This window comes from Oxalobacter paraformigenes (assembly GCF_000158475.2).
GTDB lineage: Bacteria > Pseudomonadota > Gammaproteobacteria > Burkholderiales > Burkholderiaceae_D > Oxalobacter > Oxalobacter paraformigenes.
The window spans coordinates 1591157-1648827 of the sequence record NZ_KI392031.1; the positions used below are offsets into that span (position 1 = coordinate 1591157).

Annotated in this window: 54 protein-coding genes and 1 pseudogene (2 of these 55 running past the window's edge); 25 read left to right on the top strand and 30 right to left on the bottom strand. The window is 52.5% G+C overall.

Going from position 1 to position 57671, the window contains the following annotated elements:
* From prfB to OFAG_RS11740, 6 genes are all read left to right on the top strand, one after another.
* Nucleotides 1-1011 (top strand): peptide chain release factor 2 gene (prfB, locus tag OFAG_RS11715; RefSeq protein ID WP_147617625.1) (it extends 94 nt beyond the left edge of the window). Within the gene, nucleotides 1-1011 belong to an annotated coding region that runs on past the window's edge; the region does not span the whole gene.
* A 47-nt stretch (nucleotides 1012-1058) separates the two neighbouring features.
* On the top strand, nucleotides 1059-2594 hold the full coding sequence (gene lysS / locus OFAG_RS11720) for a lysine--tRNA ligase (RefSeq protein ID WP_005875780.1): 1536 nt from the start codon (nucleotides 1059-1061) through the stop codon (nucleotides 2592-2594).
* Nucleotides 2595-2938: 344 nt separating this feature from the next.
* Nucleotides 2939-3526 (top strand): Dps family protein, encoded by a 588-nt coding sequence (locus OFAG_RS11725; protein WP_020995325.1) that lies wholly within the window; start codon nucleotides 2939-2941, stop codon nucleotides 3524-3526.
* A 359-nt stretch (nucleotides 3527-3885) separates the two neighbouring features.
* A complete protein-coding gene (locus OFAG_RS11730) occupies nucleotides 3886-5286 on the top strand; it encodes a glutamate decarboxylase (RefSeq protein WP_005875776.1) in 1401 nt (466 codons plus the stop codon).
* Between the two features lie 51 nt (nucleotides 5287-5337).
* Complete coding sequence (glsA, locus tag OFAG_RS11735; protein WP_005875775.1) at nucleotides 5338-6288, top strand: glutaminase A; 951 nt, start codon at nucleotides 5338-5340, stop codon at nucleotides 6286-6288.
* A 56-nt stretch (nucleotides 6289-6344) separates the two neighbouring features.
* Nucleotides 6345-7889 carry an amino acid permease gene (locus OFAG_RS11740; RefSeq protein WP_005875773.1) on the top strand — a complete coding sequence of 515 codons (1545 nt, stop codon included), beginning with the start codon at nucleotides 6345-6347 and terminating at the stop codon, nucleotides 7887-7889.
* A gap of 50 nt (nucleotides 7890-7939) precedes the next feature.
* Here OFAG_RS11740 and OFAG_RS11745 read toward each other — a convergent pair whose 3' ends face one another.
* The gene (locus OFAG_RS11745; RefSeq protein ID WP_020995326.1) at nucleotides 7940-10450 is read right to left on the bottom strand and encodes an ABC transporter permease; all 2511 of its coding nucleotides are present in this window, start codon (nucleotides 10448-10450) and stop codon (nucleotides 7940-7942) included.
* A 174-nt stretch (nucleotides 10451-10624) separates the two neighbouring features.
* On the opposite strand from OFAG_RS11745, the gene OFAG_RS11750 reads away from it, so the two are divergent.
* Nucleotides 10625-12244 carry an NAD(P)/FAD-dependent oxidoreductase gene (locus OFAG_RS11750; RefSeq protein ID WP_005875766.1) on the top strand — a complete coding sequence of 540 codons (1620 nt, stop codon included), beginning with the start codon at nucleotides 10625-10627 and terminating at the stop codon, nucleotides 12242-12244.
* 6 nt (nucleotides 12245-12250) lie between these two features.
* On the opposite strand, the gene OFAG_RS11755 is transcribed toward OFAG_RS11750, so the two are convergent.
* From OFAG_RS11755 to OFAG_RS11775, 5 genes are all read right to left on the bottom strand, one after another.
* Nucleotides 12251-12859, bottom strand: coding sequence for a C40 family peptidase (locus OFAG_RS11755; protein WP_005875765.1), 609 nt, complete (start codon nucleotides 12857-12859; stop codon nucleotides 12251-12253).
* A 191-nt stretch (nucleotides 12860-13050) separates the two neighbouring features.
* Nucleotides 13051-14550, bottom strand: a complete 1500-nt coding sequence (gene ntrC, locus OFAG_RS11760) for a nitrogen regulation protein NR(I) (RefSeq protein WP_020995327.1) — start codon at nucleotides 14548-14550, stop codon at nucleotides 13051-13053.
* 31 nt (nucleotides 14551-14581) lie between these two features.
* On the bottom strand, nucleotides 14582-15649 hold the full coding sequence (glnL, locus tag OFAG_RS11765; RefSeq protein WP_005875761.1) for a nitrogen regulation protein NR(II): 1068 nt from the start codon (nucleotides 15647-15649) through the stop codon (nucleotides 14582-14584).
* An 82-nt stretch (nucleotides 15650-15731) separates the two neighbouring features.
* Nucleotides 15732-17147, bottom strand: coding sequence for a type I glutamate--ammonia ligase (gene glnA, locus OFAG_RS11770; RefSeq protein ID WP_005875760.1), 1416 nt, complete (start codon nucleotides 17145-17147; stop codon nucleotides 15732-15734).
* Between the two features lie 227 nt (nucleotides 17148-17374).
* Nucleotides 17375-18157 (bottom strand): competence/damage-inducible protein A, encoded by a 783-nt coding sequence (locus OFAG_RS11775; protein WP_020995328.1) that lies wholly within the window; start codon nucleotides 18155-18157, stop codon nucleotides 17375-17377.
* 126 nt (nucleotides 18158-18283) lie between these two features.
* Between OFAG_RS11775 and OFAG_RS11780 the strand changes: the two genes are divergently transcribed.
* Nucleotides 18284-18643 (top strand): FKBP-type peptidyl-prolyl cis-trans isomerase, encoded by a 360-nt coding sequence (locus OFAG_RS11780; RefSeq protein WP_005875758.1) that lies wholly within the window; start codon nucleotides 18284-18286, stop codon nucleotides 18641-18643.
* Nucleotides 18644-18687: 44 nt separating this feature from the next.
* Here the strand turns inward: OFAG_RS11780 and radC are convergent, their stop codons facing one another.
* The gene (gene radC, locus OFAG_RS11785; protein ID WP_005875757.1) at nucleotides 18688-19362 is read right to left on the bottom strand and encodes a RadC family protein; all 675 of its coding nucleotides are present in this window, start codon (nucleotides 19360-19362) and stop codon (nucleotides 18688-18690) included.
* A gap of 151 nt (nucleotides 19363-19513) precedes the next feature.
* On the opposite strand from radC, the gene ispH reads away from it, so the two are divergent.
* Nucleotides 19514-20464, top strand: a complete 951-nt coding sequence (gene ispH, locus OFAG_RS11790; protein WP_005875756.1) for a 4-hydroxy-3-methylbut-2-enyl diphosphate reductase — start codon at nucleotides 19514-19516, stop codon at nucleotides 20462-20464.
* Here the strand turns inward: ispH and OFAG_RS11795 are convergent.
* Nucleotides 20427-21437, bottom strand: a complete 1011-nt coding sequence (locus tag OFAG_RS11795) for a glucokinase (protein ID WP_005875754.1) — start codon at nucleotides 21435-21437, stop codon at nucleotides 20427-20429. The genes ispH and OFAG_RS11795 overlap by 38 nt on opposite strands.
* Nucleotides 21438-21637: 200 nt before the next feature.
* Here OFAG_RS11795 and OFAG_RS11805 point away from each other — a divergent pair, with 200 nt between their 5' ends.
* The 7 genes and pseudogenes from OFAG_RS11805 to rng all read left to right on the top strand — a co-directional run bounded on the left by OFAG_RS11805 (nucleotide 21638) and on the right by rng (nucleotide 27519).
* Nucleotides 21638-22366, top strand: coding sequence for a YebC/PmpR family DNA-binding transcriptional regulator (locus OFAG_RS11805; protein ID WP_005875752.1), 729 nt, complete (start codon nucleotides 21638-21640; stop codon nucleotides 22364-22366).
* A 58-nt stretch (nucleotides 22367-22424) separates the two neighbouring features.
* Nucleotides 22425-23714: a phosphoribosylamine--glycine ligase gene (gene purD / locus OFAG_RS11810; protein ID WP_020995329.1), complete on the top strand. Its 1290-nt coding sequence runs from the start codon at nucleotides 22425-22427 to the stop codon at nucleotides 23712-23714.
* An 82-nt stretch (nucleotides 23715-23796) separates the two neighbouring features.
* Complete coding sequence (nadD, locus tag OFAG_RS11815; protein ID WP_005875749.1) at nucleotides 23797-24450, top strand: nicotinate (nicotinamide) nucleotide adenylyltransferase; 654 nt, start codon at nucleotides 23797-23799, stop codon at nucleotides 24448-24450.
* Nucleotides 24451-24775: pseudogene (gene rsfS / locus OFAG_RS14405) on the top strand (ribosome silencing factor); the annotation flags it as partial.
* A gap of 184 nt (nucleotides 24776-24959) precedes the next feature.
* Nucleotides 24960-25430: a 23S rRNA (pseudouridine(1915)-N(3))-methyltransferase RlmH gene (rlmH, locus tag OFAG_RS11825; RefSeq protein WP_005875747.1), complete on the top strand. Its 471-nt coding sequence runs from the start codon at nucleotides 24960-24962 to the stop codon at nucleotides 25428-25430.
* Between the two features lie 5 nt (nucleotides 25431-25435).
* Complete coding sequence (locus OFAG_RS11830; RefSeq protein ID WP_005875746.1) at nucleotides 25436-26059, top strand: Maf family protein; 624 nt, start codon at nucleotides 25436-25438, stop codon at nucleotides 26057-26059.
* Nucleotides 26056-27519 carry a ribonuclease G gene (gene rng, locus OFAG_RS11835; protein ID WP_005875745.1) on the top strand — a complete coding sequence of 488 codons (1464 nt, stop codon included), beginning with the start codon at nucleotides 26056-26058 and terminating at the stop codon, nucleotides 27517-27519. Before OFAG_RS11830 ends, rng begins: the two co-directional genes overlap by 4 nt.
* Nucleotides 27520-27595: 76 nt before the next feature.
* Here rng and OFAG_RS11840 read toward each other — a convergent pair whose 3' ends face one another.
* The 5 genes from OFAG_RS11840 to OFAG_RS11860 form a co-directional block, all read right to left on the bottom strand.
* On the bottom strand, nucleotides 27596-28657 hold the full coding sequence (locus OFAG_RS11840) for a glycosyltransferase family 4 protein (RefSeq protein ID WP_005875744.1): 1062 nt from the start codon (nucleotides 28655-28657) through the stop codon (nucleotides 27596-27598).
* Nucleotides 28654-29418, bottom strand: coding sequence for a glycosyltransferase family 2 protein (locus OFAG_RS11845; RefSeq protein ID WP_005875743.1), 765 nt, complete (start codon nucleotides 29416-29418; stop codon nucleotides 28654-28656). Before OFAG_RS11845 ends, OFAG_RS11840 begins: the two co-directional genes overlap by 4 nt.
* A 4-nt stretch (nucleotides 29419-29422) precedes the next feature.
* On the bottom strand, nucleotides 29423-30523 hold the full coding sequence (waaF, locus tag OFAG_RS11850; RefSeq protein WP_020995330.1) for a lipopolysaccharide heptosyltransferase II: 1101 nt from the start codon (nucleotides 30521-30523) through the stop codon (nucleotides 29423-29425).
* A gap of 174 nt (nucleotides 30524-30697) precedes the next feature.
* Nucleotides 30698-34159 carry a DNA polymerase III subunit alpha gene (gene dnaE, locus OFAG_RS11855; RefSeq protein ID WP_005875740.1) on the bottom strand — a complete coding sequence of 1154 codons (3462 nt, stop codon included), beginning with the start codon at nucleotides 34157-34159 and terminating at the stop codon, nucleotides 30698-30700.
* A 58-nt stretch (nucleotides 34160-34217) separates the two neighbouring features.
* Nucleotides 34218-35630 (bottom strand): DEAD/DEAH box helicase, encoded by a 1413-nt coding sequence (locus OFAG_RS11860; RefSeq protein WP_005875738.1) that lies wholly within the window; start codon nucleotides 35628-35630, stop codon nucleotides 34218-34220.
* Between the two features lie 461 nt (nucleotides 35631-36091).
* Here OFAG_RS11860 and OFAG_RS11865 point away from each other — a divergent pair, with 461 nt between their 5' ends.
* The 4 genes from OFAG_RS11865 (at nucleotide 36092) to OFAG_RS11880 (ending at nucleotide 39661) form a co-directional block, all read left to right on the top strand.
* A complete protein-coding gene (locus tag OFAG_RS11865; RefSeq protein ID WP_020995331.1) occupies nucleotides 36092-37030 on the top strand; it encodes a hypothetical protein in 939 nt (312 codons plus the stop codon).
* A gap of 196 nt (nucleotides 37031-37226) precedes the next feature.
* Entirely contained in the window at nucleotides 37227-38612 is a 1386-nt protein-coding gene (locus tag OFAG_RS11870) for a DUF389 domain-containing protein (RefSeq protein ID WP_005875734.1), read from the top strand.
* A gap of 115 nt (nucleotides 38613-38727) precedes the next feature.
* Nucleotides 38728-39081 (top strand): hypothetical protein, encoded by a 354-nt coding sequence (locus tag OFAG_RS11875; RefSeq protein ID WP_005875732.1) that lies wholly within the window; start codon nucleotides 38728-38730, stop codon nucleotides 39079-39081.
* Nucleotides 39082-39184: 103 nt separating this feature from the next.
* Entirely contained in the window at nucleotides 39185-39661 is a 477-nt protein-coding gene (locus tag OFAG_RS11880) for a GNAT family N-acetyltransferase (protein WP_005875730.1), read from the top strand.
* Between the two features lie 564 nt (nucleotides 39662-40225).
* Here the strand turns inward: OFAG_RS11880 and OFAG_RS11885 are convergent.
* A complete protein-coding gene (locus tag OFAG_RS11885) occupies nucleotides 40226-42457 on the bottom strand; it encodes a bifunctional alpha,alpha-trehalose-phosphate synthase (UDP-forming)/trehalose-phosphatase (RefSeq protein ID WP_020995332.1) in 2232 nt (743 codons plus the stop codon).
* Between the two features lie 265 nt (nucleotides 42458-42722).
* Nucleotides 42723-42920: a hypothetical protein gene (locus tag OFAG_RS11890; protein WP_040720614.1), complete on the bottom strand. Its 198-nt coding sequence runs from the start codon at nucleotides 42918-42920 to the stop codon at nucleotides 42723-42725.
* An 886-nt stretch (nucleotides 42921-43806) separates the two neighbouring features.
* On the opposite strand from OFAG_RS11890, the gene OFAG_RS11905 reads away from it, so the two are divergent.
* Nucleotides 43807-44856, top strand: a complete 1050-nt coding sequence (locus tag OFAG_RS11905) for a mechanosensitive ion channel family protein (protein WP_020995333.1) — start codon at nucleotides 43807-43809, stop codon at nucleotides 44854-44856.
* Nucleotides 44857-46614: 1758 nt separating this feature from the next.
* On the opposite strand, the gene OFAG_RS11920 is transcribed toward OFAG_RS11905, so the two are convergent.
* Nucleotides 46615-46869, bottom strand: coding sequence for a hypothetical protein (locus OFAG_RS11920; protein ID WP_040720627.1), 255 nt, complete (start codon nucleotides 46867-46869; stop codon nucleotides 46615-46617).
* A complete protein-coding gene (locus OFAG_RS13585) occupies nucleotides 46866-47018 on the bottom strand; it encodes a DUF1376 domain-containing protein (RefSeq protein WP_020995335.1) in 153 nt (50 codons plus the stop codon). The genes OFAG_RS11920 and OFAG_RS13585 overlap by 4 nt, the downstream gene beginning before the upstream one ends.
* 463 nt (nucleotides 47019-47481) lie before the next feature.
* Between OFAG_RS13585 and OFAG_RS14025 the strand changes: the two genes are divergently transcribed.
* The 4 genes from OFAG_RS14025 to OFAG_RS11935 all read left to right on the top strand — a co-directional run bounded on the left by OFAG_RS14025 (nucleotide 47482) and on the right by OFAG_RS11935 (nucleotide 49060).
* Nucleotides 47482-47619 carry a hypothetical protein gene (locus tag OFAG_RS14025; protein WP_155979209.1) on the top strand — a complete coding sequence of 46 codons (138 nt, stop codon included), beginning with the start codon at nucleotides 47482-47484 and terminating at the stop codon, nucleotides 47617-47619.
* Between the two features lie 154 nt (nucleotides 47620-47773).
* Nucleotides 47774-48124, top strand: a complete 351-nt coding sequence (locus OFAG_RS14560; protein ID WP_051347039.1) for a tyrosine-type recombinase/integrase — start codon at nucleotides 47774-47776, stop codon at nucleotides 48122-48124.
* Nucleotides 48121-48279: a hypothetical protein gene (locus OFAG_RS14030; RefSeq protein WP_155979210.1), complete on the top strand. Its 159-nt coding sequence runs from the start codon at nucleotides 48121-48123 to the stop codon at nucleotides 48277-48279. The genes OFAG_RS14560 and OFAG_RS14030 overlap by 4 nt, the downstream gene beginning before the upstream one ends.
* Nucleotides 48280-48760: 481 nt before the next feature.
* Nucleotides 48761-49060, top strand: a complete 300-nt coding sequence (locus OFAG_RS11935) for a hypothetical protein (protein ID WP_020995336.1) — start codon at nucleotides 48761-48763, stop codon at nucleotides 49058-49060.
* A gap of 434 nt (nucleotides 49061-49494) precedes the next feature.
* On the opposite strand, the gene lysC is transcribed toward OFAG_RS11935, so the two are convergent.
* From lysC to OFAG_RS14485, 13 genes are all read right to left on the bottom strand, one after another.
* A complete protein-coding gene (gene lysC / locus OFAG_RS14570) occupies nucleotides 49495-49746 on the bottom strand; it encodes an Rz1-like lysis system protein LysC (protein ID WP_020995337.1) in 252 nt (83 codons plus the stop codon).
* Nucleotides 49640-49984, bottom strand: a complete 345-nt coding sequence (locus OFAG_RS11940; protein WP_040720632.1) for a DUF4094 domain-containing protein — start codon at nucleotides 49982-49984, stop codon at nucleotides 49640-49642. The genes lysC and OFAG_RS11940 overlap by 107 nt, the downstream gene beginning before the upstream one ends.
* Nucleotides 49977-50420: a lysozyme gene (locus OFAG_RS11945; RefSeq protein WP_005875716.1), complete on the bottom strand. Its 444-nt coding sequence runs from the start codon at nucleotides 50418-50420 to the stop codon at nucleotides 49977-49979. Before OFAG_RS11945 ends, OFAG_RS11940 begins: the two co-directional genes overlap by 8 nt.
* The gene (locus tag OFAG_RS11950) at nucleotides 50417-50815 is read right to left on the bottom strand and encodes a phage holin family protein (RefSeq protein WP_020995338.1); all 399 of its coding nucleotides are present in this window, start codon (nucleotides 50813-50815) and stop codon (nucleotides 50417-50419) included. The genes OFAG_RS11945 and OFAG_RS11950 overlap by 4 nt, the downstream gene beginning before the upstream one ends.
* Nucleotides 50812-51057 carry a hypothetical protein gene (locus tag OFAG_RS11955; RefSeq protein ID WP_020995339.1) on the bottom strand — a complete coding sequence of 82 codons (246 nt, stop codon included), beginning with the start codon at nucleotides 51055-51057 and terminating at the stop codon, nucleotides 50812-50814. Before OFAG_RS11955 ends, OFAG_RS11950 begins: the two co-directional genes overlap by 4 nt.
* Nucleotides 51041-51601, bottom strand: coding sequence for a DUF4376 domain-containing protein (locus tag OFAG_RS11960; protein WP_020995340.1), 561 nt, complete (start codon nucleotides 51599-51601; stop codon nucleotides 51041-51043). The genes OFAG_RS11955 and OFAG_RS11960 overlap by 17 nt, the downstream gene beginning before the upstream one ends.
* The gene (locus tag OFAG_RS11965) at nucleotides 51598-52683 is read right to left on the bottom strand and encodes a phage tail protein (protein WP_005875710.1); all 1086 of its coding nucleotides are present in this window, start codon (nucleotides 52681-52683) and stop codon (nucleotides 51598-51600) included. Before OFAG_RS11965 ends, OFAG_RS11960 begins: the two co-directional genes overlap by 4 nt.
* Before the next feature lie 3 nt (nucleotides 52684-52686).
* The gene (locus OFAG_RS11970) at nucleotides 52687-53277 is read right to left on the bottom strand and encodes a YmfQ family protein (protein ID WP_005875708.1); all 591 of its coding nucleotides are present in this window, start codon (nucleotides 53275-53277) and stop codon (nucleotides 52687-52689) included.
* Nucleotides 53268-54323, bottom strand: coding sequence for a baseplate J/gp47 family protein (locus OFAG_RS11975; RefSeq protein ID WP_005875705.1), 1056 nt, complete (start codon nucleotides 54321-54323; stop codon nucleotides 53268-53270). The genes OFAG_RS11970 and OFAG_RS11975 overlap by 10 nt, the downstream gene beginning before the upstream one ends.
* A gap of 7 nt (nucleotides 54324-54330) precedes the next feature.
* Nucleotides 54331-54759: a phage GP46 family protein gene (locus OFAG_RS11980; RefSeq protein ID WP_005875703.1), complete on the bottom strand. Its 429-nt coding sequence runs from the start codon at nucleotides 54757-54759 to the stop codon at nucleotides 54331-54333.
* Nucleotides 54689-55036 (bottom strand): hypothetical protein, encoded by a 348-nt coding sequence (locus OFAG_RS14410; protein WP_020995342.1) that lies wholly within the window; start codon nucleotides 55034-55036, stop codon nucleotides 54689-54691. The genes OFAG_RS11980 and OFAG_RS14410 overlap by 71 nt, the downstream gene beginning before the upstream one ends.
* Before the next feature lie 142 nt (nucleotides 55037-55178).
* A complete protein-coding gene (locus tag OFAG_RS14480) occupies nucleotides 55179-55880 on the bottom strand; it encodes an LPD38 domain-containing protein (RefSeq protein WP_155979211.1) in 702 nt (233 codons plus the stop codon).
* Nucleotides 55786-57671: the 3' portion of a putative barnase/colicin E5 family endoribonuclease gene (locus OFAG_RS14485; protein WP_020995344.1), read on the bottom strand. The gene runs 4231 nt beyond the window's last position; 1886 of the gene's 6117 nt are visible here — the last part of the coding sequence; its start codon lies beyond the right edge, outside the window — the gene reads right to left on this strand; its stop codon occupies nucleotides 55786-55788. Before OFAG_RS14485 ends, OFAG_RS14480 begins: the two co-directional genes overlap by 95 nt.

Sequence of the window (57671 nt, forward strand, 5' to 3'; positions counted from 1 at the left end):
AAGTCGGACAAACTTGAGCAGGTCAACGCCGAACTGGAAGACCCCGCTGTCTGGAACGATCCCAAAAAGGCCCAGGAACTCGGCAGGGAAAAAAAATCGCTTGAAAACGTCGTTCTCTCACTGAGCCACATCAAGTCCGCCCTGACTGACGCCGGCGAACTGTTCGAAATGGCGAAAGAAGAACAGGACGACGAAACCCTGAAAGCCGTCGAGGCCGACGTTTCAGAACTGCAAGACCGAATTGAAAAACTCGAATTCCGACGGATGTTTTCCAATCCAATGGACCCGTGCAACTGTTTTGTCGATATTCAGGCCGGAGCCGGCGGTACCGAAGCGCAGGACTGGGCGTCGATGATCCTTCGACAGTATCTGCGTTATTGCGAACGCAAGGGTTTCAACGCCACCATTCTGGAACAGTCCGACGGTGAAATCGCGGGCATCAAGACTGCCACCATCAAGGTCGAAGGCGATTACGCCTACGGGTACCTGCGCACCGAAACCGGTGTGCACCGTCTGGTCCGGAAATCGCCCTTCGATTCCGCCAACGGCCGCCACACGTCTTTCTGCAGCCTTTTCGTTTATCCGGAAGTAGACGACTCAATCGAGATCGACATCAATCCGGCCGACGTGCGCGTCGATACCTATCGCGCTTCCGGCGCTGGCGGCCAGCATATCAACAAAACGGATTCCGCCGTCCGCCTGACGCACATACCGACCGGCATCGTCGTCCAGTGCCAGAATGACCGGAGCCAGCATCGCAACCGTGCCGATGCGTGGGAAATGCTCAAGTCGCGCCTTTACGAACTGGAATTGCGCAAACGCATGGCCGAACAGCAAAAGCTGGAAGATTCCAAAACCGACGTCGGCTGGGGGCACCAGATCCGCTCGTATGTGCTCGATTCTTCCCGCATCAAGGACTTGCGCACCAGTCACGAAACCGGCAACACCAAGGCCGTTCTAGACGGTGATCTGGACGACTTTATTATCGAATCGCTCAAGCAGGGCGTATAAAAGTACCTTACAGACAGTTTATCCCAATACGGAATCCCTATTGCATCATGACTACGCAAACCCGAAAAAACGAACCGGCAGCGCCTGCCCAGGATGAAAACTCCATTATGACCGAGCGTCGCGCCAAACTGGCCGCCTTGCGGCAGGAAGGCGTCGCCTATCCCAACGATTTTCGTCCCGAACACAAGGCCGCCAGCCTGCATGAGCAATACGATGGCCAGGACAACGACACACTGGAGCCGGCCGCCATTCAGGTCTGCGTTGCCGGACGGATGATGCTGAAACGCGTCATGGGCAAGGCCTCTTTCGCTACCCTGATGGATGCATCCGGCCCTCGGGCAGACGGCCGCATCCAGCTTTTCATTTCCAACGACACGATCGGCAAGGAAGCGCACGACATCTTCAAGCGCTACGATATCGGCGACATTCTCGGCGCCAAAGGCACGCTTTTCAAGACCAAAACCGGTGAACTGACCATCCGTGTCACCGCATTGCGGCTGATCACGAAATCGGTACGTCCCCTTCCCGACAAATTCCACGGCCTGTCCGATCAGGAAATCCGATACCGCCAGCGTTACGTCGATCTCATCATGAATGAGGAAACGCGCCGCACTTTCAGGGCCCGTACCGCCGCCATCGCCTCGATACGCCGCTTCATGGGCGAAAACGGCTTCATGGAAGTGGAAACGCCGATGTTGCATGCGATTCCCGGAGGCGCGGCAGCCAAACCGTTCATTACTTATCACAATGCGCTGGACATGCAAATGTTCATGCGTATCGCCCCGGAACTGTACCTGAAACGTTTGCTGGTCGGCGGCTTCGACCGGGTTTTCGAGCTGAACCGCAATTTCCGCAACGAAGGGGTTTCGCCAAGACACAATCCGGAATTCACCATGATGGAATTCTATGCCGCCTACGTCGATTACCGCTGGCTGATGGACTTTACCGAAACGGTGATCCGCCAGGCTGTCATCGACACCTACGGCACACCGGTCATCACTTATCAGGGACGCGAACTGGATTTTTCCAAACCGTTCCACCGGCTGACGATTCTGGAAGCCATTGCCAAATACGCGCCCCACTACACGAAAGAACAGTTGAACGACACCGGTTTCATGAAAGCCGAGCTGAAAAAATTCGGCGTTGAGCTTCTTCCGACGGCGGGCATCGGCGCCATGCAGCTGGCTCTGTTCGAGGAAACGGCTGAGGCGAAACTGTGGGAACCGACCTATATCATCGATTATCCGGTCGAAGTCTCGCCGCTTGCCCGCGCGTCCGATACCCGGCCGGACATCACGGAACGCTTCGAACTGTTCATGGTGGGACGGGAAATCGCCAACGGTTTTTCCGAACTCAACGATCCGGAAGATCAGTCGGCCCGTTTCATGAAACAGGTCGAAGCCAAGGACGCGGGCGATGAGGAAGCCATGTATTACGATTCGGATTATATCCGCGCACTCGAATACGGCATGCCGCCCGCAGGCGGTTGCGGTATCGGCATCGACCGTCTGGTCATGCTCCTGACCGATTCGCCCAACATCCGCGACGTCATTCTTTTCCCCCATATGCGACGGGAAGAGTAATTTCCGGAAACGTCCTTCCCGAAAAGCCGGCTAAAAGCCGGCTTTTCCGTTTTATCCATCCCGATTCTGAGCGAAGTCAATGAACCGGCGCGTTGGAGTAGCGCCCCACCCCATTCCCTCCTAAGATAACCCCGTTGGGCGAAACCCGTTCCATACGCCACCCGACACCGCTTTTTCCCGGCTTGTCCGTCGTCTGCACAAAAAGCGTACCGGGTGTACCATGTTTATACCTCAATGATCAGTTTGCCGGCGTTTCCGTCCGGACATCCCGCTACGCCGGCTCCGTTCTGCTCATTGAACGCTTCAACTAACCTGTTGTTTACCTTTTTATGATTGGAAAGAAAATGTCCACCCAACAATCCGTCGAAACAGGTAGCAAAACGATTAACAAAATTGATATTTCGGGGTCTTCCATGAAAAAATCCAATCCAGTTTCCCGCCTCTGCACCACTTCCGATTTGTCTGCGGAAGGCATCACCAAAATCCAGCAAGCCTTGAATCCTCTGCTGGCAGACGTTTTCGCCTTGTATCTGAAAACCAAAAACTTCCACTGGCATCTTTCCGGTCCGCATTTCCGGGATTACCACCTGATGTTTGACGAACATGCCGACCAGCTCTTCGACATGACCGACGACATCGCTGAACGGGTCAGAAAACTCGGCGCCCAGACACTGCACTCCATCAGCGAAATCTCCAAAGAACAACGCATCAAGGACAATAACGAACCTTACGTTGATCCGCTGGACATGTTAAACGAACTGAAAGACGATAACCTGAACCTCCTGGGTTCCATGCGTGACGCCCATGAAATTTGCGACGAAAACAAGGATGTCGCCACGGCGAGTCTGCTGGAAAACTGGATTGACGAAACCGAAAGACGCATCTGGTTCCTCTTTGAAGCGGCGCAGGATACCGATTCTACAGGTCACTGATTCATCCTGTCGCAAGAAACGGAATGTCCTCTCCGGAACATTCCGTTTTTTTGTGCCTTTATTTTTTAAAACAACAGCTTATCCTTCTTCTTCCTATCTCTCCTCTTGCGCACCGCCTTTTACTTCTCTCTTGCGATCAAACTCCTTTCCCTTTAATGCAACTCAAATCCGAAAAAAACAGTACGGGTACATTTAATCCGTTCTTTTACAGGCTTTTTCCGTCATTTTCCCGGCATTTGACTGCCAGATAGCGAACCAAACGTTTTTTCAATCGCTTTATAAACGGACAAAACGCCTGAATGGCAAAAACTTTTTTATGAACCGGGCATTACCCTTTACCAAGCACACTGGAGGCTTCAATGGCATATCTCAGTACTGACATTACCCGCAACGACCCGATTTTCGGTTCCCCATTCGTAGGGAAAGCCGCCAACAAGAAAACGTTTCCGGACAACGAGCAAAACGCTTACGACGTCTATCAGGTCGTTCACGACGAATTGTATCTGGACGGCAATGCCCGCCAGAATCTGGCGACCTTCTGCCAGACCTTTGAAGAAGAAGAATTGCACTGGCTGATGGATCTGTCGATCGACAAAAACATGATCGACAAGGATGAATATCCCCAGACCGCCGCCATCGAAAATTACTGCGTCCACATGATCGCCGATCTCTGGAACGCCCCGGATTCCGCCACGACAATCGGCACCTCGACCGTCGGTTCAAGCGAAGCCTGTATGCTCGGCGGTCTGGCTGCCCTCTGGCGCTGGCGTGCGAAAAGAAAAGCCGCCGGCAAACCGATCGACAAACCCAATATGGTGTGCGGCCCCGTCCAGGTCTGCTGGCTGAAATTCGCCCGCTACTGGGACATCGAAATCCGTGAAATGCCGATGAGAGACAACCACTATGTGATGGCGCCGGAAGACATGCTTTCCATGGTCGACGAAAACACCATTGTGGTTGTACCGACGCTGGGCCAGACCTATACCGGCCTTTATGAACCCGTCAAGCCGCTGGCCGACGCACTGGACAAGTTGCAGGCTGAAAAAGGACTGGATATCGACATTCACGTCGATGGCGCCAGCGGCGGCTTCCTGGCCCCGTTTTGCGCTCCTGACATGCTCTGGGATTTCCGTCTTCCCCGCGTGAAATCCATCAGTACGTCGGGCCACAAATTCGGTCTGGCTCCACTGGGGGTAGGCTGGGTCGTATGGCGCGAAACGAAAGATTTGCCGGAAGGCCTGATCTTCCACGTCAACTACCTGGGCGGCGATTTGCCGACTTTCGCCCTGAACTTCTCGCGTCCGGCCGGACAGGTCATTTGCCAGTACTACAACCTGCTCCGTCTGGGCAAGGAAGGCTACCAGCGCATCCACGGCGATTGTTACGACACTGCCCAGATGCTGGCCGACGGCCTGCAGCAAATCGGGCCTTTCGAAATGATCCACAGCGGCAAGGAACAGGAAGGCATTCCGGCCGTAACCTGGCGAATCAAGGAAGGGGAAAATCCGGGTTACACGCTCTATGACCTTGCCGACCGCCTGAGAACGCGTGGCTGGCTGGTGCCGGCTTACTCCTTGCCGCCACATGCCGACAACATCATTGTCCAGCGCATTCTGGTCAAACAGGGCCTTTCAGCCGATCTGGCCTCACTGCTGCTTGAAGACTTCAAACGTGCCATCGACTTCTTCGCCACCCATCAGACACACGACTTCAAGGGCAAGGAAGCCCAGATGGGCAACCATACCGGCAGAACCCACTAATGGCCTTTTGGCAGAGGAAATAAACGAAAACATTTTTAAAGGATAACGTCCATGAGCGTCAATCAAAATCAGGAGCAAAGGAAACAAGTGTTGGACTTTATGACCTCTGCTCATCAGCAATTCGCTTCTGTCAAGGAAGGGGCCAACGCCAGCTACATTCCCTATCTGGCCTCGGTTCCTTCCAACCTCTTCGGCATCGCCGTCGCCTTTACCGATGGTGAAGTGCTCGAAGTCGGCGATACGCAATACGAATTTGCGATCGAATCCATTTCCAAGGTTTTTACGCTTGCCAAGGTTCTCGAGGAAATCGGCAAGGATGAATTCAAGGCCAAAATCGGCAGCAATGCCACCGGCGAACCGTTCAATTCGGTCATTGCCCTCGAATTGCACAACGAACATCCTTACAACCCGTTCGATAACGCCGGCGCCATTGCCACGGTAAGTCTCCTGAATGCCCAGTCGTCCGACGACCGCTGGAACCAGATTATCAGTACCTACAATCTGTTTGCCGGAAGAAATCTGACCGTCAACGACGAAGTGTACAAGTCCGAATCCGACACAAATGCCCATAACCGCGGCATTTCATGGCTTTTGAAAAACAGCGGCAACATGTACACCGATCCGGATCAGGCCTGCGACGTCTACACCCGCCAGTGTTCGGTTGCCATTACCTGCCGCGATCTGGCCATCATGGGTGGGACCATCGCCAATCACGGCGTCAATCCGGTCACGAAAAAACAGGTCGTCAGCCGGCAAAACATTCAGCCGATTCTGGCCGAAATGATGATGAACGGCCTTTACGAAAACACGGGTAACTGGCTCTATACCACCGGTCTCCCGGGCAAAAGCGGTGTCGGTGGCGGCATTCTGGCCATCGTTCCCGGAACCTGTGCACTGGCCGTTTTTTCGCCTCCTCTGGACGTTCACGGAAACAGCGTGAAGGGTCAGAAAGTGGGCGCTTTCCTCAGTGAAAAACTGGGGTGGAGCCTTCTCAATAAATAAAAAGTGGTCCCGGAACTTTCTTTCCGGAAAGTTCGACTTTCAAAGAAGAGGTTTTTATGGCTACTGCTAACACTCCAAAAACTGCAAAAGCACGGACTTATATATCCTGGCTGACCATTTCATTCATGATGGTCGCTGCGGTGGCAAGTATCCGTTCGCTTCCCGCCATGGCCGTTTACGGCCTGGGTTCCATCATGCTGTTTCTGATTCCGGCCTTCGTCTTCTTCATTCCGGTCGCTTTAGTCGCCTCCGAACTGGGTACCGGCTGGAACGGCGGGATTTACGGCTGGGTCAAACAGGCCTACGGTGACCGGCTCGGCTTTTTCGTGATCTGGTTCCTCTGGATTGAAGTCGTCGTCTGGTATCCCAGCGTCCTCGGATTTGCGGCCAGTACACTGGCTTATATGTTCAATCCCAAACTGGCGTCCAGCGGGCTGTTTACCTGCCTCGTCATTATCGTCTTTTACTGGGCATCGACGCTGCTGGCCATGATGGGTTTTGACACCATTTCCAAATTCACCAAATGGTTCATGCTTTTGGGAACGGCGCTTCCGGCCGCCTGTCTCGTCATCTTGGGCATCATCTGGCTGTTCATGGGCAACCCTTCCGCCGCACCGATAAGCTGGAGCGCCCTGATACCATCCGTTTTCCACGAACACAGCCATGTCCTGGCTGGCGCCCATCGCCTGCATGCGGACTACTGGAAAGAATTTGTCGGCAGTATTGCCGGTCTGGTTCTGATCGTCAGCAATTTCCTGGCCTACGCGGGTATTGAAATGAATGCCATCCATGCCCGCGAATTGCGAAATCCGGAACGCGAAATGCCGAAAGCCATTTTGCTGGCCAGCATCATGATCGTCCTGATTTTCATTCCACCGACTCTGGCAATTTCGCTGGTCGTGCCGGCCGACTCTACCAGTCTGACCGCCGGCGTCATCCAGGCTTACGCCGCATTTTTCGACGCCTTCCACATTTCCTGGGTCACCCCGATTCTGGGCGCCTTGCTGATCATCGGCGCACTGGGCGGCGTTCTGAGCTGGACAGCCGGTCCTTCCAAAGGGTTGCTTTTCGTCGGCAAATCGGGCATGTTCCCGCCGATCCTGCAGAAAGTCAACAAAAACGGTGTCCAGCAGAACATCCTGATCTTGCAGGCCATTCTGGTTACGATTTTATCGACCGCCTACATTTTCATCGATAACGTATCCGACGCTTTCTGGATGCTTTCCGCCATGGCTGCCCTGATGTACCTGATCATTTACGTTTTCATGTTCATGTCGGCCATGAAACTCCGGAAAACGCAACCGCACGTCAAACGCGGCTTCGTTCTGAAAGGCCTGCACTTCTGGTGTTTCCTGGGTCTGGCGGCGACCATTCTCGCCATCATTTTCGGGCTGATCCCGCCAAGCCAGTTCAGCAATATGCCGGTACTCGAATATATCGGTATTCTGGTTGCCGGCCTGATCGTCACCGGCGCGCCGCCCTTCATCTTCTATGCGGTCAGAAAACCGTCCTGGGCAGTAACGCCGAAAAGCGAAACCGAAGCCTATTCGGCGCCTTTGCAGGACTTGCAAAACAGCGACAACACCCCGGCTGCAAGTTAAATCCTGCTGTCCGATCCGTCACAAGGCCTTCCCTTCCGGGAAGGCTTTTTTCATTGCAGGCTTCGCAGGGATTGCACCGGAGGCGTATTCAGCACTTTTCGCAAACCGAGCCATGCGCCTGCCAGAGCGCAGACGATCCCTCCGGCGAGACCGTATCCCCAGACTGCTGGCGAAAACGCCCACTCCAGCTCAAAAACGCGAACCGCCAGCATCCAGCCCGCCAGTTCCGCTCCGGTTGCCGATAGCAAACCGGCCATACTGCCAATGAAAACCAGTTCAACCCTCTGGGTTCGCCGAAGCTGCAAACGCGTCGCGCCCAGTGTACGCAAAACACTCGCTTCGTGCATGCGCTCTTCCTGCGTCCCGGTCAGGGCGGCATATAAAACCAGTATTCCTGACGCCAGGGTAAAGAGAAAAAGAAACTCGACAGCCAGCGTCACCCGATCCAGCATTGTCCTGACCTGTGCGACAATATGGCCGATATCGACAACCGTCAGATTCGGAAATTCCCGGCTCAGTTCGGTTGCCACTCCCGTCTGGCCCGGCGGCAGGAAAACGGCGGTAATCCAGGTTTGAGGCATCTCTTCCATTCCATCGGGAGAAACGATCACGAAAAAATTGACCCTTGCCGAACTCCAGTCCAGTTTCCGCAGACTGGTCACGGTCACCTCAATCCGGTTGCCGATCACATCAAAGGTCAATTTGTCGCCCGTTTTCACGCCCAGCGTTTTTGCCAGTCTTTCTTCCAGCGACGCTTCTCCCCGACGTTTTCCGAACCAGCTTCCCTCCACCACCGTGTTTTGCGGAGGAAGTTCCGGCATATACGACAGATTGAATTCGCGATCCACCAGCCGTTTTGCCCTTTCATTGTCGTAATCTTTTTTATCGACGGACTTGCCGTTTATCTCAATCAGTCTTCCCCGTACCATGGGATACAGTCCGGGTTGCCCCAAACCGGCCTGAACCAGCCTTTTTTCCACCGTTTCTTTCTGACCGGGCAATATATTGACAATGAACCGATTCGGCGCATCGGCCGGAACCGCCCTTTGCCAGGCACCGATCAGATCGTTTTTGACCGCGGTCAGCAAAAGCACGCACATCAGGCCTGTGGCCAGGGCAATGATCTGGACAACCGTCACTACCGGTTTCCGTTCAAGTGAGGCAAGGGAAAAACGCCAGCCGGGGAAAGGCAATTTCTTCCTCGCCAAACCGGCGATTTTCAACGCCCCCCGGGCCAGCAAGGCCATAACGGCCACCAGCCCGGCAAATCCTCCCAAAATCCATACTCCGAGCCGGACATCGCCCGTCAGCCAGAAAAGCAACCCTGCAAAAACGATCAGGCCCGGCAAATACAGCGCCGCTTTTGAAACGGAAGCAAAATCCGTTTCCCGACGGATCACCCGGACAAATGAAACGCGACGCAAATGCTGGATCGGCGGCAAGGCAAATCCCAACAGGAGAGACAAACCGATCAACAGGCACTTAACAACCGTTTTCCAGCCGGCAGCGGCCATTTGCTGCGGCAAATACCGCTCCAGAACGCCCAAAAGCACAAGATGCCCCAGATACCCGGCCAGTATTCCGATCAAACAGCCTGCGAGTCCCAAAAGGAAAAATTCGGTCAGGTACATCAGCGTGATCTGCCTTTGCGTCAGGCCCAGACAACGCAGAATGGCGCAGGCATCGAGATGACGGCTGACGAACCGGCGTGCGCCCAGGACAATGGCTACCGAGGCCAGCATGGCCGTCAACAATCCGGCCAGCGACAGAAATTGGCGGGCGCGAGTCAGCGTCGTTTTCATCTCCGGCCGGTCCATTTCCAGCGTTTCGATGCGCATGCCTTTTATGGAAACAGCTTTAATCCTTTCCTCCGCCCATTTCCGGTATCGCTCGATATCCTTTTCGTTTCCGGCAAGAAGCAAACGGTACGAAACCCGCGACGCCGGCTGAACCAGCCCGGTTTTTTCGAGATCCAAAAGCGACATCATGATGCGCGGAGCGAAATGGATGAACGAAATACCCCGGTCCGGTTCCGTAACAATCCGCTGCGTTACCCTGAAAAAACCGTTTCCGATTCGGACACGGTCGTCCGGCCGGATACCTGCCTCCCGCAGCAGTTCAGGATCGGCCCAGACAGTTCCCGCTCCGGGAATCGTTGCCGCTTTCTTTCCCGGATCGTTTTCTTCCCCGGCAATCCGCACCGCTCCACGCAAGGGGTAATTTTCCGAGACCGCTTTTAGCGAAACCAGTTTCGCTACGGTTTCGCCTCCTTTTCCAGACAAAACCATGGTCGGGAAAATACGGGTTTCGGCCCGGGCAAGCCCGTATTTTTTCGCCTGATTCAACCATACGCTATCGAATTCCCGGTCGGAAACGATCACCATATCCGCGCCCAGCAAGTGGGCCGCTTCGTCCCTGATACCGGCTTGTATCCGGTCGATGAAAAAACTCACCGAAGACAGGGCTGACACGGCAATCGCCAGCGCCAGCAGCAAAAAGCGCAATTCACCGGCGCGCCAGTCGCGCAGCGTCATCCGAACCGCTTGCAGGAAAAAGGACATAAAAAATCGCACTCGAAAAAAATGAAACGGTTTGAACGAAATCCTCCGCGTTTCGGACCATGCACCCGGCTATCCAGGCCATCCTGGCCTTTGCAGGGTACAATAGATTATTAAAAGCACGGTTCCATTCAAACTGTACCCGATTGACACGATTTTATCCGTTCCTGAACGCTTATGCTTCGACTGACTGAAATCAGACTGCCGCTTGAACATCGCGACGATGAGCTGAAACAGGCCCTTCTTGCCCGGCTGGGCATTGCCGAAACCGAACTTCTCGGCTTTACGGTATATCGGCGGAATTACGACGCCCGGAAAAAAACCGCCATCGTCTTTTCTTATACGGTCGATGTCGAAGTACAAAACGAACGCGACGTTCTCGACCGTTTTCCCGGACACTCCCATATCCGGCCGGCGCCCGACATGCGCTACCGATTTGTGGCACACGCTCCCGAAAAATCCTTTTCAAGACCGGTCATTGTCGGATGCGGCCCCTGCGGGCTTTTTGCCGCCCTGATCCTGGCCCAGAGCGGTTTCAGACCGATTGTTCTGGAAAGGGGAAAAAGCGTACGCGAAAGGACGGAAGACACCTTTGGATTCTGGCGCGAACGCAAGCTGGATCCCGAATCCAACGTCCAGTTCGGCGAAGGTGGCGCGGGCACCTTTTCGGACGGCAAGCTGCACACGCAAATCCGGGATCCCAAACATTACGGCCGGAAAGTGCTGACCGAATTCGTCAGGGCCGGCGCGCCGGAAGAAATCCTTTATATCGGCAAACCGCATATCGGCACCTTCAAACTGGTCAGGGTGATCGAACAGATGCGCCGGGAAATTATTGCGCTGGGAGGGGAATACCGTTTCCGGAGCCGGGTGGACGATCTGGCGATCCGCGATGGACAGATTCAGGGCGTCATACTGGAAAGCGGCGAAATCGTCCACTCCGCTCACGTCGTGCTGGCGCCCGGTCATAGCGCACGCGATACCTTCGACATGCTCCACAAGCGGGGCGTCCACCTCGAAGCCAAACCTTTTTCGGTCGGCTTTCGGATCGAACATCCCCAGTCGCTGATCGACCGGTGCCGGCTGGGACCCCATGCCGGGAACCCCCTGTTGGGCGCGGCCGACTACAAGCTGGTTCACCATTGCAAAAACGGGCGTTCCGTTTACAGCTTCTGCATGTGTCCGGGCGGGACGGTCGTTGCAGCCGCTTCCGAACCGGGACGGCTGGTCACAAATGGCATGAGCCAGTATTCACGGAACGAACGCAATGCCAATGCCGCCATTGTCGTGGACATGACGCCGGACGATTACCCGGGCCATCCTCTGGCGGGGATCGCCCTGCAACGCCAGCTTGAACGGAAAGCGTTCGAGCTGGGCGGTTCCAATTACAATGCGCCCTGCCAGCGGGTCGGCGATTTTCTCAGAGGGAAACCATCCACAAAACTCGGTTCGGTTATCCCATCCTACAAACCCGGTGTTACGCCCTGCGATTTGAGCGAAGCCCTTCCCGCTTACGCCATTGAGGCATTACGGGAAGCCATTCCCGCTTTCGAACGGTCAATACCCGGCTTCGCTCTTGAAGACGCTGTCCTGACCGGCACGGAAACGAGAACGTCTTCTCCCATCCGGATCGTCAGAAACCGCGAAAACCTGCAAAGCGTCAATGTCAGAGGACTTTATCCGGCCGGAGAAGGCGCCGGCTATGCCGGAGGCATCCTGTCTTCCGCGGTGGACGGCATTCAGGTTGCGGAAGCGATCGCAAAAGAAATAGCCGGAACGGATCGGATACAACCGTAAAAGGACTTATTCCCCGGCGTCGTCGCGGAAAGCCTGAAGGATTTTTTCCTTTTCGGCATCGAAGCGCTGTTTTTCGCCGGGACTGGTGATGCGTCTTGCCCCGTTGAACCGGGTTTTCCAGTACTTCAGTTCCATGTTATCGATCCGGACCGTTTTTCCGGTAGAAGGCGCGTGAATGAATTTGTTGTCGCCCAGATAGATGCCCACATGGGAATAGTTCCGGCGCATCGTATTATAAAAAACCAGATCGCCGGGCTGAAGTTCGTCACGGCCAACGGACTGCCCCACCCGGCTCAATTCGAGAGACGTCCGGGGTAACGTCGTTCCCCAGGCTTCCTTGAATACATAGCGGACAAGCCCGCTGCAATCAATACCGGTTTCGGGAGAATTGCCCCCGTATTTGTAATGCGCGCCGATCAGCGTCATGGCCGTCATGGCCAGTTCGGTAGCCCTGTGCGTGAAATGATGGATTTGCTCCATAGCCGGAGCGGATGTATCGCTGACGGACGTTCCCGCTTTCTGCGCAAGCGCCGGGCCGGTCGATCCGAGCAATAACGCTGCCGTTGCGGCAGAAGCACAGAATCTTCGAAAAACAGAGTGCCATCCCAGCGCCATTGCTTGAAAACCCGTCAATGATAACCAGTCTAGACTTTAAGCGAATATAGCCTTAAAGTCAAAGCATATTCCGCTAAAATCCCTGAAAAAGGCCGCTTTTCCGGCTATTTCCAGGCCAGATCGGTTTTCGGAAAACCCGTGCACTGCATTTGACGTTTTATTGCGCGCCAAGCTTTCGAAAAGGAAAACCTTCATCCGGTATCGCTGTTTTCTTCCAGACCGAGTTCCTGTATTTTTCGCGCAATGGTGTTTCTTCCGATGCCCAGCAAAACAGCCGCCTCGTTTTTCCGCCCCCGGGTACGGTTCAACGCCGCCCGGATCAGAATCCGTTCAAAGCGGCGGCCCAACCTGTCCATCAGGCCGTCCTGTCCTTTTTCAAGCAGATTCGCGACCGCGCCTTCCAGCTGTTTTTCCCACGAAGTGTCGGTCCACGCTTCTGCGACCACTTCCGGCGTTTCATTTTTTGCCGGGCTCTCCACTCCTGAACGGGACGAGGGTACAGGCCCTGCCGAAAGCGGGCCTTTCGTACTGCCGGCGTTTTCTTCCAAGAGTTCAGACGGCATGTCCTTGACCTCGACAATCTGGCCAGCGACCATGACGGTAAACCAGTAACAGATGTTTTCCAGTTGCCGCACATTCCCTGTCAAGGTGCATTTCGCCAAAAAACCGGCCGCTTCCTCCGACAGCCTTTTCGGCTCCACTCCGAGTTGCCGGGCACTCTGTCTCAGGAAATGCCGCGCCAGAACCGGAACATCTTCGGGACGCTCGCGCAAACTCGGCAATTTCAGCCGGATGACATTCAGGCGATGAAACAGGTCTTCCCGAAAAGCGCCTTCCCTGACCCGTTTTTCAAGATTCTGGTGCGTGGCGGCGATAACCCGGACATCGGCTTTGACCGACTGGTTGCCGCCTACCCGGTAAAAATGACCGTCTGACAGGACTCTCAGCAAACGCGTTTGCATATCCAGCGGCATATCGCCGATTTCATCCAGAAACAAGGTGCCGCCTTCCGCCTGTTCGAAACGCCCTCTCCGCATGCCTTGCGCCCCGGTAAAAGCGCCCTTTTCATGACCGAACAATTCCGACTCCATCAGGTCTTTCGGAATAGCCGCCATATTGAGAGCGATAAAAGGATGCGACGCCCGGGGGCTATGCCGGTGCAAGGCTCTGGCGACCAGTTCCTTGCCGGTTCCCGATTCGCCGGTCACCAAAACCGTTGCATTGGAATGAGACAGTTTTCCGATCGCGCGAAAAACCTCCTGCATGGCCGGCGCCTGTCCGATAATTTCCGGCATCCTGTCCAGACTTTTATCAGACACCGCTTTCGCCTGGCTCTCCTTCATCGCCCGTTTGACCAGATCGATAGCCTTGCCCAGATCGAAAGGCTTCGACAGGTATTCGAAAGCGCCTCCCTGAAATGCCGACACGGCCGAATCCAGATCGGAAAACGCCGTCATAATAATGATGGGCAAGTGAGGGAAACGGCGCTTGACCTCTTCAAGCAAATGCAAGCCTGACGTTCCCGGCATGCGGATATCCGAAACCAGCACTTGCGGCTGTTCCGTATCCAGCGCCGAAAGCACTTCATCGGCATTCGAAAAACTTTTCAGCGGGATAGTTTCACGGGCCAGCGCCTTCTCCAGTACCCACCGGATCGATTCGTCGTCGTCCACTATCCAGACCGGTTTCATTTTCCATCCCCTCACATTGTCCGTTGAAAAATTACGCCCTGACCATCGGCAATCGGATCAGGAATTCCGTACGCCCCGGACGGCTTTCACATTCGACAATACCGCCGTGCCGCTGAACGAGCGTTTGAGCCAGAGTCAGTCCGAGACCGCTTCCTCCCTTCGTTCCCGATACCAGAGGAAAAAATATTTTTTCGACCATCTCCGCCGGTATTCCGGGGCCGTTATCGATAATATGCAAATTCAATGCCAGCCTGTACCGGACTTTGGCCAGCGTGACCTGCCGGGAAACCCGGGTCTTGAAAACCAGCTCCGCATCGCCCCTTTCGATTCTTTCAGCAAGCGCATGCACGGCATTTTTCGCAATGTTCAAAACCGCCTGAATCAGCTGTTCCCTGTCGCCGGTAATGCCGGGAAGGGAAAGGTCGTAATCCCGACGCACGGTCAATCCTTCCGGATACTCCGCCAGAATGACGCTGCGCACCCGTTCGCAAACTTCATGAATGTTGATGTCGTCAACAATGTGGGGACGCCTGTTCGGAATCAATAGCCTGTCGACCAGTTTCTGGAGGCGTTCCGACTCCCGGACAATGACTTGCGTGTATTCCCGCAGGTCTTTCATATTCCTGCCGGGCAATTCCATTTCCAGCAACTGGGCCGCACCCTTGATGCCTCCGAGCGGATTTTTGATTTCATGCGCCAGATTGCGAATCAGTTCCTTCGTCGCCTGATTCTGGTCCATCAGACGGTTTTCCCGATCCTGTCTCAACTGCTGGACGTTTTCCCTCAACTCGACAAGAACGGCAGCCCCCGGAAAATCGACAGCCTTGACGATGCAATAGACATGAAGAGGCGGCCGGCCTATCCGGTCGAGCGCCAGTTCCTGCCGCTTTTCGGACGGATCGTGCACGCCGACCTGCCGGCAGATTTCGTCCAGCACCTCACCGTTCAAAAACAGTTGCGCCAGTTTCTGCGACAGCAACACCCTGGAAGAACACTCCAGCAAATCCTCGGCAGCCGGATTCACATATATAATCCGCCCCGACATATCGAGGATCATGACAGCCGAAGCCAGCAGATCCAGTCCCGTCAGTCTCTCCACAGTAGCCTGCCTTTACCTGAAGCGTCTCGCAAAAAAGGCGAAAACGTTTCCATTTTCGCCTTTCCCCTTTATCAAGCCGCCCTTACAGCGAATAATACATATCGAATTCGACAGGATGCGGCGCCATCCGGAAACGCTGGACTTCCTGCATTTTCAGCTCGATATAGGCGTCGATCATGACATTGCTGAACACGCCGCCGCGGGTCAGGAATTCCCGATCCTTGTCCAGCGCTTCCAGCGCCTGTTCCAGCGAGGAACAGACGGTTGGAATCTGTGAATCCTCTTCAGGGGGCAAATGATACAGATCCTTGGAAGCCGGTTCACCCGGATGAATCCGGTTCTGGATGCCGTCGAGCCCGGCCATCAGCAAGGCGGCAAAGCAGAGATACGGATTGGCTAGCGGATCAGGGAAGCGCGTTTCGACACGACGCCCCTTCGGGTTGGACACATGCGGAATCCGGATCGAGGCCGAACGGTTGCGTGCCGAATAAGCCAGTTTGACCGGCGCTTCGAAACCGGGCACAAGACGCTTGTAGGAATTGGTGCCCGGATTGGTAATCGCATTTAAAGCGCGCGCATGCTTGATAACACCGCCAATGTAATACAACGCGAATTCAGACAAACCTGCATAGCCGTCGCCGGCAAACAGGTTTTTGCCGTTTTTCCAGATGGATTGGTGAACGTGCATGCCCGAGCCGTTATCGCCGACGATCGGTTTCGGCATGAACGTCGCCGTTTTTCCGTAAGTGTGGGCGACGTTCCAGATGATGTATTTCATGTTCTGCGTCCAGTCGGCCCGTTCCACCAGCGTGGAAAAACGGGTGCCGATTTCATTCTGGCCCGCGCCCGCCACCTCATGGTGATGCACCTCGACCGGAATCCCCATCTGTTCCATCAGCAGACACATTTCGGAACGCATGTCCTGAAAACTGTCGACAGGCGGAACCGGGAAATAACCGCCCTTCACAGCAGGACGATGGCCGCTGTTTCCGCCTTCCATCTTGAGTCCTGTCGACCAGGAACCCTCTTCGGAATCGATCTTGAAGAAACAGCCCGACATGTTGTTTTCCCAGCGAACGCCGTCGAAAATAAAGAATTCCGGTTCAGGCCCGAAGAAAGCCATATCGCCGACACCGGACGACTTCAGATGCGCTTCGGCCCGTTTGGCGATGGAACGCGGATCGCGATCGTACCCCTTGCCGTCAGATGGTTCGACCACATCGCATTGCATGAAAACGGTCGCATCTTCCATAAAAGGATCGAGATTGGCTGTTGCCGGATCCGGAAACAGCAACATGTCGGACGCTTCGATCCCTTTCCAGCCGGCGACGGAAGACCCGTCGAAAGCGTGTCCTTCCTCAAACTTGTCCAGATCGAAACTGGACGCGGGAACGCTGACATGCATTTCCTTGCCTCTGGTATCGGTAAAACGAAGATCGACAAACCTGGCCTCGTTTTCCGCAATCATTTTCAAGACGTCTTCCGCAGTCTTAGCCATACCATTCTCCTTAGTTAACTCTTTCCGTTTCGGCATATTTTCCGGCATTTTGCCTTATCGCAAACCCGATCTTTAAAAAGCATTATCCATGCCAGTTTTTCTCATCCTTTATGGAAGCCCGCTTTCCCTTTCGGGGCAACCGCTCTCACCAGGACGCGCCAATCCGGTGCACAATCGCGCTCGCCATGCACCGAAATGGTGCGCGCGCCCATTATGCGCCACACCGGTCAATTCAATTGATACTTCGCCCCGATTTCGTCCAGTCCGGCAATCAGCATCCGGAAAGGCTGTTCCAGATTTTCGGGTTTTCCTTTCACGCCCATTTCCACATAATTGCTCAATCGGGTATTTCCCATATGCGGCAGACTGAAAACCCGCACGGCAGGACAGAGCGCTTCGATTTTTTCCATCAGCGGCGTCATTTTCGCTTCCACCGCGCCATAGACGACAACCGATTTCTCCGCATACTCGGTCTGGTGGAAAAGAGGGCGGTGATAAGTGTCCAATGCCCATGAAATCATCGCTTTCGCCATTTGGGGAAAACCGGGAACGAAATAATGCGTTCCATAGGAAAAGCCCGGAATCCGGTTCACCGGATTCGGAATGATTCTGGAACCGGCCGGATATTCGCCCATCTTGAGCCGTCTGACGTTGTCCGGTGAATCGACATCGACGCGACTGGGGTCTTTGGCCGTCTCTACCATTCTCTCGATAATTTTTATTCTCGCTTCAGGATGCAATTCAAGCGGTTTTCCCAGCGCGATCGACGCGCACTGCCTCGTGTGATCGTCCGGAGTCGAACCGATCCCCCCGCAGCAGAAAACAATATCTGAACCGGAGAAAGTTTCTCTCAGTACCGAGACAATTCTTTCCGGTTCATCGCCGACATAACGCGCCCAGTCCAGACCCAGCCCCCGTTCTTTCAGAATCTGGACGACATTCGGAAAATGCTGGTCGCTTCTTTTGCCGGACATGATTTCGTCGCCGATAATGATAAGTCCTATTGCCATGATCGATTCAATCCCGATTTCAAGAAAACATAAAAAAACCTTGCCTCGCATTCTGACATAATTTGCGCAAGATGGTAGTATCTGGAGTTTCCATTTCCATCCACGACTGAGAATGTGAGGTAAAAGATGAATTTGATAACTCTGTCTTCCGGTCTTGAATACCGTGACGAAGTGATCGGTACCGGAACTGAAGCGGGAAAGGGTTCTTCTTTTGTAAAGATCCATTATACGGGCTGGCTGAGAAACGCGGACGGAACCCCTGGCAGGAAATTCGATTGCAGCCGTGAACGGAACAAGCCGTTTACTTTCCCTCTGGGGGTCACTTATATCATTCCCGGCTGGGATCAGGGTATCAAGGGAATGAAAGTCGGCGGAAGACGCATCCTGTACATCCCCCACCGGCTTGCGTACGGTGCAAAAGGGCTTGGCAACCTGGTTCCCCCCCATTCCGATCTCATTTTCGACATCGAACTTTTATCGGCCTGATAAAAAACCGGCGGAAAAAAGCGGCTTAAAGCCGCTTTTTTCTTCTACAAAATGCCGTACTCGGCAAACGAATAGGTATTTTTGCCGGCAACGATGATGTGATCCAGCACCCGGATATCCACCAGACCCAGCGCCTGTTTCAGGGAACGCGTCAGTGTTTTGTCCGCATTACTGGGTTCGGCCGACCCAAAAGGATGATTGTGAGCGAAAATGACATTGGCGGCATTGCGCCCCAGCGCCGCCTTGACGACTTCCCGCGGATAAACGCTGGTATGGGACAAGGTTCCGCGGAACATTTCGCTGGACTCGATTAGCTTGTTTTTGATATCGAGGAACAGCACGATAAACGATTCATGGGCCTGGCGGCTGAAATAAAGCTGAAGATAATTCATGACCTTTTCAGACGACGTCAGCGCAATGCCGCTTTGCAGGTCTTCCGCCAGCAAGCGTCGTGCCAGTTCGAGAATGGCCTGAAGCTGTGCATATTTTGCCGGGCCGACACCGTTCAGATCTGAAAAATCCTTCAGCCGGGCAGCGAAAAGCCCGGACAGGGAACCGAAATGCATCATGATTTCGCGCCCCAGATCGACCGCGCTTTTTCCGCTCGTGCCGGTTCGGAGAAAAATGGCGAGCAGTTCCGCATCCGACAATTGTTCCGGCCCTCCCTTGATCAAACGTTCCCTCGGCCTTTCATGCGAGGGCCAGTCTGTTATTGCCATAGTCGGAACTCCTGTCTTATCTGATAATATAAAAAACAACTGTCGGCTGATTTCCAAAGAATCGGCGCAGGTGAAAATTTTATTTCAAAATGTCCCGCATAACAAAAAAATTATATTTATAGTCTTTGCCTGTCTATTTTCCGGATTACCTATGAAACTGATTCTGGCTCAGCCACGGGGTTTTTGCGCGGGGGTCAAACGCGCCATCGAAACGGTCGAACGCGCTCTCGCCCTTTTCGGCAAACCGGTTTACGTCCGTCATGAAATCGTTCACAACACGCATGTCGTCAACCGGCTGAAAAACAGGGGCGCCATCTTTATCGAAGAACTCGATGAAGTTCCGTCCGGCAGCGTACTGATCTTTTCTGCGCACGGCGTTTCGAAAGCCATACGGCAGGACGCGGAACGACGCCATCTCCGGCTTTTCGACGCCACCTGTCCGCTGGTGACGAAAGTCCATGCGGAAGTCGCCAAAATGCGGAAAGACAATTGCGAAATTATCGTCATCGGCCATAAAGGCCATCCTGAAGTGGAAGGAACGATGGGACAATCCGATTCCGGGATGTACCTGATAAACGGAATCGACGATATCGAAAAATTGAAAGTGGAAAATCCCGAACGACTGGCCTACGTTTCCCAGACCACCCTCTCGATAGACGATACGACAGAAATCATCGCCGCGCTGAAAAAACGTTTTCCTTCCATTGTCGAACCCAAGAAAGCGGATATCTGTTACGCCACGACAAACCGCCAGAAGGCCGTCAGGCGGCTGGCGAAAAAAACCGGGCTGATCCTGGTCGTGGGCAGCCCGAACAGTTCCAATTCCAACCGGCTCCGCGAAATGGCCGAAAAAAACGGCGCTATCGCGTATATGGTGGACAATGCCTCGGAAATCGACCCGGACTGGCTGGCCGGCCATGACACCGTAGGCATTACGGCTGGCGCGTCGGCGCCGGAAGTTCTCGTCCGGGAAGTCGTCGATTTCCTCAAACGCTACGGCGCCGATTCGGTTGACGAGCTGGAAGGCACCGAAGAAACCTTGTCGTTTCCGCTGCCCAAGGGCCTCAAGCAGGCAAACGATTCCCCAAATAACGATTCATAAGCGCCGAAACTCCCGTAAAGGCGGCAAACGTATCCCTTATGACAAAAACGGGAATCCGGGCAACATATTCCGAAAAACGCCCTTTTTCTTCAAACCGCTTCCGGAACCCGGAATCGAAAAACCGCTCTTTCAGATGCGGAACGATTCCGCCCCCTATATACAGCCCTCCCTGAGCCCCCAAAGTCAGCGCCAGATTGCCGGAAACCGTTCCGAGCATCTGGCAGAAAACCTCAACTGTGCGGTCACACAAGCGATCCGTTCCCTGCAAGGCACTTTGGGTAATCTCATGCGCCTTAAGCGGCATAAGGGTTTTTCCCTCTATCTCGGCAAGCAGACCATAAAGGAGCTCCAGCCCCATTCCCGAAATCAGCCGTTCCGCCGAAACATGGCGATACCGCTTTTTCGCCAGCACCAGTATTTCCATTTCCAGCTCATTTGCGGGGGAAAAGGAAACGTGGCCACCTTCCGCCTCAAGGGGAATCCAGCGATCCCCGGCCGGAATCAGGCCCGAAACGCCCAATCCCGTCCCCGCGCCGATCAGCCCGATCGCCCGGTTTTCCCTCGCTTTTTCGCCTCCGCACCGGACCAGGCTCTCTTCGGGAAGAAACGGAAGCGCCATCGCCAGGGCCGTAAAATCGTTTACCAGCAAAAAAACGTCCAGTCCGAATGCTTTCTTGATTTCGCCAATTGAAAACGTCCAGTCCGAATTTGTCATCCTGACCCGGTCTCCATCGACCGGGTTGGCAATGGCGACAGCCGCCTGCCTGACAGACAGGGCGCCTGCGGCAACGGATCCGGGCTGCGTGATATAAAAACGCAACGCGTCTTCCAGACCGGGAAAATCCCTGTTGGGATAAACAGCCGGCGCGGCGAACACGCCCGCAGCCGTTTCAATGGCAAAACGGGCATTCGTGCCGCCGACATCGCCGACCAGCCGTGGGAACATGCCGCTCGTTTCCTGTTTCATTTTCATTTCCTGCCTTTCCTTTTTGCCACCCCCGGTAACAGACAAACCGCCTTCCCGCAGAACCGGCGAAAAAATTCACGAACGACACGATCGTCCGTGTCTGAACGGGCTTTTTTCCGAAACCGGCCGGGAACAAGCCTTTTCCGGCCAACACAGTATGATAAAATTTATTGTCGATTTAGCTAACACTACATGGAAAGAATACGATGTCCGGACATAGTAAATGGGCCAATATTAAACACAAAAAAGCGGCAACCGACGCAAAACGTGGAAAAATTTGGACAAGATTGATCAAGGAAATCACCGTCGCCGCCCGCATGGGAGGAGGCGATATCAACAGCAATCCCCGCCTTCGTCTGGCTGCCGACAAGGCGGCGGCGGCCAATATGCCGAAAGAAAATGTGCAACGCGCCATTGCCCGTGGAACCGGCACCCTCGATGGGGTCAACTACGAAGAAGTCCGCTACGAAGGTTACGGCATCAACGGAGCGGCCATTATCGTCGATTGTCTGACAGACAACCGTGTCCGGACCGTATCCGAAGTCCGTCACGCCTTTTCCAAGTTCGGCGGCAATATGGGCACCGAAGGTTCGGTTTCCTTTCAGTTCAAGCATTGCGGCCAGCTTTTTTTCGCGCCCGGAACCGATGAAGACGCGTTGATGGAAGTCGCTCTTGAAGCGGGAGCTGAAGATATCGTCAGCGACGAGGAAGGCGGTTTTGAGGTCATTTGCGCTCCCGCCGATTTCGCGCAGGTCAAGGAAGCGCTCGAAAAAGCCGGTTTCAAACCGGAAATGGCGGAAATCGTCATGCGTCCGGATTCGGAAACCGAATTTACCGGCCCGGATGCCGAGAAAATGCAAAAGCTGCTCGATGCGCTGGAAAACCTCGACGACGTGCAGGAAGTCTATACCAATGCCGTCATAGAGGAAGAATAAAGGCCGTTTTCACCTTTTTCTTGCCACGTTTGATTAACCGTTTAAAGCGTTCGATTCGATGAAAATTCTAGTGATCGGTTCGGGAGGCCGGGAGCATGCTCTTGCATGGAAACTGGCACAGTCCGTCAAGGTACAGAAAGTTTATGTAGCACCGGGAAACGGCGGTACCGCCTTGGCTCCCCATCTTGAAAACCTCGATATTTCCCGTCCTGACGAGCTGGCTGACTTTGCTTCCGCCAACGACATCGCCCTGACCGTCGTAGGTCCCGAAGCGCCGCTGGCGGCCGGAATCGTCAACACTTTCCGGGCGCGGAACCTGAAAATTTTCGGCCCGACCCGGGAAGCGGCACAACTGGAAAGTTCCAAGGATTTCGCCAAATCGTTCATGGAACGCCACGGTATCCCCACCGCAAAATACCGGACATTCACCGATGCGCAACAGGCGCATCGTTACATTGATGAACAGGGCGCACCCATCGTCGTCAAGGCGGACGGTCTGGCGGCCGGGAAAGGCGTGGTGGTCGCCCTGACTTCGCAACAGGCGCACGATGCCGTCGATATGATGCTTTTCGACAATAAACTGGGCGACGCGGGCGCACGGGTCGTAATTGAAGAATTTCTGGAAGGCGAGGAAGCCAGCTTTATCGTTCTGGTTGACGGAAAAAACATTCTGCCCCTTGCGACCAGTCAGGATCACAAGCGCCTGAAAGACGGGGACGAAGGCCCCAACACCGGTGGAATGGGGGCTTTTTCTCCCGCCCCGGTCGTCACCCCCGCCCTTCACGCCCGTATTCTCCGGGAAATCATCGTTCCAACGGTCAATGGCATGCGGAAAGACGGCATACCGTATTCCGGCTTTTTATATGCCGGCGTGATGATCGACCGGGACGGCAATCCGAAAACGCTGGAGTTCAATTGCCGTATGGGCGATCCGGAAACGCAACCCATCCTGTCCAGACTGAAAAGCGATCTGGCTTTTGTGCTGGAACATGCCGTTAACGGCACACTCGATACCGTCGAACTGGAATGGGACAGGCGCATTGCGCTGGGCGTCGTTCTGGCGTCGGCAGGCTATCCCGAAAACCCCCAAAAAGGCGCGGTCATTACCGGTATTCCGAAAGCATCGGAAAACGGCATCGTTTTTCATGCGGGAACGCGACTGGACAAGGAGGGGAAACTGCTGACTTCCGGCGGCCGCGTCTTATGTGTCGTCGGACTTGCCGATACCATGAGGATGGCCCAGAAAACGGCATATGACATGGTTGAGGCCATTCATTTCGAAGGCGTACAATACAGACACGATATCGGATGGCGCGCGTTAAAGCCCTATAAAACGATATCATCATGAACGCCTGAATTTTAACCCGCTGTGCGATCAATCCGCCCCATCCGGCCGATCGGACAGCGACCCCAGCCGAAACGGAGTCGATTTGACAAAGCGATGCATCATTCTTCTGGGCGGCAGCTTCGATCCGGTACACGTTGGCCATGTCGAGCTTGGAAAATACTTCTGCCGCCTGTTCAGGACAGACGAGCTGCGTCTGATCCCGGCCGGAAATCCCTGGCAAAAACCCTTGCTGAAAGCAGCGCCGCAACAGCGTATCGACATGCTGAAATGCGCATTCGAGCCTCTGGATCTCTCCATTACCATCGACACACAGGAAATCGACCGTCCCGGCGCCACCTACACCATCGACACCCTGCGTTCCATCCGTCATGAAGTCGGCCGGAACGTTTCCCTGATTTTCCTGATGGGAGCCGACCAGCTTCTCCGTCTGGATACCTGGCACAACTGGCGGCAACTTTTCGAACTGACGAACATAGCCGTCTCGGCCCGTCCCGGCTTTTCCAATTCGCTGACCTTAATCCCGAAAGCCATCGCCGACGAATTTTCACGCCGTTTTGCCGATCCCGGGAAAATTATTTTGACGGCAGCCGGTCTAACCTATCTCGCAACCGATTTGCAAATCAACGTTTCGGCTACCGAGATCAGGGCTGCCCTGCAAAACAAGCAGAGTCCCACAGCGCTGGTACCGGCGCCAGTCCTGAATTACATTAAAGAAAACAATCTCTATAAAGAATAAATGGAAATCGAAAAATTACAGGCTCTAGTCATCCAGGCGCTGGAAGACGTCAAGGCGCAGGATATCGTTCTTTTCGACACGACAAACCTGACCAGCCTTTTTGAACGGATCGTCATTGCTTCCGGGAATTCCAGTCGCCAGACGAAAGCCCTGGCCGCATCGGTCCGGGACAAAATCAAGGAAGCCGGCGGTGACGTTATCAGCGTCGAGGGCGAAGACACCGGCGAATGGGTGCTTGTCGATCTGGGCGATCTGATCGTTCACCTCATGCAGCCGACCATCCGGAACTATTACCGTCTGGAAGAAATCTGGGGAGGAAAACAGATCGATCTGGAAACGGCCGGAAAAATGAACGAACCCGGACGGAAAACCCGCGGGAAAACACGAACACGCGCCGATACCGCCGAAAGCGGCGTTTTTCCTGCCGCAGCAAATGGAACCACCCGGAAAAAAACGGCAACGGTTTCTTCCGATGCGGTTTCCTCGCGATCCGAAAACTAAACCCTGTTATGCAGGTCACGGTAATCGCTGTCGGACATCGCATGCCCAGCTGGATTGAGGATGGTTTCCGGGAATATGCCAAACGCATGCCGTCCGAATGGCGTTTCAGTCTGAAGGAATTGAAACCGGTCGAAAGAACCGGCCGCAAAACGCCCGAAACGGCTATGGCTGCCGAGGCTATCAAAATCCGGTCGGCCGTTCCCAAGGGAGCGCGGGTTATCGCGCTGGATGAACGGGGAAAAGAGTTATCGACCCGACAACTGGCGGACAGCATGAAATCCTGGCAACAGGATGGCCGGGATATCGCTTTCATTATCGGAGGCGCCGACGGTCTGGACCCGGATTTGAAAAAACAGGCGGATTTACTGGTTCGCCTGTCCGCTCTCACGCTGCCCCACGGCATGGTTCGCATTTTGCTGACGGAGCAGCTTTACCGGGCTTCCACCATTTTGCAAAACCATCCCTATCACCGGAGCTGACTGTCATGCCATCCGAGGACAATCTCATTTATCTGGCTTCCCGAAGTCCCCGCAGACAGGAGCTGCTCAATCAGATCGCCGTCCGCTTTGAAATACTCGACATTCTCGTGCAGGATCCGGCCCGTCCCGATATGGTGGACGAAACCGTTCGTGCCGGTGAAAAACCTGACGACTACGTCAAAAGAATGGCTCACGAAAAAGCGGAATACGCCTGGCAGTTTCTTCACACACAAAACCGGGCAAAACACCCTGTCCTGACCGCCGATACCACGGTTGTTATCGGTGGGCGGATTCTGGGCAAACCGCAAAACCGGGAAGAAGCATTCGACATGCTTCGGCTCCTTTCCGGAAAAACGCATCGTGTCCTTACCAGTGTGGCAGTAAAAAAGGACGGCCTCCTTTTCCAGACTGTACAGACATCGGACGTGACCTTTGCTCCCTTGTCGCGAGAAAACATCGAAGCCTACATCGACACGGGAGAACCTTACGACAAGGCAGGCGGTTATGGCATTCAGGGACTGGCCGGCAAATTCATCCAACATATCAAGGGCAGTTATTCCGGTATTATGGGACTGCCTTTATTTGAGACAACCGGACTCTTGAGAAAAGCGGGAATTTTTGTCCCATGAAAGAAGATATTCTCATCAACGTTACCCCCCAAGAAACACGAATCGCCGTCGTTTCCGAAGGATCAACGCAGGAACTGCACATCGAACGGTCCCAGACCCGCGGTCTGGCCGGCAACGTTTATCTCGGCCGCGTCGTTCGCGTACTGCCGGGCATGCAATCCGCCTTTATCGATATCGGTCTTGAAAGAGCCGCTTTCCTCCACATCGACGATATTCTCGAAGCGCATCAGAACGATTCTTCCGCAGGAAAACCCGTTCCCATCGAAAGGATGTTAACAGACGGCCAATCCCTTATGGTCCGCGTCATAAAAGATCCGCTCGGCACAAAAGGCGCCCGTCTTTCGACCCAGATTTCCATCGCCGGCAGATTGCTCGTTTATCTTCCCCAGGAAAAACACATCGGCATTTCGCAACGCATTCAGGATGAAAAAGAGCGCGAACTGTTGAAAAACCGGGTGCAACAGTTTCTGACCGACGAAGAAAAGGGCGGATTCATCATCAGGACCATGGCGGAAGACGCCTCCGAAGACGATCTGAAAACCGATGCTGTTTTTTTGCAGAAAATCTGGCGTTCGCTAAAAGACAAGGCTTATCTTGCCTCCGCCCCGACTCTGCTGTATCAGGATTTGACCTTGCCGGAACGCATCCTGCGCGATTTCGTCCATGAAAATACGGCCAGAATACGGGTCGATTCCCATGAAGAATTCCTGAAACTGCGGGAATTTGCCGCCACTTATACGCCCGACATTCTCGAGCGCCTGTCTTTTTACGAGGGAGACCGTCCCCTTTTCGATTTGTACAATGTCGAGGAAGAAATCGGGCTGGCCCTGTCGCGAAGAGTCAATCTGAAATCGGGCGGCTATCTGATTATCGACCAGACGGAAGCCATGACCACCATCGACGTCAATACCGGCGGTTTCGTTAACGGCCGCACTTTCGACGACACCATCTTCAAGACCAACCTCGAAGCGGCCCATGCCATTGCGCGGCAACTGAGACTGCGCAATCTGGGAGGTATTATCATTCTCGATTTTATTGATATGGAAAACGCCGAACACCGCAGAGCAGTTATGGACGAACTCCGGAAAACACTGGCAAAAGACCGGACAAAAGTCTCTTTGTCCGACTTCTCGGCGCTGGGTCTGGTCGAAATGACGCGCAAGCGTACCCGCGAATCGCTGGCGCATATTCTTTGCGAACCCTGCCCGGTCTGCCACGGGCAAGGACAGGTCAAAACCGCCCAGACAGTGTGTTATGAAATCATGCGGGACATTTTGCGCGAAGCCAGACAGTTCAGTCCGAAAGAATTTCGTATTCTCGCTTCCCAGATCGTAATCGATCTGTTTCTGGAAGAAGAATCCCAGCATCTGGCCAGTCTGGGCGATCTGATCGGCAAACCGATTTCACTTCAGGTGGAATCCGCCTATACCCAGACCCAGTACGATGTTATTCTGATGTAAACCCGTTGCTCCGAAAGCGGCCTGTTTCGCAACCAGCGTGGTATTGTCCCGCGCCGGATGGAAAAGGCAGCCCGGATCAGGCCCTGAGAAGACCAATCAATTCCTCCAGATAATCGTCAAAAACATAAGGATAGTGAATACACTTGGCAGGCGCGCTGACTCTCAGGCTTCCTTCCCGGAAACGTTCTGCGGTTTTTTCCAGCAATCGCTCCAGTTCTAAAACATTCCTGCGAAAACGGTAACAACCGGGTTCCGACAGGACTTCGACAGCTCCGATCGTATCGGAAAACAGGACAGGCGTGCCGCAGGCAATTGACTCAGGCCCAACCAGGCCGAAAGCTTCATATTTCGAGGCCAAAATAGTAGCGTCCGCAGCCGTATACAAGGCTGGCATATCTTCCCGGAAACCCAGATTGAGAACACGAGGATGTTTCAACTCTTTTTTGCCTGCGACGGCAAGAACAAACGACGGTCCCAGCTTTTCAAGCGCTTCCAGAATCAGATCGGCTCCCTTGAGCTCATGATTGTTGGAAGGAAAGAGCAACAGGAACTGATCGTCTTTCACCCCAAGGGAATGCCTGATTTCACTTCGCTTTTCCTCCAGGTCACGGTTGAAAAAACCGGTATCGACAGGTGGATAAAGTACATGAATCTTTGAAGGATCGATTCGATAGTCCCTGACTATTTCATCGTGTACCCGGCGCGAGTGAGTCACAATCGCCCTGGAATGCTCATAAAGCGCTTTTTCATTAGCGATGACCTGCCTGTCGAAATAACCCGGTTTTTTCTTCCCCTTGTCCATCAGATGCGCCAGATGGGTTCCTCCCGAAATGGAGAGATCCACCGGCCCTCCGGTAACGCGCGAAATGCCAATAACCGGCCATCCTTTTTCGATATAATCGTAAGCCTTGCGATCGAAACGGTTATTGTTGAACCGTTGAAAAGGCGTTCTGTCAGGTAACACGACAAATTCGACATTTGCAGGCGGTTTTCCCGGCCATGCAACAGTACGTGCAATAGCCCGTACCGGGATATCTCTTGCGGAAAAACCGGCGATCAGGTCGAGCACGTGCCTGTCCATTCCTCCCTGAGGCCGGATGGAATGCCAGATAAGATTGATGCCGGACAGTGTTTTCATGCTTTTTCTTTTTTCCGAATCCGCCTCAACTCAATGGCATGCGCATATTTCAGGTAGGAGCTCAGGCCTTTGCACAATGAAATGGTCAGACCATCCAGCCCGGCCAGAAACCCTGCCTGAATAACATAATGGCGGAAAAAAGCCCAGCTTCCATGCAGGATCGGTTGCCATACATGCAGTGATTTGCCGCTTTCCGCAAGATCCCTGGCGAGCCATCCCGAATACCGGCTTTTGGCAATCAGATCCGGATAATCGCGATATGAAAAATGGGTGATATGCACTGGCACCTTTCGTGAGGAATCGGTCTCTACATGGGAATGCGCCACCACAGGTTTGAAGTCGGCACGCTCCTTGTGAAACAGTCTTTTCACATAATCCGGATACTGACCCGCATAAGGCGTGAAGCGGTCACCCAGAAAATTGCGGCGGCGCGTTTCCACCAGATCGACCCCCAGACTGTCCAGATCGGTCTGCTTTACATACTCGACAAAATCATCTTCCAGACGCTCATCCGCATCCAGATTCAACACCCAGGAATGCCGGCAGTACGGCAGACCCAGCGATCGCTGCGGTCCGTCTCCCAGAAAAGGTTTCTGGACGATCACCTGCGCTCCCTGCCCACGCGCCAGTTCGACTGTCCCGTCGATGCTGCCGGAATCCACGACCACAATGTCGTCACAGACCCGTTTCATGGAACTCAGGCAATCCACGATATTGTGTGCCTCATTCAAGGTAATAACTAATCCGCTGATTGGCGTCATGGTTTCAACACCCCATTTTTTCGGTACGATTGTCCGGTTTCGGCCTTTGCGCGGCGCCCGCCGGATCGACGAGATATTTTTTCAGAGCACTATACACTGTTTCCGACCTTAAAAGTTCCATACAACGGTGATGCCCCAGGGGACATTCCCTTTTCTGACACGGCGCACATTCCAGATCCAGCGACAGGATTTCCGAATACCTTGAAAAAGGCGGCGTGTGCCGGTAATCGGTAGAACCGTACAGGGCAATAACCGGCTTTTCAAAAGCGGAAGCCACATGCATCAGGCCGGAATCGTTGGTAACCAGGGCATCGATCCGGGAAATCAGGGCAATTGCCTCTTTCAGCGTCGTTTTGCCGGCAAGATTTTTCACGGCAGGCACATCTGAGGCGATTTCCTCACAGACGGCCCTGTCATTGGGCGAACCCAGCAACAGGATTTGCGCATCCGGAAATTCCGACAGTATCCGCTGCGCGAGGTCGATAAAACCGTGAACCGGCCAGCGCTTTGCAGGCCCGAATTCGGCGCCTGGCGCAAAGGCGACAATCGGCCTTGACGTATCGACCTTCCACTTTTCCAGTGTCGCATCCGCTTCTTTTTTCGCCACGAAGAGGGAAGGCCTGGGATAGTCCTCTCTTTTTCCGGCTTTTGCCGCAGGAGGATCGGCCAGTGCCGCGTAAAAGGGAATCATTGGCCGCGGCGAGAGCTTGTTGTCGCGATGAATGACATTTAACAGGCCGTACCGTTTTTCTCCCAGATAGCCGATCCTTTCCGGTATTCGCGCCATCCAGGGAATCAGGGCGAATTTCAGGGTATTGGGAAGCACATAGGCCTGATCGTAAGCAAATTTTCTTAAAGTCCTGGCCAGACTCCAGCGTTCCCGCAACTGCAATTTTCCGTGTTTGAAAGGGGTGGCATATACATTCCCGACCTCGGTCATGGCTTCCCAGACGGGAGCGACCCAGATTGGCGCCAGAACATCAACAAGCGCGGAAGGATCACGCTGTTTCAACAATTGCAGCAAGGGCTGGGCCATAATGGCGTCACCGATCCAGTTCGGTGAAATAATCAGGATGCGTGCCGGCATTTTATCCATGAATACCATGTTCTCTCATTTTTTCTATACCTTAAATCGCGCCGTGTTTTTCTTTTCCCAACCGGCAAACGTTTCCGCTTCCGAACCGACTTCGAAAACACTTTAAAACAAAACCGTTAGCTGCCGATTCAGGCCGCCATTTTTTCGCAACCGGCCTTTCCCCGGCATGCGGCAGGCAGCGCGCTAATAAACGACCCGAACGTTCTGGAAATGTTGCGCCAGTTTATTTAAGCACTCATCTTTCGGAAGGATCCGCCAATTTGTTCCAAAATCGATCAGACACCTGTTGCCGCAGGAGACATAGTCCGTCCGCAAATGCATGCCGTTTCCATCCACGTAAGCGGACAATATTTCCTTCAGCGCGGAAACGCTGAATCTTTCCGGAAGATCAAAGGCCATATGCCGGCCGAAATGAAGCCGTACTTCCGTAATGTCCAGCGCGTCATCGGCATTGAGGCGCAAGCCGCCCGAAAAGCGGTCTTCGGAAACTTTCCCGAAGACGGCCAGAAACTCGTCTTCCCTGAAAATAGCGCGTTTCTGTTCCAGCAATTCCGAAAAAACTGTCACTTCAATCGTCGCGCTTCCATCGTCCAGCGATACCACCATCATCTTGCCGCGTTGCGACATCTGGGCGCGCGTGCCCGCAACAATACCGGCAACCCATCTGGGCTCCCGCGACGCCTCCAGTTCCGAGATGCGCGACTTCGCGAACTGACGCGCTTCCCCGGCATACGCATGAAAAAGATGGCCCGACAGGCAAAAACCCAGCACCCCCTTTTCTTCCGTCAATCTGGATTTTTCCGTCCAGTGCGGTACCCTGACGTATTCAACCGCATTGAGAACAGTATCTTCCTCACCGAACAAACTGACCTGATTGGCTGAGGCTTCCGCCTGTTCAGCCGCTTCGATCGCCAGCCCGACCGACGCCAGCAGAACCGCCCGATCTTCTTTGAAACAGTCAAAGGCCCCTGCCCGGATCAGTGATTCAATCGTCCGGCGATTGATCTGGCGTTTGTCGACTCTGACGCAAAAGTCGAACAAATCCCTGAATGGACGCTCCTTCCGGGCCTGTACAATCGCCTCAATGGCGCTTTCGCCCGATCCTTTCACGGCGCCCAGACCGTAACGGATCTGCGTTACCGGTTTTTTGCTGACACTGGGCGGTTCACCGACCGGTTTGAAATAGAAATCGGAAGAATTGATGTCCGGCGGCAGGATTTCCAGACCACAGACATCGACCGCATCTTCCACCAGAACCCTGACCTTGTCGGTATCGTCCATTGCCAGCGACATGTTGGCTGCCATGAACGCGGCAGCATGATGTTTCTTCAGATAAGCCGTCTGATAAGATAAAAGGGCATACGCTGTGGCATGGGACTTGTTGAACCCGTAACCAGCGAATTTTTCCATCAAATCGAAAATCTCGTCGGCCTTGGCTTCCGGCAAATTGTTCTTGGCCGCCCCGTCCCGGAAAATCTGGCGGTGTCTTGCCATTTCCGCCGCATCTTTTTTCCCCATGGCACGCCGCAACAGATCGGCGCCGCCCAATGTGTACCCGCCGATCACCTGAGCCATCTGCATGACCTGTTCCTGATAAATCATGATGCCATATGTTTCGGACAGGATATCCTTGGCCCGTTCATCAGGATATTCGAAGGCTTCACCGTGTTTGCGGCGGCAAAAATCCGGAATCAGATCCATCGGGCCGGGACGGTAAAGCGCGACCAGCGCGATAATGTCCTCGAAACGGTCAGGTCTGGCATCCTTCAGCATCCCCTGCATCCCGCGACTTTCAAGCTGGAACACCGCCACCGTTTTCGCCCGGGTCAAAAGGTCGAAAGTTTCCTTGTCATTCAATGGAATGGTATCGAGTTCGAAACCGGACATGGCCGGATCGAGCTGATGAATATATTTGACGGCCAGATCCAGAATCGTCAACGTTGTCAGCCCCAGAAAGTCGAATTTCACAAGGCCGATCTCTTCAACATCTTTCTTGTCGAACTGCGAAACAACCCCCGATTCCCCGTCCTGGGTGTAAAGCGGACAGAAATCGGTCAGTTTGCCCGGAGCGATCAGAACGCCCCCGGCATGCATCCCGACATTGCGCGTAATACCCTCAACCTGTTCCGCCAGTCCCAAAAGCTGTTTGACTTCTTCTTCGGATTGCTCGCGCTCGGCCAGCAGGGGTTCTTCTTTCTTCGCATCGGCGATGGTGACCTGTTTGCCGGGTTTGAACGGAATCAGCTTGGATATCCCGTCGCAGAAGTTATACCCCAGATCCAGCACACGTCCGACATCCCGCACCGCCGCCTTGGCCGCCATAGTGCCGAACGTGGCAATTTGTGAAACGGCGTCCTTCCCGTACCGCTCCTTGACATATTGAATGACCCTGTCGCGCCCGTGCTGGCAAAAGTCGATATCGAAATCCGGCATGGAAACCCGTTCCGGATTCAGGAAACGTTCAAAAATCAGATTGTAGGCAATCGGATCCAGATTGGTAATCAAAAGAGAGTAAGCCACCAGAGAACCGGCTCCCGAACCGCGGCCCGGACCGACAGGCACGCCATTGTTCTTGGCCCACCGGATAAAATCGGCCACAATCAGGAAATAGCCTGAAAACCCCATATTGATGATGGTCTGGATTTCATAGTTCAGCCGCTCGTCGTAAACGGGACGTCTGGCCTTTCTTTCTTCCTCGTCCGGAAACAGCACTTCGAGCCGTTTTTCCAACCCGTGTCTGGCTTCGCTTTCCAGAAATTCATCCAGCGTCATGCCGTCCGGCGTCGGAAACAGCGGCAATTTGTGATGTCCCAGTTCCAAAACCAGATTGCAACGACGAGCGATCTCGACAGCATTTTGCAAGGCGCCCGGCAAATCGGCAAACAACTGCGCCATTTCCGTTTGCGACAGAAAACACTGATGCTCGTTAAACAGACGCGCCCGCTTTTTATTGGAAAGAACTTCCCCTTCGGAAATACAGGTTCTCGCTTCGTGCGCACGAAACTGGTCTGGCGAAAGAAACTGGACAGGATGGGTCGCCACAACAGGAAGCTGAAGTTTTTCCGCCAGTTCGGCAGCCTGCCGGACATACTGTTCCATGCCGAGCTGGCCTGTGCGCTGGATTTCGATATAAAAATTGCCGGGAAAAATTCCCGCCCACCTCAAAGCGCACTTTTTCGCATTTTCAAAACCGGTCGAATCCAGAGCCATGCCAATATCGCCCTGTTTTGCGCCCGACAAGGCAATCAACCCGGTTTCGCTATCGCGACGCGCCAGTTCTTCAAGCCATTCGATCCGGATTTCGGCACGGCCCCGATACTGGTTTTCAAGCCATGCCCTGGAGAGTAGTTCGCATAAATTCAGATAACCCCTCCGGTCTTTTACCAGAAGCAGCAATCTTGACGGTTTTTCCCTGTCGACATCGTTGGTAATCCAGACATCGCATCCGGCGATCGGCTTGACGCCTTTTTTACGCGCGGCCTTGTAAAACTTGATCAGCCCGAACAGGTTGGACAGATCCGTCAATGCAAGGGCAGGCTGCCCGTCTTTGGCTGCGGCCCCCACCACATCGTCGATACGGACGAGCCCATCGACAATGGAATATTCGGAATGAAGACGCAGATGAACGAATGACGTGTTTTTCATGCAGCTTTTTACCCTGGCAAACGGCTTTCAATCAGGAAAATCAAAAAATACGGAATTTTCATTTTCCGGCTTTCGGTATTCCACCCAGAAGCGCGGCCAGTGGCCTGGCAAGCGATTTCTGAACCGGTTTTTCCGTTTCCTTGCCGTTTTCGGAAGACGCTTCCGGTACATAAGGACGATCGAACCAGGGATCCCTGCCTTTTTTCTCCAGCCCGATCGACTTGTACGGGCTGCGCTCAGAACGTTTGTCCGCCCCGGCCGCTTCCCCTTTCGACACTTTTTCTTTCCGGATTTCAGGATCCGGGATCGAATGGACAGGCAGTTTCCTTTTGATCAGCTTTTCAATTTCGTTCAGCAGTTTTTCGTCTTTCGCCGAACACAGGGAAATCGCTTCTCCCGATGCACCGGCCCGTCCTGTTCTGCCGATGCGGTGCACATAGTCTTCCGCTACAAAAGGCAAATCGAAATTGATCACGCACGGCAATTCTTCAATATGCAATCCCCGTGCCGCAACATCGGTGGCAACAAGAACAGTAATATTCCCTTCCTTGAAAGCGTCCAGCGCCGCCATCCTTTCGGCCTGCGTTTTGTCGCCGTGAATGGCGGCTGCCTTGAGGCCTTTTTTTTCAAGCTGGCGGGCCAAACGGGAAGCGCCAGCCTTGGTATTGGAAAAAATCAGAACCTGTTCCCGCTTATGCAGGCGCAAAAGGTATTCGACTGCGTCATTTTTATCCGCCTCATCAATCCGGTAAACCGTTTGCGTCACATTGTCTGCCGTCGCGTTTTGTCTGGCGACTTCAACAGAAACGGGACGATCCAGAAAACTGTTCGCCAGCTTCCGGATTTCACTGGAAAAAGTGGCAGAAAAGAGCAGATTTTGCCGCTTCTTCGGCAGCAAATTCACGATACGCTGCAAATCCGGAAGAAACCCCATATCGAGCATCCGATCCGCTTCGTCAAGCACAAGAATGCCGGTCTGGCCCAGATTGACATTTTTTTGCTGGATATGATCCAGCAGACGTCCCGGCGTTGCAATCAGGATTTCGGCTCCCGCCCGCAAAATACCCGTCTGGCCGGACATGTCCACGCCGCCGAAAACCACAGCTGTACGCAAACTCGTATATTTCGCGTATTTTCTGACATCTTCGTAAACCTGATCGGCCAGCTCCCGCGTCGGCACCAGTATCAGCGCCCGGACGGGATGACGCGCCGGCGACATGCTCGCGTTCGCGTAATACAGCAGGGACTGCAAAACCGGCAAGGAATAACCGGCGGTTTTTCCGGTTCCGGTCTGTGCCGCGCCCATCACATCCTTTCCTTCCAGAATAACCGGAATAGCCTGCGACTGGATAGGAGTGGGCGAGCTGTACCCCAGATCGTCCAACGCCTTCAGGATCTCGGAAGCCAGTCCGAAATCTCCGAACCTGACAAGGGAAGAACCTGCCACTGCCTTTTGCTGATTGTCTGCCATAACATCCGAATCTGAAAATATGAATGGTCCCGTTTCGCCAGGCCGACAGGCTGTCCCATATCGTCTTTTTCGCAAAAACGGGATTCTTGTGAAACGTATATTGTACGATATACGTTTGCCAAAAGCAGGTTCTTCCGTTTCTCGCCGTGCTTTTATCCATTTCTCCAGACTTTTCCGCACAATCGCGTGCGCCCGTCCCTCTCTCGCAATTTCGTCAATAAAAAACGCATGGTTTCATCTGCCTGTTTTCCCGCGTTTTCCTGCCTGCCCGATCCCCGTACCATTTTCGCCTTTCCCCGCCCGACTGGTGACTTCCCGAGCCGGACTTTCTTCTCATTGCAGCAAAAAACCTTTCTTTAATTCCTTCTGGCCCGGGTATACAATGACTTCATCCGTATTGCCCAAATGACACAAAAGGCAATCATCCTTTATCAAGAAAATGGTGATACCTTTCCGAAATCATGTTAGCCGGTCTGTTACGTTTTCTGAAAAACTGGACGTTACCCCTGGCCATGCTGGCCGGAGGCATCGGTTACCCGGTTTTTATCTACCTGTCGTTTCTGACTCCCTGTCTTATCTTTACCATGCTGTTGCTGACCTTTTGCAAAGTGCCGTTTCACGACCTCAAATTCAAGGCAGTACACTTCTGGCTGTTACTCGTCCAGATCGGGGGCGCCATTCTCGTCTACTGGCTGCTAAAACCCCTGAATGTCCTTGCAGCGGAAGGCGCTTTCATTTGTGTCATTGCGCCGACGGCAACAGCCGCCGCCGTCATTACCGATAAACTGGGAGGAAGCGCAGCCAGCCTGACCAGCTATACCCTCCTCGGAAATGTCGGCACCGCGATAGCCGCCCCCCTTTTTTTTCCGCTTGTCCACCCGCTGGGCGAAAACATCGGTTTCTGGGCATCATTTTTCATCATTCTCCAGAAGGTGTTTCCTCTTCTGATCTGTCCGTTCGTCGCTGCCATGATCCTGAGACGTTTTATGCCGGCCATTCACAAAAAACTGACCGGCTATCACGAAACCGCTTTCTACCTGTGGGCCCTCGCCCTGATCGTCGTCATGGCGCAAACTGTCAACACACTTGTGAACGAACCCGAAAACGGCATGACTGAGATCTGGATCGCCCTTGCCGCCATGATCGTCTGCTGTCTGCAATTTTTTATCGGCAAAAAAATCGGCGCCCGATACGGGGAACGCATCAGCGGAGGACAATCTCTGGGACAGAAAAACACCATTCTGGCCATATGGATGGCACACGTTTACATGTCTCCCATTTCAGCTGTCGGCGCCGGCTCCTATGTCGTCTGGCAGAACATCATCAATTCATGGCAGCTCTGGAAACAGAGAAAAAATGAAGAATCGGGACTGACCGATCCATTGAAAAAAGAAAGCTGAGCGAATTTTTTCCCTTCTTTCCAAATAGCGACAAACGTTTCACACCCGGCTTTTTGCTTTCCGCGTCATTCATCCCAAACACTTTTTGAGACGTGTCAAAACCATCCCGGCCGGTATGACCGTATCGTTACGGAGTGTGCCTCATGAGGCACTCCCAATACACAGGTTTCTTCCGGAATCGGATAACAGCTCAAAAATGGATCCCATCACTTCTGACGTCGATCGTCTGCTCACGCGCATAAAAAAAGCCCTTATTGTGCGCTTCAGCCTGCGCGTGGATCAGGCTGACGATTGCGAAATCGACAAGAACATCCGGGAAGGGGTCGAACTGAACGGAACCTACCTGTGGATATTGATGTGCGCCATCCTGATCGCTTCCATCGGACTGAACATCAATTCAACGGCGGTCATCATCGGCGCCATGCTGATCTCGCCGCTCATGGGCCCGATTATGGGCATCGGTTACGGCGTCGGCATTTATGATTTCCGTCTGATACACAAGGCTTTCAAAAACCTGGCGATCGCAACCGTTATCAGCTTCATCACGTCCGCCCTGTATTTCTACATTACGCCACTTAGCGGGGCCCAATCGGAACTGCTCGCCCGGACCTCGCCCAACATATGGGATTTGCTCATCGCCCTGTTCGGCGGTATGGCCGGCATCATCGGTGCAACGCGCAAGGAAAAATCCAACGTCATTCCGGGCGTCGCCATCGCCACTGCCCTGATGCCGCCGATATGCACGGCAGCTTACGGTTTTGTAAACGGCAATGTCGCCTACTTTCTGGGCGCCTCGTACCTGTACCTTCTGAACTGCATTTACATCGCGGTCTCATCCATTCTTATCGTCTGGTTTATCAGACCGATTGCCCGGCGCGAAATCGACGAAAAACTTCAACTCAGAATCAGGCTGTTTCTGGTTTCCGTTGTTTTTGTCAGTTTTGTTCCGAGCGTTTTCATCGCCGTCAATTTTGTGCACAAACAGGTTTTCGAACGCGATGTCTCCCGCTTCGTCAATAAAGAACTGGTTTTCAGCAAGACCTTTCCCATCGATTTCAAATCGTCCTATAAAAACAAAACCATTGACATTGTTCTGGTCGGCAAGCCACTGGACGAAAAAACCATCGCTGAAATTGAAAACAGCCTGCCGGAATATGGACTGGCCGGCACCAGATTGGTCTTCAAGCAGGTCGGCATGCATCAGGAAGACATCAATGCCATGAAAACGGCGCTCGCCAGGGATATTCTGGAAGAAAACCGTGCCGAAGTGGAAAAGAAAGAACAGATATTGCAAACCCTTCAGGAAAATGCAGAATCCGCCGAACAAAAAGTGAAAGAAGAGAAGGAAAATATGTACGCGGGTATTGCGCAAGAAATTTACATTCAGTATCCCCAAATCCACGAACTGTTTTTTGCAGACGCCTACGTTTCCCGGGAAAATGAAAAAAACATCGACCAGATTCCCACTGTCATTATCGTCAGCAAAAAAAACCTGGCAAAAGACAGTCGAACGAAAATCGAAAAATGGCTCAAATTCCGTTTTCAGACTGCGGAAATAGAAGTTATTTTTGTCAATCGCTGAAATCGCAAAATGCAACAAAACGGGTTGGCCCGGAGCGGCCCGATGGTTTAAACTGCGCTCCCGGACAGGATAGTCCGTTTACCCGGCAGACCCAACATTTCTTGAAGGATTGTCCATGAACCACAATAAAAATCTCTCCGCAAAAACGGAACTGGCAAAAAAACGGATTGCCGCTGCATTGGCGGAATATGCCGCCAACTGGGAAAACATGCAGGGAAGCATGGAGAAGAAAGACCTGAATGTCTTTCTGATCGTATGGAAAGAAGATTTCGACAAAGAGGCGCAGACTCCGGGAGAAAAACTTTTCCAGCTTGCCAATCTGCTAAGCAATCTGGACATTCAGCTGGACATGCTTCGGTCCGGGAAAGGCTGGAAAAAACCCGAAGAAAACGCTGCGCCGGAAAAAGAATGGCCACAAGAGCTGGCTGCCGTCAAAGCCGTCGTGGACGCTTTTGACGCCGCTCGATAAAAACCGTCCAAAGCAAGAGCAGAGGCTGCCGGAAACGGCGACAAGGCATGCCGTCCGTCTCCGGTCACCCGGCCGCGACATCCCTGTTTTCAGTACCAGACACATGTTAAGAAAAGCCAGCGAAAAAGATATTTCCAGAATTGCGGAAATCCTGATATTTGCAAAAAGGGTTTCTTACCGGCCGATTTTCGAGGACGACAAGGTTTCCTTCAATATCATGCAAGTATTGACCGAAGCGGAAAACCTGAAAAAACCTGATGGACTGGACGGTGTTTTCGTTTACGACGATGGAATCGTCAGGGCAATGATGAAAAGGCAATTCGCCGGAAAAACGGTAAAACTGTGTGAACTGTTTGTCGATCCCTTTTTCCAGCACAACGGCATCGGCGGCAAAATCCTTGCCTCCCTCGTCGATGAAGCGCGAAAAAATCATTGCTCGGACGTTTACCTTTGGGTACTCGAAAAAAACGTTCAGGCGAGAAACTTTTATGAAAAACACGGCTTCGTTTTTAAGGGCATCAGGGAAGAGTTCGCCGATACCGGCCGTTACAAAATGAAATACGTCATGCCGCTTGAATAAGCTGGCCGTCACGGCCAGTCTTCACATCCGGCGACGGTTCGGCCAGCGTTATCGGTCTGTCCAATCCTTGCCGTCCTTTTTTCCAGCCCGGACAGCCGGTCTCCGGAAAAATGCGTAAAAACCTGTCGCCTCTCCTTCTTTCGACCGGACGACCGTACGGGATAAGGGCATTATGGGAAAAGACTTCAAAACGTTCGCATCGGGAAAAGCGCTCTTCCCTTTTCGCCTCGTACTGAACGGTTTTTCACCGTCCGGCTTTATTTCCCCCGCTTTCCGTTTTCTTTTCTGAACACTCCTTTTCTTTCGATGCGAGTATCGGACATAGCCGGGCAACCGCTCAAAACGTCAGTATGCCCAAAACACAGGAAATAACTGGCTCTTCAGACAGTTTCCTTCCAAGCTGGACGACACAATGGGAAAAGGTTTCATGGCAATATTGCTGTGCCGGGAAATGCACGCCCTTTAGCGCGCCCGCCGAGAAAGTCACACAAGCGGTGCCCGGCAATTGCCTGCTGGCCGCTAAACGATCTCCAAAAAGAAAATGGCTTGCTTCTGATGTCGCGTTTAAAGGCGAACCGACACTCTGGAAAAAACCGGATTAAACAACGAACGGTCCCGTTTCCGGTACATACCGCTTTTGCCCAGCGCCGCCAGAAGGGGCAACACATCTTTCTGGCCGCTTAACGTATATTTCGTTTTATCAGTAAAACAGCCGACCTGAATCGTCACCGCCCCGGGAGGCAGCGCCGCGAACATGTCTTCGTCTGTCGTATCGTCACCGATTGCCAGCATAAAATCGTATGCGTTTTTTTCCAGCAAACGACGAATTTCCGTACCCTTATTGTAAGCTGCCGGCTTTATTTCGATAATCTTGTTGCCTCTCATCAGCGACAAACCCAATCGCGCACAGGGCGCCATCAATGCATTTATCAACTGGTTGATCCTCAACTCCGCCAGCCAGTTGTCCACTTGCCGGTAATGCCATACCAGCGCCGTTTTTTTGATTTCGATTTCGGAACGGGGTGTTTTATGAGTGATATTTTCGAGCAGGGCGAGAATTTCCGCGTCCCAGGCCGTCTCCTCGTAACAACGCTGCCAAACGCCCTTTTCCTTGAAAAAAGCCCCATGCTCTGCCGCCAGTCCTATCGGCAAATGCCCAAGCCAGCGTTCCAGCGATGCGGCATCGCGGCCGCTGCATATTTCTACCGTATTGGCAGAATCGGCGGCCAGACATTTCAGAATGTTCATCAATTTCCGGCCAGGTTTTACCTGTGCGTGATTTTTGCTCAAAGGCACCAGCGTACCGTCAAAATCCAGTACCAAAAGCCGCCTGTTTGCTTCCCGGTAATCCGTGAGGATATTTTTCAGCCCGTCTTCATCCACCACCTTCCGGTTCATTTCGAGATTGCGTTCCGTCACTTGCCGCAATTCGCCCATGAAGTCGTTGGCCCAGCATGCCACATTTTTACGCGCCAGACTCTGCTGCATGACGGCAAGCGCGTTTTTCTGCTGTTTGACCGTCATTTTCAGCGCTTTCAAAAGCGCCTCTTCTATCTGCCACCGGTCTGCAGGATTGACGCTGATAGCCTGATCCAGATCGGCAGCGGCTCCTGCCATTTCGCTTAAAATCAGCACACCCGGTTTGTCCCGTTTTGCCGCAAGGTATTCTTTTGCCACCAGATTCATGCCGTCCCGAATCGGCGTTACCAGCGCAATATCCGCAATACTGTAAACGGCGGCCAGTTCCTCGAAATCGAAACAGCGGTAAAAATAGTGGACAGGGTTCCAGTTCACCGTAGCGTGTGCGCCATTGATGGCGCCAACCAGTTCGTCGATACGGGTTTTCAGCCCGGCGTAAATATCGACCTTGTCCCGTGACGGGACCACGATCATGATCATTGTCACTTTTTCCCGATATTCGGGATGATTCTTCAGAAAAGACGCATATGCTTCCAGACGCGGCAAAAGTCCCTTCGAATAGTCCAGACGGTCAACCGATAAAACGATCTTGCTGTCACCCGCCAGACGCCGCAATTCGTCCGCCTTTTCGCATACATCGGGCAAATCCGACACACCGTGATACAAATCGTAATTGATGCCCATCGGAAAAGCGTCGATACGAACCGCCCGATTGTCGAGAATCACTTCGTCCAGCCGGCATTCCATGCCCAGAACGCGATAAACGGTACTGATGAAATGGCGCATGTAATTGTGGACATGAAAACCAATCAGATCCGCACCCAGCAAACCGCGCAATATTTCTTCGCGTTCCGGCAAATAGCGGAACATTTCATAAGAAGGGAAAGGAATATGATGAAAATAACCGATGCTGACTTCCGGGCAACGTGCCCTGATCATACCCGGTAAAAGCATCAGTTGATAATCGTGTATCCATACCTGATCGCCGGGCTCGATAATCTTCATGGCTTCCCGGCAAAACAGTTCGTTAACTTCGCAGTAACTGCGCCAGTAGTCCTTGTTGCAGGACATGTAATTCAGAAAATAATGGCACAGAGGCCATAAAGTACTGTTGGAATAACCTTCGTAATAATTATGGATATGTTCAGGAGTCAGAAAAACCGGATAGAGACCGAGCTTTTTCAGGCGTGCCCTGATTTTGCGTCTTTCCGCCGGGACAGCTTGCCAGCCTGCCCAGCCCAACCAGTGTTTTTCTCCAGGCACTTTCAGCGAATCAAGACCCGTCGCCAATCCGCCACTGCTGCGGGCAAATTCCATTTTGCCGTCTTTTTCCACGACGGTTACGGGAAGGCGGTTGGAAACGATGACACATTTCATAAAATTCTTCACCCTTATTCATTTCAACAGGGCCCGCATAGTAGATCAGTTTGAAGTCAAAGCTGCCAAAAGCGATAAAGTCCGAGACAATATTTCTCGTACAAACCGGTGAACCGTCTACCCTATGAATCCACAGTTCACAACGACAATCGTTCAGGGAAAAGCGGCCGGTTGCCGCCCGTACCAAAACAAGGCGTAACCGGAATTATTTGCACCGGATGCAAAATCGGTCATAAACACAGACCCATTCGGAAACGAGAAGTTTTTATAACCCATTCCCTGCTGTCATGCCTGTAAAAACATCAAACGGCAAAGATATACCGTGCGGCACATGATTTAACGAAAACAGACCGGCGATAAAAACCGAAAATGGAACTGAAAAGGGACAGGCTGAAGAACTGGCTGCGACAAGGAACTGTTGGCAGCCCAGCTGAATAAACCGGAGAAAACGTTTATTTTTCACAGAAACAATTCCGGGAATTGCTTCCTTGCCCCCAGAGAGACAGAAGGAACAAACACGCCTTCAGGATAACGCCCGAAAGCCAGTTCCCGTATGACAGTATCACCGGCATACGGCTGCCGCCGTCTGAATAAAAAGCATAAACCCCCGTTATTAAAGCACCTTATCCTTTTTTCCTTCCCACCACCCCCTGCCTCCCGTATCCTGACCATAACAGGAACCGCCAATACCGAACCCTCATCGCTTTCCTTGCCGCGTCGAAACCCCTGCCATCCTGCACTGACAGAAATGCAACCATAACAAATGACAGGCCGAGTGTTTTCTGCGCCCCCTTCATAATGGTGCTTAAGGCTTGCCTGATCTGCGCCCTGAGGTAATCGTTCCGGTCACATCAAGACAGCGACCGTTCCGGATAACACCTGATTCGGCAGATGTAGCCGGACAAAACGCGACCGGACGCGTTTCCCGGCGCTTTTTCCCTGAAAACCGGTTTATTCATGCGTTTTCACCCTTAACCATTTGCCTGCCACTACTGTTTCGCGAAAGCGCTTCCTCCCCGCTTCCCTTGTCTTCCTGAAAGTTCGATGTGCCCCGGCCTTCACAATCGGTAACGGATGGATCGCATATCGGCCAAGGTTTATCAGGTCCGCCAGTATCGTTCTGCCGGCAAAACGGTACAGCTCTTCCGGAAAAACCGGTTTAACCCTGTTTTCCCATTCCTGCAAGGTTTAACAAAAAATAAATTGGTCGACATATCTACTTTATAAAATGCTATCCGACAGTCCGGTAAAAGTTCCGTTCCTGCCACTTGACGGACACATCCGGATACAACCCCGTCATTCAACAGCCTGATGGAGAAACTCCGATCCAACATTTTCAGAATCGTAAAATGGAAAATAAACTGGCAGGACTGGATAAAACGTTTTTCACCATGACATTAACCAATCAGCACATCGTATCCATTCTGGTGCTGCTGGCCCTGCTCGGGATCGTTTTCGCGATTTTATGTCTGAAACGATTTCAAAATAATATTCCTGCACATCTGTCCCGCGTCCTGATTGCTTTCTTCATTCTTTATTTAATCAGCAAGCTGCTGATGCGTTTTATCGAAATCCATCGTATTTCACTAGTTACTCCGAAAGAAATCAATTTTCTGTTTCTGATCGCTGTTGTTTCCCTTGCCATTCGGGAAACGTTCCGTCTGGCCGATCATTTTCAGGAACATTTGATCAAAACCGGAAAAAACGCCACCTCGGCCCAACTCATTACCCGGGTCATCAAAGTGACCTGCATGACATCTATCGTGCTTTTGTTCGGAGAACAATTCGGCCTGAGCTTGTCGGGACTGTTGACCTTCGGCGGTATCGGCGGTATTGCCATCGGTCTGGCCGGCAGGGAAATCCTGAGCAACCTTTTCTCAGGCGTCATGCTTTATTTCGACCGTCCCTTCAATATCGGCGACTGGATACGCTCGCCGGATCGCCAGATAGAAGGAACCGTTACGGAAATCGGCTGGCGCATAACCAAAATCATGACTTTTCAAAATCGCCCTCTTTACGTCCCCAATTACCTCTTTTCCTCAATTTCGGTGGAAAACCCGGGCAGAATGCTGAACTGGCGTATTGATGCATCGATAGGCATTCTTTGCGAGGATGCCGGCAAGGTCAAAACCATTGTCGGCCAGATCCGCGACATGCTGCAAAAAAACGAGAAAATCGACCAGAGCCAATCCCTTGTCGTCAACTTTGATCAAATCGGCGATTTTTCTCTCAACATTCTGGTTTACTGCTTCACCAAAACCACTGTCTGGAGCGAATGGCTGGAAATACAGGAAGATATCTATCTCCAGATCATCGATATCGTCCAGAAAAACGGTTCGGATCTGGCTTACCCGACACGGAAAGTCATCCTTGACCAGGAAACGAAACCGCCGAAATAAACTTTCAGCTTTCCAAAGCTGCCGCCCACAGGCCAGAAATCATCAATTCCTTCTGAAAAACCCGACTGTTTTCATCCACACGCCAAACCGGAATGACAAGTAGATCATCGGTCTTGCGGTATGTACAGCTCGATAAAAAACCCATGACTTGTACCGTATAAACACTTTCAATACGAAAAATTGCCGACGTTCAGAAGACCATGAAAGTCCGATTTTCCAGGGAAAACCGGAATATCCGATTCTGGACAAGTTATAAGCGCCTGCTGCGCTTCTGAGCTGACACATTACCTAAAAAATAGAGAAAGCGCCGATTGACAGATATTGTTAATTTTTTCAAAACGGTGTTTCCTTCCGGTTTTTGCATGAAACAACCAAAAATGTCTGCCAGACTGAAGAGGATTTATCCCCTTTTTCTGTGGATAAATCCCGGGAAAACCGGAAATTCATGTAACAGGACAGTGACTTGCAGCCTGTGCCCGTTTCGTGGGCAATCGACTGACCGCGTTTGTTGCCTTGACGAATCGCCGCCATCCCCGGCATTCGGCGTCTTTGCCAGTCTAAACCGAGAAAAGAAAATCATGTATGTATGGCATTTTTTACCATCTGTAAATTTAAAGATGTGTTCTTACAGTTTATCGACCCCGATCAATTTCGTTTTTTGCTCAGAATACATTAGGCAAAATATTTCACCCCATGTTCTGAACCTTTTTCCCTAAGAAGAACATCCAACTGAGATAAGCCGGATTTTCCAACAGGTAAAAACAGCATGCAGGTATCCTTTTACAAAGCCAAAACAAAAGTTGGAAAATCATCAGTAATACCCTGCTGATGCTTGCCTGGCCCTACTAACAAAAATGTGCCGGTGCAGCTTCGCCTGCTTTCTACGGGAAAATATCCGCATGTCTCGCTTTGTGTATTCTGACTGAGGATAGTGTTTCTATTCATCCGACATAACCTCAAGTATTATACGTTTCCCTGCTTTACCAAAACTTACTGGAAAATTACTCCATAAACCCTTCCCTGCCGGCAAGCCCGTCCTCACCGGACATTTTCTTGATTGATTTAAGAAGACCTGCCACATTCCCTATTCAGCAAAAGCGGATGGCATTACCAAAACGAGCGACAACAAAACAATTAATTCCTCCATTTTTTCTCTTCAAAAACATTCAAGGTAAAATCCTCCCTTGCCTGGGTCTTTTACATGTGTCATCCATGACCTGTGCTTTCCGTTTGAGCTCCCGGATCACTTAAACTGCATGGGATATCGGTAATATTTAGAAAATGTCGTCTTTCAGGGCAACGATGCGTGCGATCTGGTTGACTCGGTTGTAATACCATACATGATTTATTCGGATTATTCGCATCCCGGCATCGCGAGTTTTTATAATTCTGATCCGACCGTTTATGGCAACTCGACCGGTATAATGCAAAACAAACGCTTGCCGATATGTTGCAGGTATGGCGCAGATGATTTCCTCCATCCTGAACGCTTTCAGATTATTGATCGGCTTTCTCATTTTATCGGATTCAGCTTCCCGACCGGGACACCGATTGCTGATAATATTTCTCCCTGCCTTCTTGACCTTTTCCCTACTGGCGCTCATTCCCGCTTACGGACAAGCTTTTGCAGCCGGGTTCGCAGGTACCGGAAAGCGATCCCGGCCTGACAACATCGTTCAATCTGCGGGCAGAATGCAGCGCCACAGCTTATAGCGGTGAAAACGTGCGGAAACCTTGGTTAATGTCATATTCAAGACGTCAGGGAAAATACAGTACAGCTGCCGGAACCGGTCCTTTACTTCTTTCTCCGGACTGGATTTCCCCATGAGATTCAGCGCCTCTTCTTGGCCGCTTCGCGGGCAATGGCGATTTCCCGGTTGATTTTGGCCTGTTGCTACCCTGTTCGAGCTGCTCGGCAGCAAAACGATTGACCAGACCGCCATCGACCATTTCCCGGAACTGGGCGTCAATGGAATTGACGGCACTTTTCTCGGCCTGTGTAAACGCTCTCACCAGCCGAAACAGTTTTTCCCGATCCGGAGGAAGGGTTTTTCAGTCGCATAGTAAGCGTCCAGCATCAGCCGATAGGCACCATGTTCCATCAGATTCAAGTGTCCGGTTTCCTTCTGGTAACTGTTGATACTATGTTTATAAGCGCTCATTATCCCCTCTCCATATTGATATACTTTACACACTAAAAACAGCATACTCGATACACTTAATACCATTAAACATTTAAAGAGATTTCAGCAATCGGATAACAAACCTAACATTGGGAAAGCCTGAAGGATTGAGGGAAAAAGACCACGCTACCGTAATCGGATATCTTCCCCTGTCTGTTTCCGAAAGGCACCGGGGGAAAATTTCTGGAAAAGAAGCGATAAAGCTCGTCAATGGAGACAACGAATGCGCCCGTCATGACGGGACACTCGCCCTTCGTAAGGATGACCGGTTTCCTTCCTTTACCAGCGACTGGCAGAAGGTACAAGAGTTTTCTGACACGTTGAAACAGGAATCATGGCAAATCGCAAAACCTGTTGCCAAACCAGGCCATACATGGATGAGATGGGTCTGCTTTAGCTAAAGGAAAAAGGAAACCATAAAAGTACTGAGTCTGACACACAGATGCCTGGATACCTTATTCCTACCCTGCGCGGCAAATATCTGGACGGTATAACCCGTGCGGCCATTGTCAGGATCGACAAAGTGAAAAAAGCCGAATCGTCAGCAAGTCGCGCAAATCGTTATCTGGTATTTATGTGATCCCTCTTTAACCGCGCTGAGCGCATATGGGAATGGGTCGATAAGGCTCAGGCAGTTACTCTTTAAAAAGAACCCAAAAAATGTGTCCTCTATCTTTTACCGGAAGAAGTGAACGCACTCATGAAAAAATGGCCAGCCTGTTATCGCATTTTCTTTGCTGACAGGGCTGAGGAAAAGTAACATCCTGAACCTTCGGTGGAGCCAGCTTGATTTACTGAAAGGGGTTGTGTCCATTTCGGGAAGCGAGATGAAAAACGGGAATGACCATGTAGTACGGTTATCGGATGTTGCTTTAAAGATCACTGCTGCCCAACTTGTAAAACACGCGACACATGTGTTTACCTACAAAGGTCGCAAGGCGAACGAGATCAACACGATTGCTCGCAGGAACACCCTGACACGGCGGGTATCCAATATTACCGTTTCCATGACAACCGGCACACACAGGCATCAACCCTCGTTCAGAATGGTGCGTCCTTGTAGAATGGCAGGAAATGGGGCATGAAGCAATGCCGGGATGCTCAAGCGGATGTCCATCTTGTACCGCAAAAAATGAAACAAAACGCTGAAATTGCAGCCCATGTTTTGGCATCATCTGTCACAATTTTGTCACAACAGGAAAGTCATGGAAAATTACAAACACCGGAAAAATCACTGTAATTCATTGATTTTATGGCGGAAGGGTGGGATTTTAATAACAATAATAATATACTGATTTATAACAAACTTTTAAATTTCAATTAAAAATATTGCCCCTATAATTGCCCCCATAGAATTCAGGTCAACAATCGGATACGGGCAGTCCGCTATCCGCACGGACGGGGATTCGAACGCGCGTTATACCGCACGAATACTGGCTTCCCAGAAAATACTGCGACATTGCTGCGATAAATGGTTTTATCCCCTTTTTCTGTGGACAAGCCCGTGGAGAAACGGCCGTTCAGCCGGTTAACTGCATTGCTTGATTGAGTTGCAATTTGGCACATGCAAAAAGCAGGAGCGTAAAAACCCCGGCTTTTTCATTACCCCCAAGCCCTCATTCTTATAAGTACAGGCATAAATTGCATATTTTGCCGTATTTTTTTTCTTTGCAAAATGAATAAAAATGAAATCTCTTATTCACAAGTGAAGGAGATATCAAATGAAAAACCTGAAAATACTTCTGGCTGCCTTTAGTGTGATGCTGTTTTCTGCAAATCTTTATGCGGTTGAATACCAGCATGGGTATTGCCATGTCCGGCAAACGGCACCTGATGTATGCCAAAACGTGAAAGGCTACCGCGTGATGGGCAGCGCTATAGGAAATACTCATGACGACTGTACGACAGCAAAAAATGCCGCAAGGGATAATCTGATCAGATCAAGAAGAATGCAAGCGGCCCCCGCTGTATGTCGTGATCACATTGACTGCGGAGGACCGTGCGAAACTGTGGGCGGGTAATCGGTTTCTTGCCACCCTCATAGTCTGAGCCGTAACATCCATCCATTGTCAGATGCAGCAAAAGTGTTTATGATTATTCCGTTGCACGAGAGTGGGATAATACAAGACCTTCCAAAGAAATAGGCCCGCCGGTGGCTGTACGGTTCAGAACCCCTGTGTATCCTCTACCCTCCCAAACTCCGCAAGCGTCCTCTTCCTCTCCTCATCGACTGCCCGGATCCACTCCTTGTCTCCCGATCTTTTGCCTTCTTCCGCTTCAAAACAAAACACTTATACAACACTTTAACACCTATATCATCATTGAACCAAGCGGGAGTGTGCCAATACAATACCTTTTTCAGGGAAATACGCACTGCCGAATAACCGTGGATTACGAACTCCTGCATGGTAGTAAAGCCTTGTTTTTCTGCAATGGTGCTGTATCAGGCTGTTTGTCATAATGTTCCCCACGCTCTAACGGTTGCCCTGTGCCGGGCAGCACAATCCCCATACATCCCGATCACGTCCACCATCCATGCAGTCAGTTCGTCATAATCCCCTTCCGGCGGTTCTGGCAACTGCGGACAATCGGCGGTAAGGCTACTGTCCAGCGGTGGCGTTTGCTGCACGTACTGCATTTTTGAGGACGCGCAACCGGCCGCTATCAGGACGGCAATCAGCAGGGACAGGATGGTTCTTTTTCGCATGGGCCAGCTCCTTTTTCAGTTCGGCGATTTGTTTTTCCAGTTCTCCGGATTTCCCGATATAGTCTTTGGCGCTTTCGTTTATCTGCTTGTTGGCGTCAGCAAAATGGTTGGCATTGGTTTGTACTACTTCTGTTTTTTCTTGCTGATAGGAGGCAGACAGTCGCCAGTTTGTGACGATACAGCCAGCGAGAAATCCGGCAATCAGGCAAACGACCGCCAGCCACCCCTTCTTAAACATCTTCATCTCTTCTGAAAACGGTCTGTTCCGCCTGTCTCCGGCTCACCAGTCCGGGCAGTTTTTTCCCGCCCGCATTAACCCATAATCCGAATGCATCTGCCGCAGCACGGTATTCGCCTCTCCGAATGTATTTCGCCACCGATGATCCCGAAAAATTGCCGATTCCGATGTTGTGGGCCAATGAAATGCACGCCCCCAGTCGGTTTGACGTTGCTTTCAAGGTCGGACAAACTCTCAGCACGGCCGCTCTGTATTTATCGATTTCCATTACCAGTTCGGCATCGGCCCGCTCCTGTGTCCATACATCCCCTTCCTTCACGCCTTCGGTGTGGCCGTAGCCGATTGTCCACTTCCCCGCTGGACATTTGTACGCTTTCAACCGGCATCCCTCGTATTGCGCGATCAGTTTTTTCGCTTCTTTTTCTGCCTCAGTCATTTTTCTTTGTCCTCAATCGTCAGTTTCAGTTTGCCTTTCAGTATCCGTTCCACGGTTTTTTCCAGTACGAACATGCCCCGGCTTCCCATATGCCCGACAATCCCCACACACGCGGCGCTCGCCAACGGCGGCAAGTCAATCAGTTCGCACAGGTAAAAGGTCATAACGCCTGCAAAGGCTGATATGAACAGTTCGCCGATCAGCTCGACGATGTTGTACGCTCTCGCTTCGCCTCTTTGGACTTTGCTTACAAAGGATGTAACCCCACCCAGCGCAGCGATTCCAATTACCCAGGTGTAGGTCAGGACACCGTACAGCTCCGGTGATTTGTCTGTAACGGCATGTGCCAATACCGGCCACAGTGTTACGAACAGGAAAAAGAAGGCATCTATCATTGATTCCCCCTCAATTCCGGCGGCAGCTGTTTCCGGTACAATTCGGATTCCCAAGCAGACCGGCAATGGTTGTCCTGCCAGAAAAACAGCGTGTCGATCAGCGCCCGGAGAAAGGCCCAGCCCTTGCTTTCACACCGCTTGCGCCACGCCACGCTGGAGATCGTCTCGTCCGCCCAGCCTCCGAAGAGCGTGTTCACGAACTGATCGACCGCTATCGGGATTTGCCTACTCCGTCTGCCCATCGTCTTCTCCTGCCGCGGTTTCTCTCAAAACCCCCGTCTGTTCCGCCAGCGCTTCCGGCGAGAGGGCGATGGCTTCCAGCACCTCAGCCATTTCTGCCGCAGCAATCCGCTTCTCAAGGGCCCACTTGGCCTGATACAGCCACTGGCTGTTGACCACGATTTCACGCCGCATCGTCTCCAGCTCTTCGCGGGTAACACTGTGGAAGCTGTTGTCGTAGGCACGAAACAAGGTGCTTTCTCCCGGTTGCAAGACAAGGGTCAGCCCTTCGATGTTGCGGTTGGCGATTTCGTCGGCATTGATTTCAAAGCCGAGAGAAGAGCGGCAGTGGGCTTGCCCTGATGCGGTTGCAAAGGCGGCGTTCAGTTCGGCCAGCTTTCCGGTTCTCGCTTCGTCCAGTGTCGGTTTCGGTGGTTCGGGCAAGGCAACGACTTCGTACCAGTCACCCTTGTCTTCGATCATTGCCCTATGCGCGTTGCACCAAAGCGCTACAGTTGTATAGTTTGACCAATCCGTTACCGGTTTTTGTATTTTTTTTCCGATCATGATGATGCTCCCTGTCCACAAGCACTCCAAAGCACATCGCCGACAACATCTGGCGATGCATAATCAAGATTAAATCCTGTTATTTTTCTGCCATTGAGACCCGGAACTACACTAATGAGGAAATCAATATTGATGACAGTTACACAGTAATCTGCATTTAAGAAAGGCAACAACAATACGATGTCAGCTCCACCCGAGCCGGGGATACTTGCCTTACCGCCCTGCTCAACCCATCCATCCGACCATCGGCGCCACCAATTTGTGCCGTTTCGGTAGCTGTCAATGACATAAGCGATGCGTTTGCCGTTGATGACTTTATCGACTTTTCCAGCCATTTCGTTGGCCAGTTCCGTTATGTCAATCAGTCCGGGATTGACTGCCGCATCAAAAGCTTTGATACAGGGCAAAAGCGTCAATGCCGGAGGCTGGACAGTATTGGATTTACCGTAGATGGGGTTGAAATCAGAGGCATTTATTGCTAACGCAAAAGTATGACCATAGGCACTGGATCCCGGCGTCATGTTGTTATTAGACCGCGCAGCGATTGATAGAGCCCCAGAAGCGCTCGATGCGTTAGCACCTCCGGATGCAACATTCGAGATCGATCCGATAATATTCGGCAGTCCCGCTTCTTTCACCGCTCCCGGTGTCGCGCTCCCCTCGGCAAACTGCCCGATCATGTCCGGCAGGTTGAAGGTGGTTTCCCCGTCTCCGGCTCCGAACGTCGTCCCAATCGCCGCAAACAGATCAGGATAGGTGGCTCTTCCCACTGCCGCACCGTCCGCTTTCAGATAACCCGCCGGCGGCGTAGCCATTGCAAAATATTCGACTGTTCCGATCGGGACACCGGAACGCTTGTTAATCGCTTCGACAAGCTGATCGACTTTTTTCGGATCGGGCGTCAGACCGGCGTCACGAATGACGTTCAAAATCTCTTCTTCGATCATGTGATACCACCATGCTCCTGGTTTGGTCGCCCTGACGCCGGATGCCGGATCTCCGTTTCGCGGATAGCCGATCAGCGGCGTTTCCGGTGGCGACGGCGGTATCTCCGAAACATCTGCTAAAAATGCCCTGTCCATCGATTACTTTCCTCCATAAATAAAAATCGGTATTGTGTGAGACTGTTTGATGCGGTCGATCTTGCATTCAAGCCGGCGATTGCCCCACCATCGGATCGGTGTATCGACTTCGTCCTCGACGCTCGACAAATGGATCGTTTCCTCCGGCCCGACAATAGCAAATGCGAACACCCACTCCGGGCCGTTGATCGGCTCGTCGATACGACTTTCAACCGTGTGCTGACGGTAACCGTGCACCTCGACGTCGTACCCGAGTTCTTCTGCAACCTGTTGGTAATATGCGGCGCTCTGGTCTCCGGTCGAGAGCAGTTTGGCGCACAGTATCCGCCGTCGCTCGGACAGCGGCGTATCGATGCCGAGTGCCTCGTCGCAGGGATCGGGCAAACCGGCATCGGTCTCCCACTCCGACAGCAGTTCAGTGGTTGTCCGCGGATCCGATTCCTTAATCAGACTAACGATCCGGTTATGGCAACGGGCAAATTCGACGGCCAGCCCATCAAGCAAAAGATCGGACTCGGCAAATGCCGGTCCCGGCGGCATCAGGGCGTACAAAACCTGCCTGTAATCGTCAGCGCTGACATCTGTCAGCTCCATGTGATATCTCCAAGCATGCTGATATGACCTTTCGCTGCCGTAATATCATCGTCAGGACTCAGCAGTTTATGAGTGTATTCACCCTTGGCTGACGATATCGCTTCGTCGAGTCTCGACCAGTACAGCGTTCCGCCCGGCTCGGATTCACATGCGAAAAAGTCGGTTACTGACGCCACAATGGCGCTTCTGACGGCATCGGTATCTGGATAAAGCACGATATTCAACTCCACGTTGTCCCTGAGCGGCGCCACAACGTACAAATTCTCGCGCACTGTAACCGGACAGACCGCGTACAAGTGGTCATAGACCTTTTCGATCTCGGTCTCGCCCGGAACCGGATCAACGTCACCGTCGCGCATAAACCGGATCGTGACCGCCCCGGGCCCCATTTCATTGGGATAAACCCAGACCCGGGTAACACCGGGCACCTCTTTCGCCCAGCGTTTGTAATCGTTGTCGTCACCGCCTTTTGGCGGATTGCGCATCCGCTCGAGTATTCGCTCACGCAAATGCTCGTCCGTTTCCCGGTCCGCTCCACCCAGAATGCCGCCGCTTACGGCCGTCGTACCGACAGTGCCAACCGGGGTGCCGATCATGAGCATTTCACCGGCGGCAAGATTGCCGCCAGCTCCCGCCTCGATTGCCTCGACGGTCACAGTCATGTCTGTTTTGTCAAATACGACATCGGCAACCACGGCATACACATGGCTGGATGTCACCCCGATAAATTCGGTTCCGGCTCCGAGTTTGTCACCGATCCGTCCGGTTACACTGATCGGACCGGTCGCAGCCGTGGCTTCACGCCGCGGATCGGCCGGAAGCCAGAATCCGGCTTTGTCGTCAAGCGTATAGACAGCCGTGGCAACGTTGATCTCTTTCGAAATATTTTGCGCCAGACCATACAGCGAGTTAAACGCGCCGGCATTGACACGGCTGTAAACGGCATCGTCAGATCGTCTCAATACCGCATCGACGCCCCTCCTTGAAATGACATCGTTGACGATCCGGTTTATCAGGGTTTGTTTAGTGGGTATATCAAACGCCATAATGTCCTCAGCTAAGACCCGTCCATGCCGTGACCATACGGATGTCCGTTGTCGTTTTGTCGGGTTTGGTAATAACTGTCGAGATAACGATGGTATCGATGCCCTGACGCTGGACACTGACAGTGATCGAGTCCGCAACAAGGTCATCGACCAGCCATTGCAGCGCCTCCTCGACGTACTCTTTTGCGCGGGCAAGCGTCTTCGGGGTGATGGTATCTCTTGTCAAAAGCCAGAATCGGGACCCGATCCGGTCATTCTCGATATCCGGCCAGGTATCGCCCCACCAGCCATTTTTCTCGGATCCAGGCAGCCGGTCGTCCGGTTCGGCACGCCGCCAGGCGAAGATGCTGATAATGACAGCACGCTCAAGCGATTGCGCCGGCATCATGCCCGGATCGACAACCCGGCCATTGACGGTAATCGTAGTCGGTTGCATTACATTGTCTGATTAGGTTGGCTGGTAACGGACTGGGTTTCGTTGTGATCGTGGCTATCGAACGTATTACGCATACCGGACATGGATTTGGTTCCACCCTGGTCGGATACTTCTTTGGCTGCAACGTCAGCCTAGCCGTTTCCTTGTCGGTACTTTCGTCGCCGAAGAGATCGAAAAGGAACTGCCTGAGATTGCCCATCGCCAGCCGGAATTCGCCAGTGGTCGTTTCAGGGTTCTTGGTACCGTCCAGCAATTCCTTTGCCGGTAATTTCGTCATGTCTTTTCTCCATAAAAAAAGACCCCGCTTCAGATGAAGGGGATCTGTGTCGGTTTTCCGATTTTCACGTTTTCCGGGCGCAACTCGGGCGCCACATGAAAAATATACACCATGAAAAAACTTCGGTCAGCTTGTGTACAAATTACCTCTCCATTCTCCCAAATCCCGCAAACACCTTCTTCCGCTTGTCGTTGACTTCGGTAATCCACTCCTTGTCATTTTCCGATTCAGCCTGCCTGCGTTCCTTGTTCAATCCGCGGATATCAGCGTCAAAACTGTTCCCATTGTCATAACGCTTGTTGCCCAGTTCCAGGTCACCGTCGCCGAGGCGTTTGGCTGCGCGATCAGCATCATCCCAACGCCCCTGCTTTCCGTACTCGTCAATCTGATGCACTGTCTGCCGCCAGTCGTTCATCCGGGCGAAAAAGGCTCTCTCTTGCGCACGCTCATCCGGTGCAAGACCGACAAAAGAAGACAGACCGGGAATCTCCTTGACTGAAATGGCCTCATCGCCCAGCGCTTTTGTCGCCAGACTGAAAACAGGATCGACAATTTGTGACGAAACACCCGGCATCCAATAAGACGTGATGGCAAGGCGCAATGTCGCCGGTGCGATATCAATATGACCGGGCGAAACATCATCACCACCGGTAATGTTGTTTAGCCACTTCGACATGGCTGTCCAGTGCTTCGGTGTATTCCTGAAAGTTTTGGCATAAGCGGGTTCGTTATAGCCGCCATACGGCGCATCACCGCGATGCAGAGGCAAACCGGTAAAGGATTTGTTTTCTGCAATCCGGATAATGGGTTTCGCCGCAGATGGGGCAATAAACTGACCGAGCAAGCCACGCACCAAACGGATTAAATGCGTCCACTGTCAGCAGGGCAAGCCGCACCATCTTTTCAATCGGATTCTGCTTCTTCGACGAAAAAATCATTTCTTCCAGCGTGCGCCCTACATTCGGCAATACAGGCAGGCCTTGTGCTATCGGCACCCGGATAAAGGGTTCCTTGCCCCCCTTCCAGGGAATGGGAATAATCCGGTTCCGTTCCTTGTCAAAGTCTGAAATTTCATCCCAGATATCCTGTCCGGTTTCGTCGTCCTTGCCCAGCATGGCCCGCGCCGCAAAACTCATGACAAATCCGGCGCCTACAAGAGAAGCCGCCAGTATTCGCGCCTTTTTCGAGTGCTTCAGTGCCGCCAGCATCCGGGCATGTCCCTGTATATTGGCGTTTAAGAACATCCACAGACTGTTCATCCAGCCAGACCATTTCCCGCGCTTGTTGAAATCAACTGTAATCTCACCGGCAATCATGGCCGCTTTTTTGACCGATATACCGTTTTCTCTTGCAACTATGTACACGGCAAGACGCGTGCTGTTTTCGATCACATTGTTGGCGTTCTCGACAGCCTCCCACGTTGTCCGCCACCATTTCCGGGGATCATAATTTTCCTGATTCATTTCCTTGATCTGGCGCTCCAGATCGGCACGGTAGTCATCAATGGATTCCATAGAGCGGATAAAGCCGGTTTCACCGCCCGCTTCCATAAATTCGCGAGCATAATCCGCATATTTGCCGCCATGTTCGCCCTCTCTGTTGAGAGTGGCCTGCATATATCCCCGCATGGCGGGTAACATGTTTTTCAACACCTGCCCCTCTTTCCCGGATATCGGCGTATCTGACAAGTTAAACAACGCATGCTGTACATCACGAAGGAAATTGCGGGATGCGAAAAGGATATTCCGGGTCGTCAGCCATCTTCCGATGTATCGCGTCGCTTCGCCTACCAACTGAATGGCCTGCGGAATTTGAGGGGCGTCCAGATTCTTGAGCGCCTTGGCGATTTCAACGGCGCCGGGATTGTTTTCATTAAATTCAATCAGATGTTCTTCGCCGTGGAGTTTCACGATCAGGACATGATCCTTTTCGCGATGCAGCTTATCGACTTTCCATTCCATCAGACCGGTTTCCGGATTGATAACCGGCTCTTTTTTGTTTTTTCTGACTTTCCATAAATCCGGATTTGGGAAAGCCTTGACCAAGCGGTAAAGAGCGCGGGCCGCTTCAGCTTTCTCGGCGCGGATAATCGTGCTTTGCGCCTGAGCAAGTATATTTTCAAGGATATTCGCCGCCCTTCGCTCACTGCCCGTTCTTTGTTTGGATTCCTGCCCGCGGACGACAAAACCCCGACTTTTGCGAATTCCGCCTTTTTCTTCGTCTCGCATCAACGGTACATAATGCGAGTAAGTCTTTTCCCACAACTCGACCATGCCCTTTGGCACCAGTTGTCCATCCACCATACGGCTCCGGGTGAATTTCGTCATACGGTCAACCAGTTTGCCCAGTTCCTGCAACTTCTCGTTATTGGCATGTTTCTTCAGGATAGCTTTTGCATCGGCATCACTCATTCCTGACAGAGCCTCATTGTTCGGTTTGTCACGGTTTGCCGGGAGATTTTTCAGCCGATCATTGACCTTATCCAGCCAGACATGACGCGCATAGAGCCAGTCATTGGCCTCTTTCAGCGTAACCCCGGATTCATTGAGCGCGTTAATAATCGGCTTGACCCCGTTGTTCTGGAATCGTTTCAACTGATCCGATGTTCTGCGGACATATTGTCTGACATGCAGAT

Excerpts from the sequence above, each read along its gene's own strand:
- lysS (WP_005875780.1), top strand. The coding sequence starts at position 1,059 with ATGACTACGCAAACCCGAAAAAACGAACCGGCAGCGCCTGCCCAGGAT.
- OFAG_RS11725 (WP_020995325.1), top strand. The coding sequence starts at position 2,939 with ATGTCCACCCAACAATCCGTCGAAACAGGTAGCAAAACGATTAACAAA.
- OFAG_RS11730 (WP_005875776.1), top strand. The coding sequence starts at position 3,886 with ATGGCATATCTCAGTACTGACATTACCCGCAACGACCCGATTTTCGGT.
- glsA (WP_005875775.1), top strand. The coding sequence starts at position 5,338 with ATGAGCGTCAATCAAAATCAGGAGCAAAGGAAACAAGTGTTGGACTTT.
- OFAG_RS11740 (WP_005875773.1), top strand. The coding sequence starts at position 6,345 with ATGGCTACTGCTAACACTCCAAAAACTGCAAAAGCACGGACTTATATA.
- OFAG_RS11745 (WP_020995326.1), bottom strand. The coding sequence starts at position 10,450 with ATGTCCTTTTTCCTGCAAGCGGTTCGGATGACGCTGCGCGACTGGCGC.
- OFAG_RS11750 (WP_005875766.1), top strand. The coding sequence starts at position 10,625 with ATGCTTCGACTGACTGAAATCAGACTGCCGCTTGAACATCGCGACGAT.
- OFAG_RS11755 (WP_005875765.1), bottom strand. The coding sequence starts at position 12,859 with ATGGCGCTGGGATGGCACTCTGTTTTTCGAAGATTCTGTGCTTCTGCC.
- ntrC (WP_020995327.1), bottom strand. The coding sequence starts at position 14,550 with ATGAAACCGGTCTGGATAGTGGACGACGACGAATCGATCCGGTGGGTA.
- glnA (WP_005875760.1), bottom strand. The coding sequence starts at position 17,147 with ATGGCTAAGACTGCGGAAGACGTCTTGAAAATGATTGCGGAAAACGAG.
- OFAG_RS11775 (WP_020995328.1), bottom strand. The coding sequence starts at position 18,157 with ATGGCAATAGGACTTATCATTATCGGCGACGAAATCATGTCCGGCAAA.
- OFAG_RS11780 (WP_005875758.1), top strand. The coding sequence starts at position 18,284 with ATGAATTTGATAACTCTGTCTTCCGGTCTTGAATACCGTGACGAAGTG.
- radC (WP_005875757.1), bottom strand. The coding sequence starts at position 19,362 with ATGGCAATAACAGACTGGCCCTCGCATGAAAGGCCGAGGGAACGTTTG.
- ispH (WP_005875756.1), top strand. The coding sequence starts at position 19,514 with ATGAAACTGATTCTGGCTCAGCCACGGGGTTTTTGCGCGGGGGTCAAA.
- OFAG_RS11795 (WP_005875754.1), bottom strand. The coding sequence starts at position 21,437 with ATGAAAATGAAACAGGAAACGAGCGGCATGTTCCCACGGCTGGTCGGC.
- OFAG_RS11805 (WP_005875752.1), top strand. The coding sequence starts at position 21,638 with ATGTCCGGACATAGTAAATGGGCCAATATTAAACACAAAAAAGCGGCA.
- purD (WP_020995329.1), top strand. The coding sequence starts at position 22,425 with ATGAAAATTCTAGTGATCGGTTCGGGAGGCCGGGAGCATGCTCTTGCA.
- rlmH (WP_005875747.1), top strand. The coding sequence starts at position 24,960 with ATGCAGGTCACGGTAATCGCTGTCGGACATCGCATGCCCAGCTGGATT.
- OFAG_RS11830 (WP_005875746.1), top strand. The coding sequence starts at position 25,436 with ATGCCATCCGAGGACAATCTCATTTATCTGGCTTCCCGAAGTCCCCGC.
- rng (WP_005875745.1), top strand. The coding sequence starts at position 26,056 with ATGAAAGAAGATATTCTCATCAACGTTACCCCCCAAGAAACACGAATC.
- OFAG_RS11840 (WP_005875744.1), bottom strand. The coding sequence starts at position 28,657 with ATGAAAACACTGTCCGGCATCAATCTTATCTGGCATTCCATCCGGCCT.
- OFAG_RS11845 (WP_005875743.1), bottom strand. The coding sequence starts at position 29,418 with ATGACGCCAATCAGCGGATTAGTTATTACCTTGAATGAGGCACACAAT.
- waaF (WP_020995330.1), bottom strand. The coding sequence starts at position 30,523 with ATGGTATTCATGGATAAAATGCCGGCACGCATCCTGATTATTTCACCG.
- dnaE (WP_005875740.1), bottom strand. The coding sequence starts at position 34,159 with ATGAAAAACACGTCATTCGTTCATCTGCGTCTTCATTCCGAATATTCC.
- OFAG_RS11860 (WP_005875738.1), bottom strand. The coding sequence starts at position 35,630 with ATGGCAGACAATCAGCAAAAGGCAGTGGCAGGTTCTTCCCTTGTCAGG.
- OFAG_RS11865 (WP_020995331.1), top strand. The coding sequence starts at position 36,092 with ATGTTAGCCGGTCTGTTACGTTTTCTGAAAAACTGGACGTTACCCCTG.
- OFAG_RS11870 (WP_005875734.1), top strand. The coding sequence starts at position 37,227 with ATGGATCCCATCACTTCTGACGTCGATCGTCTGCTCACGCGCATAAAA.
- OFAG_RS11875 (WP_005875732.1), top strand. The coding sequence starts at position 38,728 with ATGAACCACAATAAAAATCTCTCCGCAAAAACGGAACTGGCAAAAAAA.
- OFAG_RS11880 (WP_005875730.1), top strand. The coding sequence starts at position 39,185 with ATGTTAAGAAAAGCCAGCGAAAAAGATATTTCCAGAATTGCGGAAATC.
- OFAG_RS11885 (WP_020995332.1), bottom strand. The coding sequence starts at position 42,457 with ATGAAATGTGTCATCGTTTCCAACCGCCTTCCCGTAACCGTCGTGGAA.
- OFAG_RS11905 (WP_020995333.1), top strand. The coding sequence starts at position 43,807 with ATGGAAAATAAACTGGCAGGACTGGATAAAACGTTTTTCACCATGACA.
- OFAG_RS13585 (WP_020995335.1), bottom strand. The coding sequence starts at position 47,018 with ATGAGCGCTTATAAACATAGTATCAACAGTTACCAGAAGGAAACCGGA.
- OFAG_RS14025 (WP_155979209.1), top strand. The coding sequence starts at position 47,482 with ATGCCTGGATACCTTATTCCTACCCTGCGCGGCAAATATCTGGACGGT.
- OFAG_RS14030 (WP_155979210.1), top strand. The coding sequence starts at position 48,121 with ATGAAGCAATGCCGGGATGCTCAAGCGGATGTCCATCTTGTACCGCAA.
- OFAG_RS11935 (WP_020995336.1), top strand. The coding sequence starts at position 48,761 with ATGAAAAACCTGAAAATACTTCTGGCTGCCTTTAGTGTGATGCTGTTT.
- lysC (WP_020995337.1), bottom strand. The coding sequence starts at position 49,746 with ATGCGAAAAAGAACCATCCTGTCCCTGCTGATTGCCGTCCTGATAGCG.
- OFAG_RS11940 (WP_040720632.1), bottom strand. The coding sequence starts at position 49,984 with ATGTTTAAGAAGGGGTGGCTGGCGGTCGTTTGCCTGATTGCCGGATTT.
- OFAG_RS11945 (WP_005875716.1), bottom strand. The coding sequence starts at position 50,420 with ATGACTGAGGCAGAAAAAGAAGCGAAAAAACTGATCGCGCAATACGAG.
- OFAG_RS11950 (WP_020995338.1), bottom strand. The coding sequence starts at position 50,815 with ATGATAGATGCCTTCTTTTTCCTGTTCGTAACACTGTGGCCGGTATTG.
- OFAG_RS11955 (WP_020995339.1), bottom strand. The coding sequence starts at position 51,057 with ATGGGCAGACGGAGTAGGCAAATCCCGATAGCGGTCGATCAGTTCGTG.
- OFAG_RS11960 (WP_020995340.1), bottom strand. The coding sequence starts at position 51,601 with ATGATCGGAAAAAAAATACAAAAACCGGTAACGGATTGGTCAAACTAT.
- OFAG_RS11965 (WP_005875710.1), bottom strand. The coding sequence starts at position 52,683 with ATGGACAGGGCATTTTTAGCAGATGTTTCGGAGATACCGCCGTCGCCA.
- OFAG_RS11970 (WP_005875708.1), bottom strand. The coding sequence starts at position 53,277 with ATGGAGCTGACAGATGTCAGCGCTGACGATTACAGGCAGGTTTTGTAC.
- OFAG_RS11975 (WP_005875705.1), bottom strand. The coding sequence starts at position 54,323 with ATGGCGTTTGATATACCCACTAAACAAACCCTGATAAACCGGATCGTC.
- OFAG_RS11980 (WP_005875703.1), bottom strand. The coding sequence starts at position 54,759 with ATGCAACCGACTACGATTACCGTCAATGGCCGGGTTGTCGATCCGGGC.
- OFAG_RS14410 (WP_020995342.1), bottom strand. The coding sequence starts at position 55,036 with ATGACGAAATTACCGGCAAAGGAATTGCTGGACGGTACCAAGAACCCT.